Source organism: Salinibacterium sp. GXW1014 (assembly GCF_044769865.1).
Classification (GTDB): domain Bacteria; phylum Actinomycetota; class Actinomycetes; order Actinomycetales; family Microbacteriaceae; genus Homoserinimonas.
Window position 1 is genome coordinate 786,084 of sequence record NZ_JBIZWA010000001.1, and the last position, 55,498, is coordinate 841,581.

The 55,498-nt window shown below is 68.4% G+C and carries 55 protein-coding genes and 3 tRNA genes (2 of these 58 only partly in view); 22 read left to right on the forward strand and 36 right to left on the reverse strand.

Features of this window, described 5'->3' with window-relative positions; genetic code table 11:
- Positions 1–326: the 3' end of an ABC transporter ATP-binding protein gene (locus ACIQK7_RS03860; RefSeq protein WP_403021481.1), read on the forward strand. 535 nt of this gene lie to the left of the window's left edge; only the last 326 of its 861 coding nucleotides appear in the window; the start codon falls outside the window, past its left edge; its stop codon occupies positions 324–326.
- Positions 323–1,132, forward strand: coding sequence for an ABC transporter permease (locus ACIQK7_RS03865; RefSeq protein WP_403021483.1), 810 nt, complete (start codon positions 323–325; stop codon positions 1,130–1,132). The genes ACIQK7_RS03860 and ACIQK7_RS03865 overlap by 4 nt, the downstream gene beginning before the upstream one ends.
- A gap of 4 nt (positions 1,133–1,136) precedes the next feature.
- Here the strand turns inward: ACIQK7_RS03865 and ACIQK7_RS03870 are convergent, their stop codons facing one another.
- The 5 genes from ACIQK7_RS03870 to ACIQK7_RS03890 form a co-directional block, all read right to left on the reverse strand.
- A complete protein-coding gene (locus ACIQK7_RS03870) occupies positions 1,137–2,252 on the reverse strand; it encodes a UDP-N-acetylmuramate dehydrogenase (RefSeq protein ID WP_403021485.1) in 1,116 nt (371 codons plus the stop codon).
- The gene (locus tag ACIQK7_RS03875; protein WP_403021488.1) at positions 2,249–2,656 is read right to left on the reverse strand and encodes a MaoC family dehydratase; all 408 of its coding nucleotides are present in this window, start codon (positions 2,654–2,656) and stop codon (positions 2,249–2,251) included. The genes ACIQK7_RS03870 and ACIQK7_RS03875 overlap by 4 nt, the downstream gene beginning before the upstream one ends.
- The gene (locus ACIQK7_RS03880) at positions 2,653–3,099 is read right to left on the reverse strand and encodes a MaoC family dehydratase N-terminal domain-containing protein (RefSeq protein WP_403021490.1); all 447 of its coding nucleotides are present in this window, start codon (positions 3,097–3,099) and stop codon (positions 2,653–2,655) included. Before ACIQK7_RS03880 ends, ACIQK7_RS03875 begins: the two co-directional genes overlap by 4 nt.
- Before the next feature lie 125 nt (positions 3,100–3,224).
- Positions 3,225–3,317: a ribonucleotide-diphosphate reductase subunit beta gene (locus ACIQK7_RS03885; protein WP_240792240.1), complete on the reverse strand. Its 93-nt coding sequence runs from the start codon at positions 3,315–3,317 to the stop codon at positions 3,225–3,227.
- Between the two features lie 210 nt (positions 3,318–3,527).
- Complete coding sequence (locus tag ACIQK7_RS03890) at positions 3,528–4,115, reverse strand: CGNR zinc finger domain-containing protein (protein WP_403021493.1); 588 nt, start codon at positions 4,113–4,115, stop codon at positions 3,528–3,530.
- A gap of 107 nt (positions 4,116–4,222) precedes the next feature.
- Here ACIQK7_RS03890 and ACIQK7_RS03895 point away from each other — a divergent pair, with 107 nt between their 5' ends.
- Entirely contained in the window at positions 4,223–4,864 is a 642-nt protein-coding gene (locus ACIQK7_RS03895) for an SDR family oxidoreductase (protein ID WP_403021494.1), read from the forward strand.
- A gap of 7 nt (positions 4,865–4,871) precedes the next feature.
- Here the strand turns inward: ACIQK7_RS03895 and ACIQK7_RS03900 are convergent, their stop codons facing one another.
- Positions 4,872–5,702, reverse strand: coding sequence for an SDR family oxidoreductase (locus tag ACIQK7_RS03900; RefSeq protein ID WP_403021497.1), 831 nt, complete (start codon positions 5,700–5,702; stop codon positions 4,872–4,874).
- A 219-nt stretch (positions 5,703–5,921) separates the two neighbouring features.
- Here ACIQK7_RS03900 and ACIQK7_RS03905 point away from each other — a divergent pair, with 219 nt between their 5' ends.
- A complete protein-coding gene (locus ACIQK7_RS03905; RefSeq protein WP_403021500.1) occupies positions 5,922–6,848 on the forward strand; it encodes an RNA polymerase sigma factor RpoD/SigA in 927 nt (308 codons plus the stop codon).
- An 8-nt stretch (positions 6,849–6,856) separates the two neighbouring features.
- Here ACIQK7_RS03905 and ACIQK7_RS03910 read toward each other — a convergent pair whose 3' ends face one another.
- Positions 6,857–7,093 carry a hypothetical protein gene (locus ACIQK7_RS03910; protein WP_325209625.1) on the reverse strand — a complete coding sequence of 79 codons (237 nt, stop codon included), beginning with the start codon at positions 7,091–7,093 and terminating at the stop codon, positions 6,857–6,859.
- Positions 7,094–7,171: 78 nt separating this feature from the next.
- Positions 7,172–7,726, reverse strand: a complete 555-nt coding sequence (locus tag ACIQK7_RS03915; RefSeq protein ID WP_403021503.1) for a TetR/AcrR family transcriptional regulator — start codon at positions 7,724–7,726, stop codon at positions 7,172–7,174.
- A gap of 135 nt (positions 7,727–7,861) precedes the next feature.
- Here ACIQK7_RS03915 and ACIQK7_RS03920 point away from each other — a divergent pair, with 135 nt between their 5' ends.
- The 3 genes from ACIQK7_RS03920 (at position 7,862) to ACIQK7_RS03930 (ending at position 12,243) form a co-directional block, all read left to right on the forward strand.
- Positions 7,862–10,384 carry an MMPL family transporter gene (locus tag ACIQK7_RS03920; RefSeq protein WP_403021505.1) on the forward strand — a complete coding sequence of 841 codons (2,523 nt, stop codon included), beginning with the start codon at positions 7,862–7,864 and terminating at the stop codon, positions 10,382–10,384.
- Positions 10,385–10,485: 101 nt separating this feature from the next.
- Complete coding sequence (locus tag ACIQK7_RS03925; RefSeq protein ID WP_403023962.1) at positions 10,486–11,886, forward strand: MFS transporter; 1,401 nt, start codon at positions 10,486–10,488, stop codon at positions 11,884–11,886.
- Between the two features lie 108 nt (positions 11,887–11,994).
- Positions 11,995–12,243, forward strand: a complete 249-nt coding sequence (locus ACIQK7_RS03930; RefSeq protein ID WP_403021507.1) for a hypothetical protein — start codon at positions 11,995–11,997, stop codon at positions 12,241–12,243.
- 22 nt (positions 12,244–12,265) lie between these two features.
- Here ACIQK7_RS03930 and ppsA read toward each other — a convergent pair whose 3' ends face one another.
- The 10 genes from ppsA to chrA all read right to left on the reverse strand — a co-directional run bounded on the left by ppsA (position 12,266) and on the right by chrA (position 21,064).
- A complete protein-coding gene (ppsA, locus tag ACIQK7_RS03935; protein ID WP_403021509.1) occupies positions 12,266–14,653 on the reverse strand; it encodes a phosphoenolpyruvate synthase in 2,388 nt (795 codons plus the stop codon).
- A gap of 20 nt (positions 14,654–14,673) precedes the next feature.
- Positions 14,674–15,528, reverse strand: a complete 855-nt coding sequence (locus ACIQK7_RS03940) for a pyruvate, water dikinase regulatory protein (protein WP_403021512.1) — start codon at positions 15,526–15,528, stop codon at positions 14,674–14,676.
- Between the two features lie 70 nt (positions 15,529–15,598).
- Positions 15,599–16,516 carry a polysaccharide deacetylase gene (locus ACIQK7_RS03945; RefSeq protein WP_403021515.1) on the reverse strand — a complete coding sequence of 306 codons (918 nt, stop codon included), beginning with the start codon at positions 16,514–16,516 and terminating at the stop codon, positions 15,599–15,601.
- A 15-nt stretch (positions 16,517–16,531) separates the two neighbouring features.
- Positions 16,532–17,503, reverse strand: a complete 972-nt coding sequence (locus tag ACIQK7_RS03950; protein ID WP_403021517.1) for an asparaginase — start codon at positions 17,501–17,503, stop codon at positions 16,532–16,534.
- 124 nt (positions 17,504–17,627) lie between these two features.
- Entirely contained in the window at positions 17,628–17,912 is a 285-nt protein-coding gene (locus tag ACIQK7_RS03955; RefSeq protein WP_403021520.1) for a helix-turn-helix domain-containing protein, read from the reverse strand.
- 64 nt (positions 17,913–17,976) lie between these two features.
- A tRNA-Met gene (locus ACIQK7_RS03960) sits at positions 17,977–18,053 on the reverse strand.
- Between the two features lie 33 nt (positions 18,054–18,086).
- Positions 18,087–18,158: transfer RNA gene (locus ACIQK7_RS03965), tRNA-Thr, on the reverse strand.
- Between the two features lie 121 nt (positions 18,159–18,279).
- Positions 18,280–18,570, reverse strand: a complete 291-nt coding sequence (locus ACIQK7_RS03970) for a DUF4287 domain-containing protein (protein WP_403021522.1) — start codon at positions 18,568–18,570, stop codon at positions 18,280–18,282.
- A 39-nt stretch (positions 18,571–18,609) separates the two neighbouring features.
- Positions 18,610–19,779, reverse strand: a complete 1,170-nt coding sequence (locus ACIQK7_RS03975; RefSeq protein ID WP_403021525.1) for an acyl-CoA dehydrogenase family protein — start codon at positions 19,777–19,779, stop codon at positions 18,610–18,612.
- Positions 19,780–19,834: 55 nt separating this feature from the next.
- Positions 19,835–21,064, reverse strand: coding sequence for a chromate efflux transporter (chrA, locus tag ACIQK7_RS03980; RefSeq protein ID WP_403021528.1), 1,230 nt, complete (start codon positions 21,062–21,064; stop codon positions 19,835–19,837).
- A gap of 87 nt (positions 21,065–21,151) precedes the next feature.
- Here chrA and ACIQK7_RS03985 point away from each other — a divergent pair, with 87 nt between their 5' ends.
- A complete protein-coding gene (locus ACIQK7_RS03985) occupies positions 21,152–22,237 on the forward strand; it encodes an NAD(P)H-dependent flavin oxidoreductase (RefSeq protein ID WP_403021529.1) in 1,086 nt (361 codons plus the stop codon).
- Here the strand turns inward: ACIQK7_RS03985 and ACIQK7_RS03990 are convergent, their stop codons facing one another.
- The 3 genes from ACIQK7_RS03990 to ACIQK7_RS04000 form a co-directional block, all read right to left on the reverse strand.
- Positions 22,238–23,149 (reverse strand): sugar ABC transporter permease, encoded by a 912-nt coding sequence (locus ACIQK7_RS03990; protein ID WP_403021531.1) that lies wholly within the window; start codon positions 23,147–23,149, stop codon positions 22,238–22,240. It lies immediately after the preceding gene.
- Positions 23,149–24,744: an ABC transporter permease subunit gene (locus ACIQK7_RS03995; protein WP_403021534.1), complete on the reverse strand. Its 1,596-nt coding sequence runs from the start codon at positions 24,742–24,744 to the stop codon at positions 23,149–23,151. The genes ACIQK7_RS03990 and ACIQK7_RS03995 overlap by 1 nt, the downstream gene beginning before the upstream one ends.
- 77 nt (positions 24,745–24,821) lie before the next feature.
- Positions 24,822–26,024 (reverse strand): extracellular solute-binding protein, encoded by a 1,203-nt coding sequence (locus ACIQK7_RS04000; protein WP_403021537.1) that lies wholly within the window; start codon positions 26,022–26,024, stop codon positions 24,822–24,824.
- A gap of 212 nt (positions 26,025–26,236) precedes the next feature.
- Here ACIQK7_RS04000 and ACIQK7_RS04005 point away from each other — a divergent pair, with 212 nt between their 5' ends.
- Positions 26,237–27,934, forward strand: coding sequence for a glycoside hydrolase family 13 protein (locus tag ACIQK7_RS04005; RefSeq protein WP_403021540.1), 1,698 nt, complete (start codon positions 26,237–26,239; stop codon positions 27,932–27,934).
- A 93-nt stretch (positions 27,935–28,027) separates the two neighbouring features.
- Here ACIQK7_RS04005 and ACIQK7_RS04010 read toward each other — a convergent pair whose 3' ends face one another.
- From ACIQK7_RS04010 to ACIQK7_RS04020, 3 genes are all read right to left on the reverse strand, one after another.
- Complete coding sequence (locus ACIQK7_RS04010) at positions 28,028–28,948, reverse strand: M23 family metallopeptidase (protein WP_403021542.1); 921 nt, start codon at positions 28,946–28,948, stop codon at positions 28,028–28,030.
- A 198-nt stretch (positions 28,949–29,146) separates the two neighbouring features.
- A complete protein-coding gene (locus ACIQK7_RS04015) occupies positions 29,147–30,136 on the reverse strand; it encodes a M23 family metallopeptidase (protein WP_403021545.1) in 990 nt (329 codons plus the stop codon).
- Between the two features lie 171 nt (positions 30,137–30,307).
- Positions 30,308–31,120 (reverse strand): inositol monophosphatase family protein, encoded by an 813-nt coding sequence (locus ACIQK7_RS04020; protein WP_403021547.1) that lies wholly within the window; start codon positions 31,118–31,120, stop codon positions 30,308–30,310.
- A 147-nt stretch (positions 31,121–31,267) separates the two neighbouring features.
- On the opposite strand from ACIQK7_RS04020, the gene ACIQK7_RS04025 reads away from it, so the two are divergent.
- The 4 genes from ACIQK7_RS04025 to ACIQK7_RS04040 are packed head-to-tail and all read left to right on the forward strand — an operon-like array spanning position 31,268 to position 35,746.
- The gene (locus ACIQK7_RS04025) at positions 31,268–32,239 is read left to right on the forward strand and encodes a hypothetical protein (protein WP_403021550.1); all 972 of its coding nucleotides are present in this window, start codon (positions 31,268–31,270) and stop codon (positions 32,237–32,239) included.
- A gap of 2 nt (positions 32,240–32,241) precedes the next feature.
- A complete protein-coding gene (locus tag ACIQK7_RS04030) occupies positions 32,242–33,771 on the forward strand; it encodes a hypothetical protein (RefSeq protein ID WP_403021552.1) in 1,530 nt (509 codons plus the stop codon).
- Positions 33,768–34,484 (forward strand): ABC transporter ATP-binding protein, encoded by a 717-nt coding sequence (locus ACIQK7_RS04035; protein WP_403021555.1) that lies wholly within the window; start codon positions 33,768–33,770, stop codon positions 34,482–34,484. The genes ACIQK7_RS04030 and ACIQK7_RS04035 overlap by 4 nt, the downstream gene beginning before the upstream one ends.
- On the forward strand, positions 34,484–35,746 hold the full coding sequence (locus ACIQK7_RS04040; RefSeq protein WP_403021558.1) for an ABC transporter permease: 1,263 nt from the start codon (positions 34,484–34,486) through the stop codon (positions 35,744–35,746). The genes ACIQK7_RS04035 and ACIQK7_RS04040 overlap by 1 nt, the downstream gene beginning before the upstream one ends.
- Before the next feature lie 162 nt (positions 35,747–35,908).
- Here ACIQK7_RS04040 and ACIQK7_RS04045 read toward each other — a convergent pair.
- Positions 35,909–35,990 (reverse strand) — tRNA-Tyr (locus tag ACIQK7_RS04045).
- A 629-nt stretch (positions 35,991–36,619) separates the two neighbouring features.
- On the opposite strand from ACIQK7_RS04045, the gene ACIQK7_RS04050 reads away from it, so the two are divergent.
- Both ACIQK7_RS04050 and ACIQK7_RS04055 read left to right on the forward strand, forming a co-directional pair.
- The gene (locus ACIQK7_RS04050) at positions 36,620–36,925 is read left to right on the forward strand and encodes an endonuclease domain-containing protein (RefSeq protein ID WP_403021560.1); all 306 of its coding nucleotides are present in this window, start codon (positions 36,620–36,622) and stop codon (positions 36,923–36,925) included.
- A gap of 269 nt (positions 36,926–37,194) precedes the next feature.
- On the forward strand, positions 37,195–38,220 hold the full coding sequence (locus ACIQK7_RS04055; RefSeq protein ID WP_325209646.1) for a LacI family DNA-binding transcriptional regulator: 1,026 nt from the start codon (positions 37,195–37,197) through the stop codon (positions 38,218–38,220).
- Here ACIQK7_RS04055 and ACIQK7_RS04060 read toward each other — a convergent pair.
- Positions 38,206–39,021 carry a lytic transglycosylase domain-containing protein gene (locus ACIQK7_RS04060; protein ID WP_403021562.1) on the reverse strand — a complete coding sequence of 272 codons (816 nt, stop codon included), beginning with the start codon at positions 39,019–39,021 and terminating at the stop codon, positions 38,206–38,208. The genes ACIQK7_RS04055 and ACIQK7_RS04060 overlap by 15 nt on opposite strands.
- Before the next feature lie 39 nt (positions 39,022–39,060).
- Here ACIQK7_RS04060 and ACIQK7_RS04065 point away from each other — a divergent pair, with 39 nt between their 5' ends.
- The 3 genes from ACIQK7_RS04065 to ACIQK7_RS04075 are packed head-to-tail and all read left to right on the forward strand — an operon-like array spanning position 39,061 to position 42,273.
- Positions 39,061–39,549, forward strand: coding sequence for a YajQ family cyclic di-GMP-binding protein (locus ACIQK7_RS04065; protein ID WP_147722852.1), 489 nt, complete (start codon positions 39,061–39,063; stop codon positions 39,547–39,549).
- 5 nt (positions 39,550–39,554) lie between these two features.
- Complete coding sequence (cls, locus tag ACIQK7_RS04070; protein ID WP_403023965.1) at positions 39,555–41,018, forward strand: cardiolipin synthase; 1,464 nt, start codon at positions 39,555–39,557, stop codon at positions 41,016–41,018.
- Between the two features lie 13 nt (positions 41,019–41,031).
- A complete protein-coding gene (locus ACIQK7_RS04075) occupies positions 41,032–42,273 on the forward strand; it encodes an acyltransferase family protein (RefSeq protein WP_403021565.1) in 1,242 nt (413 codons plus the stop codon).
- Positions 42,274–42,323: 50 nt separating this feature from the next.
- Here ACIQK7_RS04075 and ACIQK7_RS04080 read toward each other — a convergent pair whose 3' ends face one another.
- Both ACIQK7_RS04080 and ACIQK7_RS04085 read right to left on the reverse strand, forming a co-directional pair.
- Entirely contained in the window at positions 42,324–43,304 is a 981-nt protein-coding gene (locus ACIQK7_RS04080) for a PDR/VanB family oxidoreductase (protein ID WP_403021567.1), read from the reverse strand.
- Between the two features lies 1 nt (position 43,305).
- Positions 43,306–44,439, reverse strand: a complete 1,134-nt coding sequence (locus tag ACIQK7_RS04085; RefSeq protein WP_403021570.1) for an aromatic ring-hydroxylating dioxygenase subunit alpha — start codon at positions 44,437–44,439, stop codon at positions 43,306–43,308.
- 130 nt (positions 44,440–44,569) lie between these two features.
- Here ACIQK7_RS04085 and ACIQK7_RS04090 point away from each other — a divergent pair, with 130 nt between their 5' ends.
- On the forward strand, positions 44,570–45,148 hold the full coding sequence (locus ACIQK7_RS04090; protein WP_403021572.1) for a PadR family transcriptional regulator: 579 nt from the start codon (positions 44,570–44,572) through the stop codon (positions 45,146–45,148).
- Between the two features lie 177 nt (positions 45,149–45,325).
- On the opposite strand, the gene ACIQK7_RS04095 is transcribed toward ACIQK7_RS04090, so the two are convergent.
- From ACIQK7_RS04095 to ubiE, 3 genes are all read right to left on the reverse strand, one after another.
- On the reverse strand, positions 45,326–46,684 hold the full coding sequence (locus ACIQK7_RS04095) for an FAD-dependent oxidoreductase (protein ID WP_403021574.1): 1,359 nt from the start codon (positions 46,682–46,684) through the stop codon (positions 45,326–45,328).
- 19 nt (positions 46,685–46,703) lie between these two features.
- Positions 46,704–47,720, reverse strand: a complete 1,017-nt coding sequence (locus ACIQK7_RS04100) for a polyprenyl synthetase family protein (protein ID WP_403023968.1) — start codon at positions 47,718–47,720, stop codon at positions 46,704–46,706.
- A gap of 80 nt (positions 47,721–47,800) precedes the next feature.
- Complete coding sequence (gene ubiE / locus ACIQK7_RS04105; RefSeq protein WP_403021576.1) at positions 47,801–48,502, reverse strand: bifunctional demethylmenaquinone methyltransferase/2-methoxy-6-polyprenyl-1,4-benzoquinol methylase UbiE; 702 nt, start codon at positions 48,500–48,502, stop codon at positions 47,801–47,803.
- A 37-nt stretch (positions 48,503–48,539) separates the two neighbouring features.
- Between ubiE and ACIQK7_RS04110 the strand changes: the two genes are divergently transcribed.
- Positions 48,540–49,823 (forward strand): isochorismate synthase MenF, encoded by a 1,284-nt coding sequence (locus ACIQK7_RS04110; protein WP_403021579.1) that lies wholly within the window; start codon positions 48,540–48,542, stop codon positions 49,821–49,823.
- Positions 49,824–49,954: 131 nt separating this feature from the next.
- Here the strand turns inward: ACIQK7_RS04110 and menD are convergent, their stop codons facing one another.
- Together menD and ACIQK7_RS04120 are read right to left on the reverse strand one after the other, a co-directional pair.
- The gene (gene menD, locus ACIQK7_RS04115; RefSeq protein ID WP_403021582.1) at positions 49,955–51,643 is read right to left on the reverse strand and encodes a 2-succinyl-5-enolpyruvyl-6-hydroxy-3-cyclohexene-1-carboxylic-acid synthase; all 1,689 of its coding nucleotides are present in this window, start codon (positions 51,641–51,643) and stop codon (positions 49,955–49,957) included.
- Positions 51,640–52,020, reverse strand: a complete 381-nt coding sequence (locus tag ACIQK7_RS04120) for a PLDc N-terminal domain-containing protein (RefSeq protein ID WP_403021584.1) — start codon at positions 52,018–52,020, stop codon at positions 51,640–51,642. Before ACIQK7_RS04120 ends, menD begins: the two co-directional genes overlap by 4 nt.
- A gap of 92 nt (positions 52,021–52,112) precedes the next feature.
- Between ACIQK7_RS04120 and ACIQK7_RS04125 the strand changes: the two genes are divergently transcribed.
- On the forward strand, positions 52,113–52,418 hold the full coding sequence (locus tag ACIQK7_RS04125; RefSeq protein ID WP_403021587.1) for a DUF4229 domain-containing protein: 306 nt from the start codon (positions 52,113–52,115) through the stop codon (positions 52,416–52,418).
- Positions 52,419–52,430: 12 nt separating this feature from the next.
- Here ACIQK7_RS04125 and ACIQK7_RS04130 read toward each other — a convergent pair whose 3' ends face one another.
- The 3 genes from ACIQK7_RS04130 to ACIQK7_RS04140 form a co-directional block, all read right to left on the reverse strand.
- Positions 52,431–53,381, reverse strand: coding sequence for a 1,4-dihydroxy-2-naphthoate polyprenyltransferase (locus ACIQK7_RS04130; protein ID WP_403021589.1), 951 nt, complete (start codon positions 53,379–53,381; stop codon positions 52,431–52,433).
- A gap of 132 nt (positions 53,382–53,513) precedes the next feature.
- Positions 53,514–54,416, reverse strand: coding sequence for a 1,4-dihydroxy-2-naphthoyl-CoA synthase (locus tag ACIQK7_RS04135; RefSeq protein ID WP_403021591.1), 903 nt, complete (start codon positions 54,414–54,416; stop codon positions 53,514–53,516).
- Between the two features lie 48 nt (positions 54,417–54,464).
- A complete protein-coding gene (locus ACIQK7_RS04140) occupies positions 54,465–54,908 on the reverse strand; it encodes a hypothetical protein (RefSeq protein WP_403021593.1) in 444 nt (147 codons plus the stop codon).
- A gap of 73 nt (positions 54,909–54,981) precedes the next feature.
- Here ACIQK7_RS04140 and ACIQK7_RS04145 point away from each other — a divergent pair, with 73 nt between their 5' ends.
- Positions 54,982–55,498: the 5' portion of an o-succinylbenzoate synthase gene (locus tag ACIQK7_RS04145; protein ID WP_403021596.1), read on the forward strand. It continues 467 nt past the right edge of the window; 517 of the gene's 984 nt are visible here — the first part of the coding sequence; the start codon lies at positions 54,982–54,984; the stop codon falls past the right edge of the window.

Sequence of the window (55,498 nt, forward strand, 5' to 3'; positions counted from 1 at the left end):
GCCTCAAGGACGACGGCACGACCATCCTGCTCACGACCCACTACCTCGACGAGGCCGCGCAGCTGAGCGACCGCGTCGGCATCATCGCGGGCGGCACGCTCCTCGACATCGGCACGGCCGACGAGATCGGCGGGGCGGATGCCCGTGTGCCCCTTGTGCGCTGGCACGAGCACGGCGTGCTCCACGAGGAGCGCACGACGGAGCCAGGACGGCTCGCGCACGAGCTCGTGGCCCGGCTGGGAGAGCCCGAGGGACTCGAGGTCATCCGGCCCAGCCTGGAAGACGTGTACCTGCAGCTCCTCGGCTCCCGCGAGGTGCTGGCATGAGCCGCACGCTCGCGCTCGGCGCACGACGCATCGGCTACGAGATCCGCGCCTACTTCAGGCAGGGCGATGCGGTGTTCTTCGGTTTCCTGTTCCCCATCGTGATGTTGACGATCTTCGCGGTCGCCTTCAGCGAGGCTGAGTTCGGGCGGGATGCGGACGGCAACGTGGTCAGCGCCGCCGACTTCTACCTGCCCGCCATGCTCGCCGCGGGAGTGCTGTTGAGCGGACTCCAGAACATGGCGCTCGACATCGCGACCGAGAAGAGCGACGGCACCCTCAAGCGTCTCGCCGGCTCTCCCCTGCCCGTCGTGAGCTACTTCATGGGCAAGATCGGGCAGGTGCTCGTCTCGGGCATCCTGCAGGCGATCCTCCTCCTCGTGATCGCCGCCGTCGCCTTCGGGGTCGACCTTCCGAGCTCCCCCGAGCGCTGGCTCACCTTCGCCTGGGTCTTCCTGCTCGGCATCGCCACGAGCGCGATCCTCGGCATCGGGCTCAGCGGCATCCCCCGCAGCGGCAAGAGCGCGAACGCCGTCATCATCCCCATCGTGATCGTGCTGCAGTTCATCTCCGGCGTGTACCTGCAGTTCTCGATGCTGCCCGACTGGCTGCAGAACGTGGCATCCGTGTTCCCGCTCAAGTGGATGGCGCAGGGCATGCGCGCCGCCTTCCTGCCCGATGAGTTGAAGGTGCTCGAGCAGGGTGAGACGTGGGACCTGCCCGGCATCGCCATCGTGTTGGCGATCTGGTTGGTCGTGGGGCTCGTGCTCGCTCGGCTGAGCTTCCGGTGGATCCGGAAGGACAGCTGAGCGGCTAGAGGTCGAGCCCGACGAGCACGGGCTCGGGCTGCAGCCGCACCCCGAACTCGCTCATGACGCGGGTCTGCACGAAGCGCGCCAGTTCCGCGATCTGCTCGGCCGTCGCACCGCCGCGGTTGACGATCGCGAGCGTGTGCTTGCTCGAGATCGCAGCGCCGGAACCCGGCAGTGAGAAGCCGCGACGGATGCCCGAACGCTCGATCAACCACGCAGCACTCAGCTTGACCCGGGCCTCCGCCGGCCGCGCCGGGGGCAGACCGTCGAGCAGGTGCGCCTGGTCGAGCGGCACCACGACAGGGTCGGGCTCGGGGTCGAGGCTCCAGCGGGGGGCATCCCACGGGAGCGCCGCCGCAAAGGAACCCGTCACGATCGGGTTCGTGAAGAACGAGCCCGTGCTCACCGAGTCGGGGTCGTCATCCGACAGCACCATGCCCTTCGACGAGCGCAGGCGCAGCACGGCCTCCCGCACGTCACGGATCGGTCGGCGATCCCCCAGCTCCGCCCCGAGCGCGGATGCGAGCTGGGCGTAGGCGATCGGCGCGCTCAGCTCCCCGCGCTGCAGACGCAGCTCAACCGCGAGCACGACGCCCTGGCGACCAGCCTTGATCTTTGACATGCGGTAGTCGAGCCCGAGGTCAGCCGCCGCGATCGTCGACACCTCGCCCGTCAGGTAGTCGAGGAAGTCGATCGAGACCAGGGTGTCGGAGAGCTCCGCACCGTAGGCACCGATGTTCTGGATGGGGGCGGCCCCGACCGATCCGGGGATGCCGGAGAGGGCCTCAAGCCCCGAAAGGCCCGCGTCGACGGTGCGAGCAACGAGCTCGTCCCACGACTCGCCCGCCTGCACTCGGATCGTGACGGGGACGCCCTCGGCCGCGGCATCCGCGCCCTCAAGCCCCTCGATGCCGCGCGTCAGCACGTGCACGGCCCAACCGTCGAAACCCTCGTCGGCGACGAGCATGTTGGAGCCGCCACCGAAGACCAGCCAGGAGTCGCCCGTCGACCAGACGTCGAGCATGACGCTCACCAGCTCGGCGGGGTCGCGAACCTCGATGAATTCACGGGCCTCGCCACCGACCCGCGTCGACGTGAGTTGGGAGAACGCGGTCACTTCGGCAGCGCCACCAAGACCTGCGCCTTGCCCAGCACCGTCTGCTCGCCGAAGGTGACGGTCAGGTCGATGCGGGCACCGTCATCCGTCAACGCGCCAACCTTGGCGCTCACGTTGATGACCGCGCCAAGCTCCGGATCGACCACGACGGGGCGCGTGAACCGCACCTGGTAGTCACGCACAAGGCCGGGGTCGCCGAGCCACTCCACGACCGGCTGCACGGCTGTGCCCATCGTGAGCATGCCGTGGGCGAGCACACCCGGCAGCCCCACGTTGCGGGCGACATCGTCGCGGTAGTGGATGGGATTGAAATCACCGGATGCGCCCGCGTAGCGCACGAGGGAATCACGCGTCAGCGGGTAGCTTGCCTCCGCAACGACCTGGCCGACCTCGAGCTCCATCATGAGTCCCCCCTCACGACGAGCGTCGAGATCGCCGTCACGACGTGCTCGCCCTTCGCGTCGACGATGGTCGACTCCGCCGTCACCATCGCGTTGCCGCCGAGCGACTTGATGCCCGTCACCCGCAGCGTCGCCGTCAACTCGTCGCCCGCCACGATCGGGCGGCTGTAGCTGAAACGCTGGTCGCCGTGCACGACCCGCGAGAAGTCGATGCCCGCGTCTGGCTCGGCGAGCAGCTGCGCGAGCGTCGCCTCCTGGATCACGACGGGGAACGTCGGCGGGGCGACCACGTCGTGGTAGCCGGCAGCGCGCGCCGCCTCGGGGTCGAGATGCGTCGGATGGGTGGCCGAGACGGCGCGAGCGAACTCGCGCACCTTCTCACGGCCCACGAGATAGGGCTCGGTCGGGGGGAATTCCCTGCCCTGCAGATCGGGGTTCACTGTCACGCCCGCAAGTCTATGCACGCTCGTCGGGCCCGTGGGTGCGGCATCCGATGCGTCTGTCCCGAACGCACGAAACCCCGGCGCGCAATGGCCGGGGTTTCGAGAGGGACTGTGTCAGTCGCTGCTGCCTACTGGCAGGAGTCGCACTGCAGCAGGTCCATCGGGTCGACGGGAACGTCGTAACCACTCACGTTGTCGTTGTCCATGAGGACCTCCTTCAAGCCTTTGATATGGGTTCACAGGTGCTGGTCTCGTTGCCTGCCCCTGCGGTGGGTTCCCACTATATAACCGGAATCACAGCCGTGTCATTCCCCTACATGTTGTGTTTTCGGCGTGTCGCGAGGTTTCTCTCAATGCTACAAAGCACCACCGACATCCGCTGTGGAAGTCTGTATATGTCGTGCTTGCGGGCGGCGGCGAAGCGCGAGTTGTCAGGCCCCGGATGCCGCGGAGGCCCGCATGCGATGCGCGCGCACCTTGGCGCGGTTGCCGCAGCGCTGCATCGAGCACCAGCGCCGATTGTTGGCGCGTGACTCGTCGAGGAAGACATGCGTGCAGTCATCCGCCTCACACGAGCGGATGCGCTCGGCACCGTGCAGGCTGAACTGACGCACGGCGTCGCGCGCGATGCTCGAGAGGGCCTGGGCAACCGACACCCGGGTCGCGCCGGCGCGCCGACGCCCTCCTGCGAGCGCGGGAGGAACATCCGGGGTCGCGGCGAAGAGGTTGATCGTATCGATGTCGTCGCGCGCGGGGACGCCGCCCGAGCTGATCGCCTCGGCGGCTCGCGCGATCGCGGCCCGCAGGAGCACGGCGTCACGCAGGTCCCGCTCGACCGCGGCCTTCTGCAGGTGCTCGAAGCGTTCGGAGACCCACTCGAGCAGGTCTGCGGGGGTCGCGAAGTGCTGGCGCACGTCGACACCGACGAGGGCGAAGTCGAGGCTCAGTGCCCCCGAGTCGAAATGCCAACGACTGCCGTCCGGGTTCGAGACCCACTGCCCCGTCATATATTGCGTCATGTCGTAACCAGCCTAGCGAGTTACGCGCGCATCCGACCCCCACGCAACGCACGGCCTGCGCTCAGACATGCGACCTACCGTGACACACCTTCGATGAAAGGAACCGCATGCGAATCGCCATCATCGGCGGCCACGGCAAGGTCGCCCGTCACCTCACACCCATGCTCACGGCCGCGGGCCACGAGGTCAGCTCGATCGCCCGTAACCCCGACCATGCCGACGAGATCCGCTCGTGGGGCGCAAGCCCCGTCATCACCGACATTGAGCAGCTCGACGTGACAGGACTCGCGAATGCCTTCGCCGGCCACGACGCGATCATCTGGTCGGCGGGCGCCGGCGGCGGCGACCCCAAGCGCACCTACGCCGTCGATCGGGATGCCGCCATCCGCTCAATCGAGGCGGCGGACCGCGCCGGCGTGCGACGCTACCTGATGGTGTCGTACTTCGGCGCTGGCCCAGACCACGGCGTGCCCGAGGACGACGACTTCTTCGCCTACGCCGAATCGAAGGCCCAGGCCGACGAGGCACTCCGGGCGAGCGGCCTCGACTGGACGATCGTGCAGCCCAGCGGCCTCACCGACGACCCCGCGACGGGCCACATCGAGGCGGATGCCGAGGAGGGCGCGCAGGTGAGCCGGGGAGACGTCGCCGGGGTGCTCGCCGCCGCTGTGGAGGACGCGTCGACGATCGGGCGAAGCATCCGCTTCAACACGGGCGAGACGCCGATCGCGGAGGCCATCCGCGCCTGAACTGAGATCAGGCGAGATCTTGGCGGCCCTTGAACTCGTCCATGGAGCGGTAGACGCCGAACCAGCGCCCGCCGACAACATCCCAGGCCCGGGTCGGCAGCATGCCGCGCATGACCTTCGACAGGTTGACCGACCATGGCAGCAGCAGCATGGGCCGGCCCGCGAGCATCGCCCTCCAGGCGCGACGCACGGCGTAGTCAGGGTGCATGAGCGGCGTCAGCACAGGGCCACGCGCGCCCTCGAACATGCCGGTGCGAATGTAGCTGGGCGCGAAGGTCGTGACCTTGACGTGGCGATGCCCGGCCTTCTCAAGCTCGAGCCGAAGTGAGTCGCTCCACCCGATCGCGGCCCATTTCGATGCCGCATAGACGGCCATGCGGGGATTCGAGAGTGTTCCCGCGGCGGAGGCGACATTGAGGATGCGGCACTCCTCGCCCGAGGCGATCATCCTCGGCAGGAACTCGCGCGTGATGTGCATGGGGGCGAGCGTGTTGATGCGCATCGTGAACTCGGTGTCGCGCTCCGAGTCCTGCTCCCAGAACCACGCGCTGCGCACGACGCCGGCGTTGTTGATGAGCACGTTCGGCACGCCGACCTCCGCGATCACGCGGGCCGCGGCATCCCGAATCTGATCGAGCGACGCCACGTCGACGACGTAACTGTGCGCGACAACTCCGGATGCCTCGACCTCGGCGCTCACCGCAGCCAGGCCGTCGGCACTGATATCCCACAGCACGAGTGCCGCAGCCCCCTCGCTTGCCGCCCGCAGCGCGTAGAGCCGCCCCATGCCCATCGCCGCACCCGTGACGAGCACGATTTTGCCCCTGACGTTCTCCATGCGCCGAAACTACCGTGCGCCACCGGAGAGCGCTCCCATTTCCTCGCTGGTCAGAAACCTCTTTGCGGTATATCCGAGCACCTCTTACGAAGTGCTTGACACGCATGCGGACGATAGCCCCAAATAGGGGTAGACGAATCATTCTGGACGGGGAGCCCCAGACGGAAGGGAGAGACATGAACATCGTCGTTCCAATCGCCTCTCTGCACAGGGTCTGCCGTGTCGAGCGTTGAGGCGCTCGGCGCCACCGGCACTCCTCAGGACATCGTCGGCGAATACCTCCGCCATATCGGCGAGATTCCCCTGCTCACGGCAGAGGACGAGGTAGAACTGGCGCGCAACATCGAGGTCGGGCTCATCGCGCGAGAGCGACTCCAGACGGGATGCGATCCCGACGACGAGCGCTACCTGCGCCAGCTCATCCGTGAGGGCGAGCGCGCGCACGACCGCTTCATCCGGGCCAACCTGCGCCTCGTCGTGAGCGTCGCCAAGCGCTACTCGGGCCTCGGCCTGCCGCTCATCGACCTCATCCAGGACGGCAACCTCGGGCTCGACCGTGCGGTCAAGAAGTACGACTACACGAAGGGCTTCAAGTTCTCGACCTACGCGACCTGGTGGATCCGCCAGTCGATCACGCGCTCCCTCGGCGAGTCGGGGCGGATGATCCGGGTGCCCGCCCGCGTCGCCGAAAGTGTCGGCACGGTTCGTCGGCACCACCGCGAGCTCGAGGGCCTGCTCGGTCGGCGCCCCACCCCGCAGGAGGTGGCGCTCGCGAGTGGCCACCCGGTCGAGAAGGTGCGCCAGTACCTCGAGCTCGACCAGCAGCCCATCTCGCTCGAACTGCCGCTCGGCGACGGTGACGGCGCCCTGCTTGGTGACCTGTTGGAAGACGACCAGGATGCCGATGTCATCGACATCGTCAGCGGCAGGCTGCGCCATGCGGCGCTTCGCTCGTGCCTCTCCGAGCTCCCCCAGCGCGACGCCGATGTGCTGCGCCGCCGCTTCGGTCTCGACGGCAGGGAACCGCGCACGCTCGACGAGTTGAGCGAGGAGTTCGGCGTCTCACGCGAGCGCGTGCGTCAGATCGAACAGCGGGCGCTTCGTGCCCTGCGTGGGCGCAAGTTCAAGAACCTGCTCGACGACTGAACCCTGGCTCAGGCGGGGCAGTTGAGCTGCGTCGGCGTCGTGGCGTCGCCGCGACGGATGTCGTGTGCCGCCATGAGCTTGCCGCAGACGGGGCACACGGGGTCAGCCGGGGCGACGTAGGGCTCCTCGGGGCGACCGATGCCGACCTGCGCGGGCCCCGTGAAGGTGTAGACGACACGGTTGACACGGTTCCAGAAGCCCTTCTTGCCTTTGAAGGGGTTCTCGAGGCTGGTCCGCGTGTGCATGCATCCATTGTCCCACTCCCGCCGCGCGAAGCAGATCGGCCGCGTCAGGCTGGGGCGAGCGGATGCCCGTGCCTTGCGCTACTCGACGTACGGCGTGACCGGACCTGTCAGCACCCGCCATACCCAGTCGCTCGCGGTCCCTGCGGGCGGCAGCGGGTCTCGCGCGAGCCACGCCTCGATGACCCCGAGCGCGGAGCCCGTGATGCCGGCCGCGACGACATCGAGGGGCATGCCGGCGTAGCCCGGCGCACCCACGTCGGTGATGGTCTCCAGCACGATGGCGCGGATGCGCTCCCTCAGCCGGGCGGCAACCGTGGTCGATCCGCTCAGCACTCGGCGATAGAGGTCGGCGTTCTCCTCGAGGTGCCGGAGGTAGTCGAGCAGCGCCGTCGGAGGCTCATGGAGGGGCTCCTCGATCGCGGGAAGGCGCGCGCCGGCATCCCCCGTCGCCGTGTCGATCGCGTCGGCGAGGAGGGTCTCCTTGTCGGAGTAGTGCTGATAGAAGGTGCTGCGGTTGACGTTGGCCCGCGTGACAATGTCGCTCACGGTGATGGCGTCGAGCGGCCGCTCGCGGGCGAGCGCGAGCAGGGCATCCTGCAGGCTCCGCAGGGTGCGCTCAGATCGGACGTCCATGCTGGGATTCTCGCACCTTGCCGAACGTTTGCCCTGAGTTCTCCCGCAGGTGTCGGATATCCAACACCTGTCGTTTAGGCTGGTCGGCGGCCCACTGTCGTGCCCCCTTCTGCTGACCACCCGAAAGGCACGCTCATGGCCAATCTGCTCTACCGGCTCGGACACGTCGCAAGCCGCCGCTCATGGACCTTCATCCTGTCGTGGCTCGCCGTGCTCGCCATCGCGGGTGGCTCGTTCCTCGCCTTCGGCGGCACACTCACCTCGAGCCTCAGCATCCCCGGCACCGAGACGGAGCGGGTGACGGAGCAGCTCAACGAGCGACTCGAGGGTGTCGGCGGGGCAAGCGCCACGGTCGTCTTCCAGTCCGAGGAGGGCGAGGCCCTCACGGAGACGCAGCGCGAGGAGATCAGTGCGCTGCTTGCGGATGTCGCAGACATCGAGGGCGTTGATGCCACCGTCGACCCGTTCCAGACCGAGGAGCAGCGCACCGCGCAGGAGGACGAGCTTGAGGACGGCCTCGCGCAGATCGAGGCGGCCGAACAGCAGCTCGACGCGGCGCAGGCGCAGCTCGATGCGGGGCAGCAGCAGCTCGACGCCGGCCAGGCACAGCTCGACGCCGCCATCGCGCAGGCGCAGGCCGGCGGCATGTACGAGATGGCGAAGCCGCAGCTCGACGCGCAGCAGGCCACCATCGACGCTCAGCAGCAGGTCATCGACGAGGGGCAGGCGCAGATCGACGCCGGCCGCGCCGAGATCGAGTCCGGCCGCGAGGAGGCCGAGGTCGGCCAGCGACTCATGGACTACGCCTCCGGATTCGGCACCATCTCAGACGACGAGGCAACCGTGATCGGCGTCATCCAGTTCGAATCTGACCTCTTCGGCCTCGGCGACGAACTCAAGGCCGAGGCCGCCGGCGCGCTCGACGACGCCGCCATCGAGGGTGTGCAGGTCGACTACTCGTCCACGATCGCGACCTCGATCGAAGGCCTGCTCGGGCCGGGCGAGATCATCGGCGTCATGATCGCCGCGATCGTGCTGCTCATCATGCTGCGGTCGGTCATCCCCGCGATGCTGCCCCTCATCTCGTCGATCATCGGCGTTGGCGTGGGGGTCGCGGGCTCGCTCGCCTTCTCGAGCGTCACCGACATGACCTCGGTCACGCCCGTGCTCGGAGTCATGCTCGGCCTCGCGGTCGGCATCGACTACTCGCTCTTCATCATCAACCGTCACCGCAGCCAGATGCGCTCGGGCATGAACGTGCGCGAGTCGATCGGCCTCGCGAACGGCACCTCGGGCAACGCGGTCGTCTTCGCCGGTGCGACCGTCATCATCGCGCTGCTCGCGCTCAATGTGACGGGCATCCCATTCCTCGGCGTCATGGGAACGGTCGCGGCCGTCTGCGTGCTCATCGCCGTGCTGGTTGCCGTGAGCCTCACGCCCGCGCTGCTCGGCCTCGCCGGGGAGAAGGTGCTCAACCGCAAGGAACGAGCCCAGGTCGGCAAGGGCCACAGCGCGAAGCCCGCGCGCACGATGAGCACGCCGGTCGCACTCGCGGTGACCGCGGCATCCATCATCGGCCTCCTGGTCATCGCCATCCCGGCCCTGGCGCTGCGGCTCGGCCTGCCCGACGGTGCGAGCGAGCCGGTCGACTCGACCCAGTACCGCTCCTACACGGCCATCGCCGAGGAGTTCGGCGCGGGGCAGAGCGGACCCATCATCGTCACGGCCGAGCTGCCGGAGGCGATCGACTCGGAGGAGGAGCTCGCGACACAGGCCGACATCGCCGGTGAGCTCATGGAGCGCGACGACATCGCCGCCGTCGTCCCCGTGGGTGTCTCGGAGGAGGGCGACTACTTCGCGTTCCAGGTCATCCCCATCGACGGGCCGTCGAGCGAGACGACCGAGGAGCTCGTGCACGAGCTGCGCGCCGACTCGCCGCTCGACAGCGACATCGAGGTGGGGGTCGCGGGCCAGGCGAGCGGCAACATCGACGTCTCGCAGAAGCTGCAAGACGTGCTGCCCCTCTACCTCGGCGTCGTCGTTGGGCTCTCGCTGCTCATCATGATCCTGGTGTTCCGCTCGCTGCTCGTGCCGATCATCGCCACCGCCGGATTCGTGCTGTCGTTCTTCGCGGCCCTCGGTGCCATCACGGCCGTGTACCAGTGGGGCTGGCTCGCCGACATCTTCCAGGTCGCGAACCCCGGCCCCGTGCTCAGCTTCGCGCCGCTCATCATCATGGGCGTGCTCTTCGGGCTCGCGATGGACTACCAGCTGTTCCTCGCATCCGGAATGCGTGAGGCCTACGTGCACGGCATGCCGGCGCGACAGGCGGTCATCGCCGGGCGCCGCAATGCGCGCGCCGTCATCACGGCTGCCGCGATCATCATGATCGCCGTCTTCGGTGGCTTCATCTTCGCCCACATGACAATGGTGCGGCCGCTCGGTTTCGGCCTCGCCGTCGGTGTGCTCTTCGACGCCTTCGTCGTGCGCCTACTGCTCGTGCCTGCGCTCATGCACCTTGTGGGCGACAAGGCGTGGTGGCTGCCCAAGTGGCTCGACCGCATCCTGCCCAACGCCGATGTGGAGGGTGCGTCGCTGGAACGCGAGCACCCCGTGCCGGGTGCTGCCCAGCCACAGGTCGTCGGCGCGGCCAAGTGAGCGGCGGCATCCCTCTGCGGTATGGGATGCTCCCACCTGCAAGCCGATAGCCTGCCGTGGTGGGGAGATCTGATGAGGCGGCGCGCAGGCGCCTGACACGGATGCCCCCGCAGGGGGCGATCATCGCCGTGCTCGCGGTCGCGGGGCTGTGCTCGTCGTTCATGTTCACGCTCGTCGTGCCGATCCAGACGAAGCTGCCCGAGCTGCTCGACGCCAGCCGGGAGGACACCGCCTGGGTCGTGACATCCACCCTCGTCGCTGCCGCCGTCATGACGCCCATCGCCGGCCGACTCGGCGACATGTATGGCAAGCGGCGGATGGTGCTGTGGCTGCTCGCCGTCATGGTCGTGGGGTCGATCATCACGGCCCTCTCCCCCGGTCTGGTCGGGGTCATCATCGGCCGCACCCTGCAGGGCGCCATGACCGGCGTCATCCCCCTCGGTATCTCGATCCTGCGCGACGTGCTGCACAAAGACCGGGTCGATTCCGCGATCGCGCTCATCAGCGCGACCCTCGGCGTGGGTGGGGCACTCGGCCTGCCCGTCAGTGCCCTCGTCACCGAATACACCGACTGGCATGTGCTGTTCTGGATGACCGCGGCCTTCGGCGTGATCGTCTTCGGGCTCGTGGTGTGGATCGTGCCTGTGAGCGTGATGCGCACTGGCGGACGCTTCGACTACCTGGGCGCCATCGGGATGGCGGTCGGTCTCGTCGGCATCCTCATCGCCCTCTCCCGCGGCAACGAGTGGGGCTGGACCTCCCCCACGACGCTCCTGCTCGGTGTCGGCGGCGTCGGCGTGCTGGTGCTGTGGGGCTGGTACCAGATGCGGGCGAGCGCGCCGCTCCTGAACCTGCGCGTCGCGGCGAGGCTGCCCGTGCTGCTCACCAACCTCGCCTCGCTCGCCATGGGCTTCGCCCTGTTCTCTTCGAGCGTCGCCTACCCGCAGATACTCGAGCTCCCGGTGAGCACGGGCGGCTTCGGCCTCTCGCTGCTCGCCGCAAGCCTCATTGTCATGCCGTCAGGCCTGGTCATGATGCTGCTCTCCCCTTACTCGGGCAAGCTCGCCGGGATCTTCGGCCCCAAGCTCCTGCTCGTGCTGGGGGCGATCGCCCTCCTCTGCGCCTACGGCTTCACGCTGCTGTTCGCCTCCGAGGTGTGGCAGATCCTGATCGCCAACGTGCTGATCGGTGTCGGCATCGGCTTCGGCTATTCGGCGATGCCCATGCTCATCATGCGTTCGGTGCCGCAGAGCGAGACCGGGGCATCCAATGGCCTCAACGCCCTCTTCCGCTCGCTCGGCACGAGCGGAGCGGCGGCGGTCGTCGGCGCCGTGCTGGCCACGCACACCGAGGTCATCGGCGGGGTGCCGACGCCGACCCCGCTGGCGTTCCAGTATGCGTTCCTGCTCGGGGGCGGGGCCGCGCTCGTGGCACTCCTGATCGGGCTGGTCATCCCGTCCAAGCGGGACCGGCACGAGCAGCACCCCTCGCTGCCGAACTAGAGCCGGCCGGCAGCCTCCTGCGCTGCTTCGAGCAGGCGCGGCACTCCGGCCTCGAGCGTCGGCCCGAACTCGTCGCCCGGGCGCTGTCCGTCGAGCCAGCGCGTGTAGATGGCCTCGCAGAAGATGGCGGCCTTCCAGAGCGCGAGCGGCGGGCTCGCCACCGTGCCCGGGGCTGTGCTGGGCGCGCTGTTCATCCAGTTCGTGCCGACCCTCGCCTCGAGCATCAGCCCCGCTGCAACCGGCGCCGCGTACGGCATCGTGCTCATCCTGTTCGCGTTCTTCGTGCCCTACAGCCTCGTTGGCCTGGCGCGGGCGTTGCTGGGGCCGCTCGTCGCGCGGATCCCCGGGCCGCGCTGACCCGGGGATCACGCACGCACGGTCAGACCTCGACGGGCTCCGCCTGCTTGGCCAGCGACATCCACGTCTCCACGACCGTGTCGGGATTGAGGGAGATCGATTCGATGCCCTGGTCAAGGAGCCAGCGCGCAAGGTCGGGGTGGTCCGAGGGGCCCTGCCCGCAGATGCCGACGTACTTGCCGCGGCGCAGGCACGCCTCGATCGCCATGGAGAACATCTTCAGCACCGCCGGGTCGCGCTCGTCGAACGTCTGCGCGACGAGCGCGGAGTCGCGGTCGAGGCCGAGCGTGAGCTGGGTCATGTCATTGGAGCCGATCGAGAAACCGTCGAAGTGGTCGAGGAACTCGTCCGCGAGCAGCGCGTTGGAGGGGACCTCGCACATCATGACGACCTCGAGGCCGTTCTCACCGCGGCGCAGGCCGTTCTCGGCGAGGATCTCCATGACGGCGGCGCCCTCGGCGACGGTGCGCACGAACGGGATCATGAGCTTGACGTTGGTGAGCCCCATCTCGTCGCGCACGAACTTGAGCGCCTTGCACTCGAGGTCGAAGCATTCGCGGAAGTCGGCGGAGACGTAGCGGGATGCGCCGCGGTAGCCGATCATCGGGTTCTCCTCCTCCGGCTCGTAGCGGTCGCCGCCGAGGAGGTTCGCGTATTCGTTGGATTTGAAGTCGCTCATCCGCACGATCACAGGCTCCGGGGCGAATGCCGCCGCGAGCATCGAGACGCCCTCGGCGACACGCTTCACGAAGAAGTCCTCTGGCGATGCGTAGGCGGCGATGCGCTCGGAGATCTGCGACTTCAGCGGTTCGGGCAGTGTGTCGTGCTCGAGCAGGGCGCGCGGGTGGATGCCGATCTGGCGGTTGATGATGAACTCCAGCCGCGCGAGCCCCACCCCGCGGTGCGGCAGCCGAGAGAAGGAGAACGCCTGGTCGGGCGTGCCCACGTTCATCATGATCTTCACCGGGATCTCGGGCATCGCATCCAGGTGCGTCTCCTCCTCCGTGAATTCGAGGAGCCCCGCGTAGATGAAGCCGTCGTCTCCCTCGGAGCACGACACGGTGACCTCGGCGCCCTCCGTGAGCACGGATGTCGCATCCCCGGTTCCGACGACGGCCGGGATGCCCAGTTCGCGGGCGATGATCGCCGCGTGGCAGGTGCGCCCGCCACGGTTGGTGACGATGGCCGAAGCCTTCTTCATGATCGGCTCCCAGTCGGGGTCGGTCATATCTGCCACCAGCACATCGCCGGCCTTGAAGTCGGCCATCGAGTCGATGCCCCGCATGACACTCACCCGTCCGGCGCCGATCTTCTGGCCGATCGCGCGACCCGTGGAGAGCACTTCGCTGCGGTCACGCAGCACGAAGCGGCGCATGACGTTGGCGTCTGCGCGCGACACGACCGTCTCCGGGCGCGCCTGCAGGATGTAGATCTTGCCGTCGATCCCGTCGCGGGCCCACTCGATGTCCATCGGCCGGCCGTAGTGCTTCTCGATGGTCAGGGCGTGCTGCGCCAACTCCTCGACCTCGGCATCCGTGATGCTGAACAGGCGACGCTCGGCAGGGTCGACGTCGGCGAAGACGGTGCTGCCGCCGAGTTCCACGCCGTCGGCGTAGCGCATGGCGATGGCCTTCTGCCCCACCGAACGCTTCAGGATCGCCGGGCGGCCCGCCTCGAGGGCGGGCTTGTACACGTAGAACTCGTCAGGGTTCACAGCACCCTGCACGACGGCCTCGCCGAGCCCGTACGAGCTGGTGACGAACACCGCGTCGGAGAAGCCCGACTCGGTGTCGACCGTGAACATGACACCCGAGGCACCGATGTCGGAGCGCACCATCCGCTGCACGCCCACCGACAGGGCGACGTCGTGGTGGTCGAAGCCGTTGTGCACGCGGTAGGCGATGGCGCGGTCGTTGTAGAGCGACGAGAACACGTGGCGCACCGCCTGCAGCACGCTGTCGATGCCCGAGATGTTGAGGTAGGTCTCCTGCTGGCCGGCGAATGACGCATCCGGCAGGTCCTCCGCCGTGGCCGAGGAGCGCACGGCCCACGAGACCGACTCCGGTGACGGGTCATTTGCGACGAGGGTCTCGTAGGCGCTGCGGATGTCGCGGTCGAGGTCTGCCGGCAGCACCTGCTCCTCGATCCACCCGCGGACGACAGCGCCGACCTGCGAGAGCTGCGTCACATCATCCACATCGATGGCGTCGACCGCGGCACGGATGCGCTCGTCGAGGCCGCCCTCTGCGAGGAAGGCGCGATACGCATCCGCTGTTGTGGCGAAGCCGCCGGGCACCCGCACGCCCGCCCCCGACAGGTTGGAGACCATCTCGCCGAGGGAGGCGTTCTTGCCGCCGACCTGCGGCAGGTGTGCCATGCCGACCTCGTGGAACCAGAGGATGTTGCTCATTACTGTCACTTTCATTTGGGTCAGGCACGCAGATTCATGGTCCGCATGATGACTGCCGACATCTCCTCGACGCTCTTTGTCGAGGAGTTGAGGAAGGGGATTCCGTTGCGCAGGTAGAGGTCTTCGGCACGGCGAAGCTCGATCGTGCACTGCTCGAGGCTCGCGTAACGACTGTTGGGCCGGCGCTCATTGCGCACCTGACTGAGTCGCATCGGCGTCGTGGTGAGGCCGAAGCATCGCCCCGCGAACTTGGCGAGGGGTCGGGGAAGACCCTCGGTCGGGAAGTCGTCGTCGGTGAGCGGGTAGTTGGCGACGAGGATGCCGTGCTGCAGCGCCATATACATGGTCGTGGGGGTCTTGCCGCAGCGGGAAGGCGCGATGATGACCACCTCGGCGAGGTCCGGCGCCGTCGCGCTCTGGCCATCGTCGTGCTGCATCGCGTATTCCACCGCTCGGATGCGCTGGAAGTATCGGTCGGCGTTCGCGATGCCGTGAAACTGCATGAGCTCGGTGGATGCCGTCACCCCGAGCGCCTGCTCAAGCTCCGTCAGGTGCCCCGCGAGCAGATCGATCACGGCAACTGACGACTCCGTGAGGATGCTGCGCAGCGACATCTGCTTGAGCGTGATGAAGACGATCGGGCTGAGGCCGGCCGCCGCATCTCGGGTGGTTCGCTCGACGACCCTGCGGGCCTCCTCCTCGCTGTCGACGAAGGGAATGGTGTGCCGCTCGAAGGTGATCCCGGGAAAGTTCACCAGGAGCGCATTGCCGAGGGTCTCCGCGGTGACGCCCGTGCCATCCGACACGAAGTATGCGGCGCGCACGGGGAGCGGCGCATCCATTGTCGCGGGGGCGACAGGAGAAAAAGGGGGCACACTTCAACGATAGAGAAGAAAATGATTCCTCCCGCCCGAATCCGTCAGGAAGGAATCGTGATTCTTTCGCTCATTGCATTTTTGTGACCGACCCAGATGCCCGGTGCATATTGCGCGGGTGGCGCTCGGCGAAGTCGCGCGCGATGTGCTCCATGGTCACGAACTCGACCGCGTCGTGCGAGCCGATGTGGTCGAAGAGCCGCTCAAGCATGAGCAGGTTCTGGGGTCGGCCCGAGACATCCGGATGGATCGTGATGGGGAACACCCCGTACTCCATCTCGCGGTAGACCCAGTCGAACTGGTCCTTCCACAGTTGCTCGATGTCGCGCGGTGACACGAAGCCGTGGCTGTTGGGGCTCGACTTGATGAACATCATGGGCGGGAGGTCGTCGAGGTACCAGGACGCCGGGATCTCGATCAGGTCGGTCTCCTTGCCCCGCTCGAGCGGCTTCATCCACTCGCGCGCAGAGGTCGCCTCGTAGTTGACGTTGGTCCAGGTGTCGCCGACCCGCACGTAGTAGGGCGTGTGGTCGTTGTGCATGAGCGAGTGGTCGTAGAGGAAGCCGCGCTCGAGCAGGATCTCGTTGGTGACCTTGGAGAACTCCCACCAGGGCGCCACATAGCCGACCGGCTTCTTGCCGCTCCGCGTCGTGATGAGGTCAGTGCAGTAGTCGAGCACCTCGGTCTCCTGCTCGCGGGTCATCGCGATGGGGTTCTCGTGCGAGTAACCGTGCACGCCGATCTCGTGGCCGCTCTCGACGACGGCGTCGAACTGCTCGGGGAAGGTCTCAACGGAGTGGCCGGGCCAGAACCAGGACATCTGCATGTCGCGGCGGCGGGCCAACTCGAGCAGGCGCGGCACGCCGACCTCGCCCGCGAACAGCCCGCGGGAGATGTCGCCCGGGGAATCCTCGCCGCCGTAGGAACCGAGCCAGCCGCCCACCGCATCCACGTCGACACCGACGCTCACGTAGATCTTCTTTGCCATGGTGTTTCCCTTCTTCTAAGTGGCGTGCCTGCCGAATCGTTCGGCGAGCGGTTCCGCCGCTTCGCGCTGGTCGAGCAGGAGGGCGAGCAGGATGCGTGCCTGGAACGGGTTGAGGGTCCCGGCCGGGATCGCCCCCGCGCGCAGCAGGTCGGCGCCCCCGCCGTTGCCGTAGATGCCCGCGATGGGCCCCCGGGCGACGCGAGTCGCGAGCACGACTGGCACCTCCCGGCGCACGCAGTCCTCGACGATCGAGAGGTAGCCCTCACCCGCGTTGCCGGCGCCGGTGCCCGCGAGCACGAGCCCGTCGGCGCCGCTCTCGAGTGCGTGCTGCATGTGGGCGGGATTCGCGCCGGGGTAGGTGAACAGGGCGTCCACGCGCAGGCCGTCGAATGTCTCGGTCGGCAGGCTCAGGATGTCGCGCGCCACGGGCCGCGCGGTGTTGACCCAGCCCTCCAGCCCCCGAACCCCGAGCAGCAACGGCCCCTCGAACGCAGTGGGCGCGAGTGTCTCGACCTTGCGCGCGCCCTTCGCGGCGAAGAGTTGCCCGGCGAAGGCGATGCCGACACCGATGCCCCTGAAGACCGGGTCGGCGGCGGCTTCGATCGCCTCCGAGAGATTGCGGGGGCCATCCGTGTCGGGCTCGTCGGCGCCGCGTTGCGCGCCGGTGAAGATGACGGGTTTGTCGCCCGCGTGCACGAGGTCGGCCAGGTAGGCGGTCTCCTCCATCGTGTCGGTGCCGTGCGTGACGACGATGCCGTCGATCTCCGGATCGGCGGCGCGGTGCTCGATCTCCTCGACCACGAGGCGTAGCTCCCGCAGCCCCAGTCGGTAACTCCCGGTGCGGAACACCTCGGAGGTGCTCACGTCGATGTCGGACGACGACGGCACCAGGTCGGCGATCGAGTCGACCGCCACGGAGCCGGATGCGCCCTCCGCACGTCGCGACACGATCGTGCCGCCGGTCCCGATCACGTGCACTCGCGTCATGACACCCCGCCTGTCGCGCCCGAGGTCACCCCGAGGTGGGGTCGGGCTCGTTCGGCTGCGATGCTAGGCCCGGGCTTCGGGCCGCGCAATGGGGTGGATGCGGAGGAACGCGGCTGGTCGCCGCTCAGCGTCGTGACTGGGAAGCTCCCGGCCATAGCGCCGCGCCGAGCCCCCGCTCCAGCTTGGCGATCGTGTCGAGGTCGGGCCAAGTGCGGCCCTGCAGGATCCCCTGAATGGTGCTGTGATCGACGCCCGTGCGCGCCCCCGCTGCCCTCATGCTCAAGTCCCCCATCGCCGCCTGCAGGTTCAGGGTCAACAGTCGAGCGACCTCGCCGCTCGGGTCATCCGAAGGCGTGTCGGGCCAACTCGACGTGCGCTCGCTGGGCGAGGAGCGAGATGGCCGGGGCATGACTCGAGCGTAGACGAGCGCAGCGGAGAGTGAAGAAGGAGCCCGTCACAGAACGGGGACCATGTGGTAGCTGAGGCGGGATTCGAACCCGCGACCTCACGATTATGAGTCGTGCGCTCTCACCAACTGAGCTACTCAGCCACATGCCGACAGTGTCGCGAAACCTGTCGATCGAGCCCCCTGTGGGAATCGGACCCACTACCTCTTCCTTACCAAGGAAGTGCTCTACCAATGAGCTAAGGGGGCATTCCTCGTGCGCGCACAAGGCTGGCCCGTTCAGGCAACCGGTCTAGATTATCATCCCTCCGCCGGGAGCAAGAACACGCCGGGAGCGAGAACACGGAGCATCCGCCCCGAATCGAAGCACTCAGCCGGGCCGGTTGGCCTTCCCGTCGAGCCACAGCATGTCTGAGTCGTCGCGGTGAGTGCCGGTCGAGCCGACGTGCTTCGCGTCGATCTGCGGCCCCTTCTTGATGACATGCACGAGCGCCATCCCGTGGCCACGGCCGAGGTCGTACTCCGTCTCGAGCCACTGCAGGATGACGCCCGCCTTCACGGAGGGGTCGTCATACCCTTTGGCCTTCGCAACCTCGACAAGTTGGCGGGGCGTGAGCCCCGTCCTGTCTTCGATCGCGTCGAGGTACGCCTGGAATGACATCATCGTCTCCATTCGGGTGTGGTCCGGGTGAGCCGCAGGCTACCGGAACGCAGGCACCCCTGTCACGGCCTTACCGAGGATGAGCGTGTGCACCTCATCGGTTCCCTCATAGGTGCGCACCGACTCCAGGTTGTTGGCGTGCCGCAGCGGCGAATGGTCGAGCGTGACGCCGTTGCCGCCGAAGATCGTGCGCGCCTCGCGGCAGATCGCGATCGCCTCACGCACGTTGCTGAGCTTGCCGAGCGAGATCTGCTCGGGAGTGAGGAGCCCCGCATCCTTCAGCCGCCCCAGGTGCAGCGCCAGAAGGGTGCCCTTCTCGATCTCGACCACCATGTTGGCGAGCTTCTCCTGCGTCAGCTGATAGCCGGCGAGCGGCTTGCCGAACTGCTGCCGCTCAAGCGAATACTCGAGTGCGGCGATAAAACTGTCGCGCGCCGCCCCCATCGCGCCCCAGACGATCCCATACCGCGCCTCGTTGAGACACGAGAACGGCGCCCGCAGACCGCGCGCCTCTGGCAGCCGCGCCGACTCCGGCACGCGCACCTCGTCCAGCACGATGTCGCACTGGATCGACGCGCGCATCGAGAGTTTCGGCTCGATCGGCGTGGCGGTGAACCCCGGCGTGCCCGTCGGAACGATGAAGCCCCGGATGCCCTCCTCGGTGTTCGCCCAGATGATCGCCACCTGCGCGATCGACGCGAGGCCGATCCACCGTTTGGCGCCCGAGATGACCCAGTCGTCGCCATCACGCCGGGCGAAGGTGTACATGCTGGCGGGGTCACTGCCCGCCGTGGGTTCGGTGAGGCCGAAGCATCCGATGACCTCACCGGCCGCCATGCGGGGCAGCCATTCCTGCTTCTGCTCCTCGCTGCCCCACTTGTGGATGGCGCTCATCGCGAGCGAACCCTGCACGCTCACGAAGGTGCGGATGCCCGAATCGCCCGCCTCCAGCTCGAACGCCGCGAGTCCGTACTCGACGGCGCTGCGGCCCGGGCATCCGTAGCCCTTGAGTGACGCGCCCAGCACCCCCAGCTCACCGAGCTCGGGCACGATCTCGGCCGGGAACACCCCCTCGGCGAACCAGCGGCCGATGTTGGGGCGGATGCGCGCGGCAACGTAATCGCGCACCTCCTCGCGGAAGGCGCGCTCCTCGTCGCTCAACAGCGAGTCGATCGCGAGCAGGTCGTGGGCGGCGGACGGCGTTGTCATGCCTCGAACCTATCGCCGGCCGTCGAGTGCCGAGAAGTGGCGCGAGAACCGGCGGCTAGAACACCCTGAGGAGCACGCCGCTCGCAGCGCCCACGAGCACGACCACCCACGGCGGGGTGCGCCACGCAAGCAACAGCACGAAGCACACGACAGCGAGCGAGAGGCTCGCGACGTCGACCACGGCGGAGACGAACACGGGATCGTAGAGCGCGGCGGCCAGGATGCCGACGACGGCAGCGTTGGCTCCCCGCATGAACGCGCCCGCCCACGGCACGGAGCGGAACCGGTTCCAGAAGGGCAGCACCCCGAGCAGCAGGAGGAAGCCAGGGAGGAACACGGCAATGAGCGCGAGCGCCGCCCTGGCGAGCCCTGGCTCGCCGAGCGCCCCGAGGTAGGCGGCGAAGGTGAACAGGGGGCCCGGCACGGCCTGCGCAGCCCCATACCCGGCAAGGAACTCGTCCTGGCCGACCCATCCGCCCGACACGACCTCGGCCTGCAGCAGAGGAAGCACCACATGGCCGCCGCCGAAGACGAGCGCGCCCGCCCGGTAGACGCCATCCACGAACTCGAGCACCCCGCTGCGCGTGACCGTGGCCACGATGGGAAGGCCGACAAGGAGCACCGCGAAGAGCGAGAGTGACACCAGCCCCGCCCGCCGCGAGACAGGGAACGTGAGCGGCGCCTCGACCGTGGGCGTTCGGCCCCGGCACAGCAGCAGCCCGGCGAGCGCCCCCAGCGCGATCGCGGCCACCTGCCCCCACGCCGCCGGCACCAGCAGCGCGATGACCATGGCGACGACCGCGATCGACGCGCGCCGGGCATCCGGGGTCAGGGCCTTGGCCATCCCCCACACCGCGTGGGCGACGATCGCGACGGCAACGATCTTGAGCCCGGAAAGGATGCCATCGCCCACCGGGTTGTCCATGATCGACGCCCCGAACGCGAAAGCGACAAGGAGCGCAGCCGAGGGGAGGGTGAAGGCCAACCAGGCGACCACCGCACCCCAAGGCCCCGCCCGCAACAGGCCGAGCGCGAAGCCCACCTGGCTCGACGCCGGGCCAGGCAAGAACTGGGCCAAGGCCACGAGATCGGCGTACTCCCGCTCCCCCAGCCAGCGCCGCCGGGTCACGAACTCGTCGCGGAAGTACCCCAGGTGAGCGACCGGCCCGCCGAAGGAGGTGAGACCCAGCTTGAGGAACGCCCGGAAGACCTCCCCCACAGCGCGTGAAGCCGGTGGCAATGATCCAGCCTCGCCCGCCACCAGTTCTCCCGTCGCCGCCACCATGCCGAGGATATCCTCGGCGTCAGGGGAATAGGCGGCCGCACCGCGTCGTATATATCTGAGGAAACTTCCCAATCCCGAAGGAGCCCCATGCCCTGGAATAACACCCGCATCACCCGGATGCTCGGACTCGACCACCCCATCGTGCAGGGCGCCTTCGGGGGCGGGATGTCCCGGGTCGTCCTCGCTGCCGCGGTCTCGAACGGCGGCGGCCTCGGCTCCTTCGGCGCCCACCACCTCGACGGTGACGCCATCACTGCACTCATCGCAGAGTTGCACGCGGCCACCGACCGCAGCTTCGCCGTGAACCTCTGGGTGCCGATTCCGGGCGAACCCACGGAGCTCGACCAGGACACCTGGGAGCGCGCCGCCGAGCTGCTCACCCCCTGGCTCGAGCGCCTCGGCATCGAGCGCGCCCCCTTCGCGCCCAGGCGGAGCATCCCGTTTGAGGAGCAGGTCGATGCCCTGCTCGACGCGGCGCCACCGGTCTTCAGTTTCGTCTTCGGCGTGCCCGCACCAAAGATCCTTGCCGAGGCGAAGCGCCGCGGCATCCTCACCCTCGGCACGGCCACCAACATCGACGAAGGACGCGCCCTCGACGAGGCTGGCGTCGACATCGTGGTCGCGTCGGGCTACGAGGCGGGCGGCCACCGCACCTCGTTCCTGCGCCCCGCCAGCGACTCCCTCGCCACGGGCCCTCTCACCGCCATCCTGAGCTCGCGACTCAGTGCACCTGTCGTTGCCGCGGGAGGCATCGCGGATGGTCGCGGCATCGCCTCGGCGCTCATGCTGGGCGCTGAGGCCGCTCAGCTCGGCACCGCCTTCCTCGCCACCGAGGAGTCCGGAGCCTCACCCTCCCACCGCGCCGCACTGCTCGACAGCCGAGCCGAGGCGACCGCCCTCACCCGGGCGTTCTCAGGAAGGTGGGCTCGAGGCATCCGCAACCGGATGCTCGACGAGCTGGAGCCGCAGCAGGCCGAACTGCCCCCATACCCCCTCCAGCAGTGGCTTATGCAGGAGATCAAGGCTGCCGCGGTCGCCGCCGGGGACAGCGACGCCATGTCGATGTGGGCGGGGCAGGGGGCGCCGCTGCTGCCCGGCCCGCGCACGGCACGCCAAGCGCTCGACGAGCTCGTAGCCCAGACGAACGAGGCGTTCGCCGCGTTCGCTCCCTGACTACTTGACGGCGCCGGCCGTCAGCCCGCCCACGATGTACTTCTGTAGGAACAGGAACAGGATGACCACCGGCAGCGCGGCGATGATCGCACCCGCCGAGAACGCACCCCAGTCGGCGTAGTTCGGGTTCGACACGAGCTTGTAGAGGCCCACCGCGAGCGTCTGCTTCTCGGGGTCGATCAGCACGATGCTCGAGACCACGAACTCGTTCGTCGTCGTGATGAACGACAGCAGGCCGACGACCGCGAGGATGGGGGCGACAAGGCGCAGGATGATCGTGAAGAAGATGCGCGCATGGCCCGCGCCATCGATCTTCGCCGCCTCGTCGATGTCTTTCGGCACCGTGTTGAAGAAGCCGTACATGAGGTAGGTGTTCACGCCGAGCGCGCCGCCCATGTAGACCATGATCAGGCCGATGTGCGTGTTGATGCCGATCGCCGGGAACCAGTCGCTGATCGCGTTCATCAGCAGGAAGATCGCCACCACCGCGAGCAGTTGCGGGAACATCTGGATCAGCACGATCGACATGAGCCCGAAGCGGCGGCCCGTGAAGCGCATGCGCGAGAACGAGTACGCCGCGAGCGCCCCCAGGAACACGGTCGCAACCGCGGTGATGGATGCCACGAGCATGGTGTTGCCGAACCATGACGCGAACGGCTGCGATGGGTCACTGAAGAGACGCTCGTAGGCGCCGACACCGATGTTCGAGAAGAGCGCGTTCGACCCCGTCAGCGTGCCCGCCGGGTTGAGCGACGCCGAGAGCACGTAGGCGAGCGGGAACAGGCAGAAGAGAATCAGCACGACGCCGACCAGGTGGCGCCAGCCCGTCTCGGCAAGCCACCGGCCGAAACGGAACGGCCGCTTCTCGAAGGTCTCCCCACCGCGGGTCGTGATGCTGCGTGTCGTCGACATCAGTTCAGGTCCTCCAGCATCCGGGTCTTCCTGAAGCTCACGATCGAGATGACCGCGACCAGGATGAAGATGATGATCGTGAACGCGCTCGCAAGCCCGTAATCACGGAACTGACCGGTGAACGCCACCTTGTAGACCATCGAGATCAGGATGTCGGTGGCCCCGACATTCACGGCGGCCGAAGCATCCCTCGGCCCACCGCCGGTCAGCATGTAGATCAGGTTGAAGTTGTTGAAGTTGAAGGCGAAGGAAGAGATCAGGATGGGCGCCATCGTCACGAGCAGCAGCGGCAACTTGATGAGGCGGAACACCTGCCACGGCTTGGCGCCATCGACCGTCGCCGCCTCGACCACATCGTCGGGGATCGCCTGCAGCGCCCCCGTCGCGATGAGGAACATGTAGGGGAAACCCAGCCACAGGTTCACGAACAGCACACTGAACTTGGCCAGCAAGGGGTCGGTCAGCCACGGGATCTCCGCCCCACCCAGCAGCACCTGGTTGACGAAGCCGTAGCGCTCGCTCAGCATGCCCGACCAGATCAGCGCCGACAGGAACGCCGGGAACGCATACGGGAGGATCATGACGATGCGGTAGAACTTGCGGCCGCGCATCCGCTTGTAGTTGAAGACGATCGCGAGGAAGAGCCCCAGGAAGAACGTCGAGGCAACCGAGAGCAGGGCGAAGACGATCGTCCAGAGCGTGACGCTGATGAGGGGGTCTCGGATGCTCTCCTCACCGAACGCCCGCGCGAAGTTGTCGAAGCCCACCGTGATGCGCCAGCCGGGCAGCAGCTCCTCGCCGCTCTCCGAGACGAAGGCGCCCTCGCCCGTGTCGGCGAAGACCTCCCCCGTTGCGGTGTTGGTCATGGTGTCGGCCACATCGTCGTAGACGAGGCGCGACGTGTAGATGTTCGCGGACGAGCCATCGGCCGTGCGCAGCACACCCTCGTTCGGGTCGGAGGAGAAGGGCACCTCGAGGTCGAACACCTCCGACTGCCGCTTCAGCACGTCGTTGAACGAGAGGCTGGTCCAGCCATCGACGGCGACCGCCACGCCGCCCTCCATGTCGGCGTCGACCCGCTCAAGCGGCGAGTCGGGCGCGCCAAGGTAGGCGTCACCCTCCGGGTCGGTGACGAGCATCCCGAGCCCCTGCAGGCTCTCCACGACCGTCACCTTGTAGGTCTCCGAGTCGGGCACACGCTCGCGCGCCGAACTCATGAGCGCCTGCACCGCCTGCGCCTTGTCAGAGTTGTGCCCTGTGCCGTAGTTGGTGAACCCGACGTAGGCCGTGTAGCCGACGACGAAGACCTGAAAGACAAGCAGGAAGAGCACGCCGGGCGTCAGATACTTCGCCGGCAGCGCCCGGTGCGAGAAATAGATCCAGTTGACCGCGATCGTCACGACAGCGACGATCCCCGCGACCAACCACTCGTCACTCAGCACCAGCACGAACAGCGCGTACACCGCGATCGCGTCGACGATGCCGAGAGCCACAATCTTCAGCAGGATCACGCGAAGACCACCGGATGCTGCATCCGCAAGTCTCGCTGCCCGCTTCTGTCGCGGGCTCGCCCTGACCTCGTCGTCGATCTGCATGTGTCTCTTTCTGTCCTGGCGTTGGAGCGGCAGGCCGCCGACGTGTTCGGGCGTCGGCGGCCTGCACAGGGTACGGACTAACCGGCGATTGCCGCCTCGACGTCCGCGGCAAGCTTCTGCCAGGTTGCGACGGGGTCTTCACCGTTCAGGATTGCTCCCTCAGCGATGCCCCAGAACTCCCACACGGCGCCCATCGCGGGGGCGGCAGGCATGGGCACGGCGTCAGCACCGACCTCGCGGAAGCCCGCGACGATCTCGTCGGAAGCCGCGTAGTCAGCCGACTCCTTCAGCGCGGGGAGCACCTGGCCGGAGTCGAAGAGCGCGTTCTGCACCTCGACCGTGCCGAGGTAGTTCACCAGGAAGTCGTTCGCGGCGACCTTGTTCTTGCTCTGCTCGTTGAGCAGGAAGCCCTTCACGCCGGCGAACGGCTGGGCAGCCTCGGTGCCGGGGGTCGGGATGGGGTCAACGGCGACGTCGATGCCAGCGTCGACGGCGACGCCGACGTTCCAGGGGCCGGTCAGCCAGAAGGCGGCGTCTCCGCTGAGGAAGCGCTCCTTGGCGATGTCACCCGTGAGCTCGGTGTCGATGACACCGGCGGCACCCTGCGCGCCGAGCCACTGGGCGAAGGCGAGGCCGCCCTCGTTGCCGAGCTGCAGGTCAGTCGTGTCGTAGCCGTTCTCGTCGCTGCCGAAGACGGGCGCACCGAAGGCGGTCTGGAACGGGTACAGGTGGTACGGGTTCGCGAGGCCACTGCCGTCGGACTCGACGACGAAGGTGCCCGCGGCGAGCATCTCGTCGAAGGTCGCCTTGGCCTCGGGCACGAGCTCCGTGTTGCGGAGCACTGCGATGTTCTCGACACCGTAGGGCAGGAGGTATTGCTGGCCCTCATACGTGGCGGCCTCGTAGGCGACCTCGAGGAACTCATCCTGCTTGTCGGCCAGCTCGATCGGCGCGACGACACCGTTGGTGACGAGCTCGCCCAGCCAGTCGTGAGCGCCCATGACGATGTCGGGGCCCTTGCCCGTCGGGGCCTGCTGCGTGAAGTCGTCCTTGATCTCGGCGTTGGCCTTCGAGACCAGGTCGACCTTGATGTCGGTCTTGTCCTCGTATGCCTTGGCCACATCCTTGAGGGCGTCGACGCGCTCGGCGTCGACCCAGACCGTCAGGGTCGTGGTCTCAGCGTCGTCTGCACCGCCGTCTGCGCTCGAGCATCCGACGAGTGCCAGCACGGCGGTGGTCGCGATTGCGCCGGCCGCCATGAGGCTGCGTGATTTCACCATCGTTGGTGTCACCTTTCTTGTGGGCAACCCCGACGCGGCGGTATTGACCGCCGGGCTGCGTGTTGTGGGGTCGCGAATGGATTGCAGGGTTTGCAAGCGCTTACATTCTGACCCATGAGAACGGGAACGCAAACCTCAGCCGTCCAATAGTTATCTGCTCATTTGCGGCGCAAGCGCTTACGACATTGAGCCTCCTCGGTTAGGGTGTCGCCATGGCCACCGAGATCACCACCACCACTGGCACGCACGGAACACCCGGCAGCGAGTGGTGGCGCAGCGCAGTCATTTACCAGATCTACCCCCGCTCCTTCGCGGATGCCTCGGGCGACGGCATCGGCGACCTGCCGGGCATCACCAGCCACATCGACTCCCTCGCCGAACTCGGCATCGACGCCATCTGGCTCTCCCCCTTCTTCACCTCGCCCCAGAATGACGCGGGCTACGACGTCGCCGACTACTGCGACGTCGACCCCATCTTCGGCACCCTGGACGACTTCGACCGGATGCTCGAAGAGGCGCACTCGCGAGGCATCCGCGTCATCGTCGACCTCGTGCCCAACCACTCCTCCGACCAGCACCGCTGGTTCCAGGAGGCACTCGCCGCAGGACCCGGCTCCGAGGAGCGGGCGCGCTACATCTTCCGAGAAGGCAAGGGCGCGAACGGCGAGCTGCCGCCCAACAACTGGGAGTCGGTCTTCGGCGGCCCGGCCTGGAGCCGCATCGAGGAGGCCGACGGCACCCCCGGCCAGTGGTATCTCCACCTCTTCGACTCCAGCCAGCCCGACTTCGACTGGAACAACCGCTGGGTGCACGAGCAGTTCCTCGACATCCTGCGCTTCTGGCTCGACCGCGGCGTCGACGGCTTCCGCGTGGATGTCGCCCACGGCCTCGTGAAGCAAGAGGGCCTGCCCGACTGGACCCCGCCCGCCGAGAGCAACAGCATGGGTGGCGGCCTCGAAGACGAGGCGGAAGAGGCGGCGCTCTCGCCCTACTGGGCGCAGGAGGGCGTGCACGAGATCTACCGCGAGTGGCGTGACCTGCTCAACACCTATGAGGGCGAGCGCGTGCTGTGCGCGGAAGCCTGGGTCGACCCGCTGCACAAGCTGGCCAAGTGGGTGCGCTCCGACGAGATGCACCAGGCCTTCAACTTCGGCTACCTCGAGACGAAGTGGGATGCATCCGCCCTCCGCACCGTCATCGACGACTCCTACGAAGCGTTCCACAGCGTGGGGGCGCCCAGCACGTGGGTGCTCAGCAACCACGACGTTGTGCGCCACGCGAGCCGCCTCGCCGTCACGGCCGACAACCCTCAGGGCGACGGCCTCGGCCCCAGGTCGAAGGGCCTGCCCGACCCCGTCATCGGCCTGCGCCGGGCCCGCGCCGCCACGGCGCTCATGCTCGCGCTCCCCGGCAGCGCCTACATCTACCAGGGCGAGGAGCTCGGCCTGCCCGAGGTCATCGACCTGCCCGATGAGGCCCGCCAAGACCCGACCTGGCACCGCACCAACGGTGAGCGCTACGGACGAGACGGATGCCGCGTGCCCATCCCCTGGGAGGCAGACGCCCCCGCCGCGGGGTTCAACACGACCGGCGAGAGCTGGCTCCCGCAGCCGTCCGGCTGGGGCGCCTTCGCGCGAGCCGAGCAGCGCGGCGTCGAGGGATCCACGCTCGAGTTCTACCGCCGCGCACTCGCGCTGCGCAAGGAGCACAACGTGGGGCTCGGCTCATTCACGTGGCTGCAGCACGATGAGCCGGAGGTGCTCGTCTTCCGCACCGAGGGCCTGACGGTCATGGCGAACACGGGGGCAACGCCCGTGCCGCTGCCGGAAGGCGCAGACGTGCTGCTCGCATCCGCCGACCTCGACGGCGACACCCTGCCGGGAGACACGACGGTCTGGCTCGCAAGCTGACAGGTGCCAGCTGCGTGAGATTCGACTAGTGCATGTTCAGCTGCGCGCTGAAGCTGTACAAGTCGGATCTCACACGCGACACAACTCGCGCGGTTAGTTCGCGTTGGCCTTGAGCCAGGCGAAGGGGTCGATCGGCGTGCCGTCGGCGTGGATCTCGAGGTGGAGGTGCGCACCCGTCGAGGCGCCCGTGCTGCCGACGGCGCCGATGACGGTGCCCACCGAGACTGGCTGTCCCGCAGCAACCTGGATCGAACCCCACGCCATGTGGGCGTAGATGCTCTGGATGCGCTGACCATTGACCACATGATCGATGATCACGTGGTTGCCGAGGCCGCCGCCGTCGAGCTTGACCGCGCTGACGACACCCTCGGTGATTGCCTGAATGGGCACGCCTGCGCCCGGCGTGAAGTCAACGCCGAGGTGGTAGGTCGAGCAGTAGGAGCACGCCGCCCGGGGGCCGAAACCGTAGGAGATGGGTGCCGGGTGCACGAAGGGCCACTGGATGCTTCCAGCCGGGTTGTTCGTGTAGCTGAAGTTCGCGGAGGTCGCCGGCCGCTGCGCAACGAAGCGCACGGGCGGCACGTAGGCCTTGGCCGTGTAGCTGTCGCGGACGAGGTCGGTGGCCGCAGCATCCGCCGCCGACGCGACAACGCCGAGCGACTGCACGTCGTTTTCGGCAACCTCACTCGAGCTGAGCGACGACGCCTCGGCCTGGGGCGCAAGGCTCGTGCCGGAGATCGACGTGGAGACGAGCATGGCGGCGACACCGAACATCGCGCCCATGCTCATGAGGGTGTGCATGACCTTGCGACCACGAGACGGGCCAGCCGACGCATCCCGGCCCTTCGGACGGAGACCCACGCGGCCCTTTGTGGCGACGACAGGCGCGACCGTCGCGACGGGCTCGCGCGCCGCCCGAATCGCGGGGGCCACCGACCTGCGCTGCGAGCGACGCTCCTGCTCACGCGCCTCGCGACGACTCGACGGCACGCGGCCGTCTTCGGTTCGGGTCATGAAAGGTGTTCTCCTACGCGCAGTGCATCGGGATTTCTCACTGCTGTACTGAACGCCCCGGGTAGCTCGGGCGTTTTGTAACGGATTCATAAACCCTAACGCACGCCGGATATCAAGCGGAACCCCCTTCTGGGGGTGTTTCGTTACCAGCGGTTCAGCGCGCGTTCATGCAATGCGCGCCAGCCGGCGTGTCGAAGGTCAGTTGGCGTTGGCCTTGAGCCAGACGTAGGGGTCGACCGGGGTGCCGTCGAGGTGCACCTCGAAGTGCAGGTGCGCACCCGTCGAGGTGCCCGTGTTGCCGACCGCGCCGACCACCGTGCCGACCGTGACCTGCTGGCCGGTGGCGACCTGGATGGAGCCCCACTGCATGTGCGCGTACACGGTGGTCACGCGCTGGCCGTTGATGACGTGGTCGATGATCACGTGGTTGCCGAGGCCGCCACTGTGAAGGTTGACCGCGCTGACGACGCCATCGGCCATCGCCTGGATGGGAACGCCCGAGCCGGGCGTGAAGTCAATGCCGAGGTGGTAGCTCGAGCAGTAGGAGCAGACGTTGCGGGGCCCGAAACCGGAGCTGATCGGCACCGAACCAACGAAGGGCCACTGGATCGAACCATTCGGGTTGTTGCTGTACGAGAAATTCGGGTTGCCACGGAGGGCCGCGATCTGCTGCTGGAAGGACTTGGCCTCGTAGCTGTCACGCGTGACTGTGTCGGTTTCCGCCGCGGCAACCGCCGCCTCGACGTTCACCATGACGTCCTGTGCCGGCACTGCCGCCATCGCGGCAGGGGACTGCGATTTGTCTGCAGCACTTGCGGCAGCGGCAAGGTCGTCAGCCGTGTAGAAGGCGGTAGCGGGCACCGAGGTCGACACAAGGAGGGCGAACACGCCTGCCATCGCACTGATGCTGGCAAGCTGACCGATCATGGTGCGCTTGCTGCGCTTCGCTCGAGGCTGCGAGGCCGGGCGCTTGGCAACGGAACGCTTGACGAGCTTGCGGCTCGTGCTGGGCCGCATCGCGATATCGGAAGCATCGGATGTCGCGCGCTCAACCCGGCGGGAGCCGTGACGCGTCGCGCGGCTCTGCTGTGCCTGCTCGGCAGCACGGCGCTCGCGGCGCGACGTAAATTCCCCCTGGGCCCCCGGCATGGACGCACCCTGGAGGGCGCCCTCGTTGCTCGCTGCCACTACGCGGATTCCGGCGTTTCTACAGCGCGGCTCGACGTTCGGGACATGGCACAACTCCTACACAATTGACCAGCTCGGGTTCGGGTACGGCTGGTCCGATGACGTTTCTCACAAAGACATACGGGTGGTTACCTCGAAAGGCAACCCAACGAGGCTACCCCGGGGCCCCTTTTATTCCCAGTCGGAGGCCGAGATTAACAGGGTCCTCTCAAGGAACTCGGCGAGCGGAGCATCCGCCGCCAGGGTGAAGGTGGCAGAAGGGGACGTTCCCTCCCAGCCCGTCACGCGGGCCCCCGCCTCACGTGCGATGAGCGCTCCCGCGGCGTGGTCCCACGGCTGCAGACCGGTCTCGAAGTAGGCGTCGAGGCGGCCGCACGCAACGGCACACAGGTCGAGCGAGGCTGCCCCGATTCGCCGGATGTCGCGCACCTGCGACAGCAGCCCGACGAGTGCCTTCGCCTGCGCGACCCGCACCTCGGGGCGGTAGCCGAAACCCGTGCCGACGAGGGCACGCTCGGGTGGGACATCCGTCGTCGCTTGGATCGGACGACCGTCGAGTGTCGCACCGCCACCGGCCGTGGCCGCGAACAGCTCCCCCGACTCGGGGTTGAACACGACACCGGCAACCGCCCTCCACGTCAACGGATCGGGCTCGCCCTCCACGACCGCGATGCTCACGGCGTACTGCGGGATGCCATAGAGATAGTTGACTGTGCCGTCGATCGGATCGACGACCCAGGTGAGCCCGCTCGAGCCGACCTCCGCGCCGCTCTCCTCGCCGAAGAAGCCGTCCTCGGGCCGCTCCGCCTTGAGACGGTCCCTGATGAGCGCCTCGACCTCCCGGTCGGCGTGCGTGACGATGTCGACCGCCGTCGACTTGCTCGCGGCCACGCTCACGCCCTCCACCCGGCGCCTACGAGCAAGCACTCCCGCCTCGCGCGCAAGGTCGGAGGCGAACGACAAGAGCTGTGCGGCATCAGTCATGGGGCCACTCTTTCACGCTCACTCCCGTCGCGCCTGAGATACATCGCAGGCACCCTCCATGTCATCCTCCGGGCCGACTCGCACGCCGGATGGCGCTGGAAGGCTTGGGCACGCCAGACCGGCACGTACCCCCTGAGGAGCCCCCGAATGAGAAGACTTCCCACCATCACGGCCGCCGCAGCCGTCACCCTGGCCTGCATCCTGACGGGCTGTTCGACGGGCGGCGCGGGCGGCGGTGAACTCTCCATCGAAGACTCGCCGCTCAACCAGTACTTCGCAGCGGGCTACAGCGGAGAAGGCTCGGCAGAAGACCAGAAGCGCATGGAGGAACGGGAGAAGAAGCGCGAAGAACTCATCGCGAGCTGCATGGCGGATGAGGGCTTCGAGTACACGCCCGAACTCGCGAGCTTCGAGCCCGCCGCCTCCGACGAGGACGAGATCGACCCCATGTCACGTGAGTACGCCGAGGTGTACGGCTACGGCGTCGTGACGAACCCGTGGTCGAGCGACGCCGAAGCCGAGGAGCCGGAGGAGGTCAACAAGAACCAGCTCTACATCGACTCCCTCTCCGAATCAGAATCGACCGCCTACTACGAGGCGCTCTACGGCGCGGTCGAAGACGACGTCGACGAATACCGCTGGGAGGATGCCGGATGCCAGGGGTATGCCCAGCACGAGATGTCGGGCGAAGACCCTTGGGAGGCCGAGCAGTTCGCCGGGCTGCGCGACAAGCTGCAGGGGCTCTACGCGGAACTCGAGCGCTCACCCGAACTCGCCGCACTCGAGCGCGAGTGGTCGAACTGCATGCAGGAGGCCGGCGAGCCCGGTTTTGACACACAGATGTCGGCGGCGAACTCGATCTACGACGAGATCAATCGCATCTACGAAGCATCCGCCGAGACCGACCCGGAGGGCCTCAGCGACCCGAGCGACAGCCCCGAGATGAAGGCGCTCGGCGAACGTGAGATCGAGCTCGCGCTCGTCGACCACGACTGCCGTGAGGAGACTTCGTACATGGAGAAGGCGTTGAAGATCCAGTTCGACCTCGAGGCACGGTTCGTCGACGCCAACAAGGCCGAACTCGAGGCCTTCAAGGCCGCACTCGAGCAGGGCAGGTAGGCATGGAGGAGCGCACGGAGCTGATCGAGGTCGCGGGGGACGGGCATCCGTCGTCCGACGCGGCTCGCGTCGCGGGATGGGGGCGCGTGCTGCGTGGCAACCGCGTGCTGTGGGTTGTTGCGGCGAGCGCCGTGCTCGCCCTCGTCGCGGGCCTGCTGATCGGGCGCTTCATTGCACCCGCCGAAGCCGGCGAGGCGCCCGAACGGGGTCTCGTGACGGTGCCAGTCGAGTTCGGCCCCCTCAGCAACGACGTGACCCTGCGGGCCGACGTCGGTTACGCGGACGCGGTGCACGTGACGGTCGACACCGCCTCGCTCGACGGCGCGGCCATCGTCACTGGCCAGGTGCCCGAGCAGGGTGCCGAGCTCGCGACCCTCTCGGTCGCCCTCGAGGTCGCTGGCCGACCGATCATCGTGCTCCCGGGCGAGCTGCCCGCCTACCGCACGCTGCGGGTCGGCGTCTCCGGACCCGACGTGCTGCAGTTGAAGCAGGCGCTGACCGCGCTCGGCATCGGCGTCGGGGATGCCACCTCCCCCATGTTCGACCGCACGACCGCCGAGGGCGTCAGGCAGCTCTACGCCCAGGTCGGCTACCCCGCGCCGGCACCCGCGGAGGGCGCGACCGAGATGCTCCGCAGTGCCGAGGAAGCGCTCCGGAGCGCGCAGGGCGCCGTCGCGGCGGCGCAGCAGGGCCTCGCCGCGGCGGGAGCCGGCCCAAGCACGCTCGACGTCTGGCAGGCCGACGTCGCGGTGGCGGATGCCGAGCGGGCAGTCGAGGCCGCCCGCGCAAGCGGCGGGGACGTGCAGGGCGCCGAGTGGGCGCTCAAGACCGCCCAGCTCCAACGCGAACAGCTGTTCGCCGCAAGGGACACGAGCGCTGAGCAGGCCGAACTCGCATCCGCTCGCGCGCAGGTGCAGGCGGCGACGGATGCCCTCTCGGAGGCGCAACTCGGGGTGCTCCCCCACCTGCCGGCCAGCGAGGTCGCCTACCTCACCGAACTGCCGCGCCGCGTCGACTCCGTCAACGTCGCGCGGGGCGCCGCCGTCCAGGGTCCGGTCATGACCGTCTCGGGCGCATCAGTGCGACTCACGGGCGCAGCGGCCGAGGCGGATGCCCGACTCCTGAGCGTCGGAGGCGAAGCGTCATTCGAACTCCCCGACGGCACGGTCGTGGGCGCGACGATCGCCGCGATCGAGGAAGCGAAGGGTGAGGCATCCCGTCGCACCGTCCTCCTCGACCCGGCCGAACTCACGCCGGAACAGGTCGAGCAGATCAAGGGCAAGAACGTGCGCGTGCGGGTGCCCGTCGGGGCCACGGAGGGCGACGTGCTCTCCGTGCCGCTCGCCGCGCTCACGGCCGGCCCGGGCGGCGAGGAACGCGTCGAGATCGTCGAATCCGACCCGCGCGACGGCGAGGACGCGAAGACCCGCATGGTGCTCGTCGAGACAGGGCTGGCCGCGCGTGGTGCCGTCGAGATTCGCCCCCTCGACGGTGAGATCGAGGAAGGCGCGCTCGTGGTGGTCGGGCGATGAGCGCGGTCGCGCTGGCGTCTGCTTCGCCGGGGCTCACGCCCGTGGCATCCGTTCTGGCACTGCGGGATGTGACGCGCTCCTTCCCCGGACCGCCCGAGGTGCAGGCGCTCAAGGGCGTCTCACTCTCGGCCGCGCCCGGCGACTACATCTCGATCGTGGGGCCGAGCGGGTCTGGCAAGTCGACCATGCTCAACATCCTGGGCCTGCTCGACCGGCCGAGCGTGGGCGAGTACGAACTCGCGGGCGCGCGCACCGGCTCGCTCACCGACAACGAGCGCGCGGCACTGCGGGCGCGCTTCATCGGCTTCGTGTTCCAGTCGTTCCACCTCCTGCCGCGACGCACCGTGCTCGAGAACGTGCTGCTGCCGATGCTCTACAGCGGCGTGCCACGGGACGAGCGGATGCCACGGGCACGAGCCGCACTCGAACGCGTCGGCCTCGGCCACCGCATGGACTACATGCCCGGGCTGCTCTCGGGCGGTGAACGGCAACGTGTCGCGGTGGCCCGCGCCGTCGTGAGTGCACCGCAGCTGCTCCTCGCCGACGAGCCCACCGGCAACCTCGACCAGCGCACCTCGGGCGACGTCATGTCACTCTTCGAGGAGCTCAACGCCGACGGGCTCACGCTCATCGTCATCACGCACGACGCGGCCGTCGCGGAGCGGGCCCGCCGCAGCATCCGCATCTCCGACGGTCGATTGACGGAGCTGTGATGCGGCTGCCTCGCCTCGCGCGGTCGCGCGGCGCCCTCAGCCCCGACCGCTTCACCTTCCAGGACCTCGTCGCGGAGGCGACCGCCGACATCGGCACACGACCGGGGCGGCTCATCATGACCATCCTCGGCACCGTCTTCGGCATCGGCTCGCTCGTCGCGACCCTCGGACTCGCGCAGACCGCGGCGGGGCAGATCGAGCGCCAGTTCGACGCCGTCGCGTCGACGCAGGTCGTCGTGACACCCGTCACGGCCGAGACGGGGGCGCAGAACGCGAGCGTCGCGGCGGGACGCCTGCCGTGGGACTCGGCACCGCGCGTGCAGCGGCTCGCCGGTGTCGAAGACGCGGCGCTCCTCGGCGAGGTGCGGCTGCCGGATGGCGCGGTCATCACCTCGGTGCCCGTGAACGACCCCTCCGCACCGGTGGCGGCCTCCCCTCACCTCTTCGCGGCATCCGGATCACTCCTCGCGGCAGACGAGGGCTCACTCGCGACGGGCCGACTCTTCGACGCCGGGCATGACACGCGCGGCGACCGGGTCGCCGTGCTGGGCCCCCGAGCGGCGGAACGCCTCGGCATCAACCGCATCGACGCGCAGCCCTCGATCTTCGTCGGCGGGGTCGCCTACGCCGTCATCGGCATCGTCGACGGCATGGAGCGTCGAAGCGACCTGCAGGACGCCGTCATCATCCCCATGGGGGCGGCCCGCGCGGACTTCGGGCTCGGAGCGCCGACCGAACTCGCGATCCGCATCGCGGTCGGCGCGGGACCCCAGGTCGCTGAGCAGGCCGTGCTCGCACTGCAGCCGGATGAACCCGACACCCTCCGGGCGAGCGCGCCCGCCGCGGCATCCGACCTCAGCCTCAGCGTGCAGGCCGACGTCAACGTCGTGTTCCTACTATTGGGGGTCATCGCTCTGCTCGCTGGCGGGCTCGGAATCGCCAACGTGACGCTGCTCTCGGTTTTGGAGCGCGTCGGCGAGATCGGGCTGCGCCGGTCCCTCGGGGCGACACAGCGCCAGGTGGGCCGGCAGTTCATGGTCGAGTCGATCGTCATCGGCCTCATCGGCGGGCTCATCGGGGCCGCCGTCGGCGTCGTCACCGTCGTGCTCGTCGCCGTCGTGCAGGGCTGGACGCCCGTCACGAGCCCCTGGGTGGCGCTCGCCGGCACCGTGCTCGGGGCCGGCGTCGGCTGGGCCTCGGGCTGGTACCCGGCGTGGCGGGCCGGCCGCATCGAGCCCGTGACGGCGCTGCGCGGGAGTTGAGCGGCTGCGGGCCGCGCGGTTTCTGCTGCACTTCTTGAATCGCTGCCGGGGTGTCGGCGGCCTGGAGCGCGTGTCGCGGCAAGAAGCGCATCAGAAACCGCAGGCGACGGCCGGCAATGACGAAGGGCCCCGGCAAACGTCGGGGCCCTTCGTCTCGTTGCGTGGCAAGTGAGGGATTCGAACCCCCGAAGGCTGAGCCGTCTGATTTACAGTCAGATCCCTTTGGCCGCTTGGGTAACTTGCCCCGCTCCTCCGACCACGTGTATTCACCTGATCGAAGGCGCTCAGAAGAGAATACAGTGCGCCGAGGCTTGGTGCGAACCACGCTCCTCCCCAGCACGGGGCACGCCACCTTGGCCACGGGATGCACGGATGCGCGGCACCCTACGCGCACGACCGGGCACGCTGCATCCGTGCCGTCCGTCACCCACGCGATCACCCATCTTGGCGGCGTCGCGAGGCTCGGGGAGCTGCGCTCGCTGGGCCTCAGTGACGATGCGGTGCAGCGCGCCGTCGGCACGGAGGTGATCCGAGTTCGCCACGGAATCTATGCGACTCCGGATGCGCCACCCCTGCTTGTGCGGGCGGCACGGGTCGGCGGGGCCCTCGCAGCCGCCTCAGCCGCTCCGCTCCATCACCTGTGGCAGCCGCCGTCTCGGCACACACTCGACGTCAGCGTTCGGCCGGAAGCGCGCGGACTCCTCCACCCCGTAACAGGGCAGCCGCTCACAACACCCGGCCCCGTGCGGCTCATCAGGGATCGCCACCGTCACGACGAGGCGGAGCGCTGGGTGGTGTCCCCGACACGGTGCCTTGCGCAGTGCGTGCGGCTCGAACCTTGTCGATGCGCGTGCGGAAGCCGGCAGCGAATCTGTGGCTCGCGTGCGGTACGGGCGGGCGGGGATCGTCGCGGTTCCGCAGGTGCGCGTGGCCCGCGGCATCCGTGTCGACCTCCTCATCGGCGACCGACTCGTGGTTGAGGTGGGCAGCTTCTTGCACCACGGAAGCGCCGAGGCCTACGAGGATGACCGCGAGCGGGTCGCCACCCTCACGCGGCTGGGGTTCGTCGTGCTCGACTTCACGTACCGCCAGGTGATGTTCGACTGGAAAACAGTGCTGGCAACCACCCTCAGCGTCATGGCCGAAGGCGCCCACCTGGGCCGACGTCGCCCCTGGTGAAGGAACTCGGCTGGCTCGCCACTCTCCCGGCGTGACCGCCGCCGCTTCGGTGTGCGGTTAACAGCAACGTTTCCGGCGCGCGCGGCGGCGTGTTGCCGGATGCGTGCGGCACGTCGCCCGACAGCGTTGCCACTCGCCGCAGAGGGAGCGCCGGGACGGATGCTGCGAAGCGAGAGAAACGGCGACAGCACGACAGCGTGCGAGCAACAGCAGTGTGGGACGCGCGCACGAGACCCGAAGTATGATCGCGTCGAGGCAGGGAGGTCTCAGTGCCGGGGATTCAAGCCGTTGCAGAGCTCGCGGGGGTGAGCACCGCGACAGTTTCGCGTGCCCTGAGCGGCAAGCCCAACGTCTCGCAAAAGACCCGGGATGCCGTGCTCGCCGCGGCCGCGGAGCTCGGCTACGTCGTCAGCTCGAATGCGTCGAGCCTCGCGACGGGGCGCACCCGCAACATTGGCGTGGTCGTGCCGTTCCTCACCCGCTGGTTCTATGCATCCGTGCTGGAAGGGGCGGAGAGCACGCTCCGCAACCACGGCTACGACCTGACCCTCTACAACCTGGCGGGCGGCGGCGACGAGCGGCGCAGCGTCTTCGAGCACTTCCTGCTGAACAAGCGGGTGGATGCCGTGATCGCGATCTCCCTCGAACTGACAGGCGGCGAGCTTCAGGGGCTGTTGAGCATGCACAAACCCGTGGTCGGGGTCGGCGGCCCGCTCCCCGGGGTGCACACGCTCAGCATCGACGATGTCGAGGTCGCCCAGTTGGCCACGGAGCACCTGCTGCAGCTGGGCCACACGTCGATCGCCCATATCGGGGGCAACGATGACTTCGAGCGCGACTTCCACCTGCCGACGAACCGCCGCATCGGCTACGAGGGTGCCCTCGAGTCGCGGGGCATCCCCGTGAACCCGAGCCTGTTCCGGGCGGCGGACTTCACGATCGAGGGCGGATACGCGGCAGCAAAGCAGCTGCTGGGTTCGCCACGCGAGCGACCCACCGCGATCTTCGCGGCATCCGACGAGATGGCGATCGGGGCGATCCTGGCCGCCCGCGACATGGGCCTCCACGTGCCCGACGACGTCTCGGTCGTGGGCATCGACGACCACGAATTGAGCGAGTTCTTCGGCCTGACGACCGTGGCGCAGTTCCCGCAGCTGCAGGGGCGGATGGCGGCCGAGCTGCTGCTGGACCAGTTGCATCCGGAGACCCGCACGCAGGGCGCGCTCAACACGGCGCTGCCCTTCGAGCTCATGGTGCGCTCGAGCACCGCCCGGCCCAGTTCAGGGCGCGGCTGACGGCGAGGCCCTCGGGGCCATGACGCTGTCGACGATGGTCGCGTAGCGGTTGGCGGCATCCGCGACCGACCGCACGTAGTCGAGCGAGTTGTTGTAGGCGAGGATGCCGGCGCGCCACCCCTCCTCGTCGACCATGTCGGGGCTCGCCCGGCAGAGATAGTTGGATGCCGCGAGCACGGCGTCATCGATGTTGTGCGGGTCTTCTACGCCGTCGCCGTTGCCATCGATGTGCCAGCCGGCCCACGTCTGCGGCACGAGCTGCATGGGGCCAACGGCGCGGTCGTAGTCGGGATCCCCGTCGATCTCACCGTCGTCGCTGTCGGGGATGTGCGCCGAAGAGGTGCCATCGAGCGCAATGCCGAAGATGGGCGGCTCGACCGTTCCGTCGGCGGTGACGCGCGAGCCGCCGTGCCGCCCGTGGTCGCTCTCGACGAGGCCGATCGCCGCGAGCGTGTTCCAGCCGAGGCCACACTCGGGCCGGTCGACGGCCTTGAAGAGGGAGGCGCCCGCGTAGGCGGCGAGGGCACGCTCGGGGATGCCCGTCGCATCCGCCGCCTCGGCCAACCATGCGGCATCCGCCCCCTGGGCAGCACCCGGGCCCGGGGTCGGCGAGCGCGGGGGCAGCGACGCCGGCGCGGCGTAGGGCGGACCCTGCTCGGCGGGCTCACTGTCGGACCCTGAGGTTCCGGGACGCACGACCGCCAGGATCAGCACGACAGCGAGCGCCGCGACCCCAGCCGCGATCCCGCCGATGAGCACCCAATCGGGCCAGCGCCGGGGCCGCGAGGAGTCGTGTGCCATAGCCCCGACTGTACGGCGGCCACGGCTAGCATTGCCTGCATGGCAGATTCATCGTTTGACATCGTCAGCAAGGTCGACAAGATGGAGGCCGACAACGCCCTCCACCAGGCGCAGAAGGAGATCTCGCAGCGCTACGACTTCAAGAACGTCGGCGCATCCGTTGACTGGAGCGGCGAGAAGTTCCTGATGAAGGCGAGCTCCGAGGAGCGAGTGAAGGCTGTGCTAGAGGTGCTCGAGGCCAAGCTCATCAAGCGCGGCATCAGCCTCAAGTCGCTCGACGCCGGTGAGCCCTACGCGTCAGGCAAGGAGTACCGCATCGAGGCGAACCTCAAGCAGGGCATCGCGCAGGACGACGCGAAGAAGATCAACAAGCTCATCCGCGACGAGGCGCCCAAGGGCGTCAAGAGCCAGATCCAGGGCGACGAGTTGCGGGTCAGCTCCAAGAGCCGCGACGATCTCCAGGCCACCATGTCGCTGCTGAAGGGTGCCGACCTCGACGTCGACCTGCAGTTCGTGAACCTGCGCTGACCGTGCTGAGCGCCGGGTGGCTCAGCACCCTCATCATCGTGGTGCTGGCGATCATCGACATCGCCATCCGCATCGGCGCTCTCATCGTCGTCCCCATCAACCGCAAGCCGCAGACGGCGACCGCCTGGCTGCTCGCGATCTTCCTCATCCCCTACGTCGGGTTCCTGCTGTTCCTTCTCCTCGGCAGCAACAAGTTGCCACGCAAACGGCGCAAGAAGCAGGATCAGGTCAACCAGATCATCCTGGACGCCACCGAGGGCCTTGAAGAAGCCGAAGTGAACCCGGACTGGCCCTCATGGCTCGCCAACTCGGTCGCCCTGAACCGCGCGCTGGGCGCCATGCCGCTCGTGCGCGGCAACACAGCGGCCCTGCACTCCGACTATGAGGAGAGCATCCGGGCGATGACGGATGCTGTGGGCCGGGCGAAGAAGTTCGTGCACGCCGAGTTCTACATCGTCAACCTCGACGAGACAACGGCGCCCTTCTTCGACGCGCTCGAGGCAGCGGCCAAGCGAGGCGTCACGGTGCGCCTTCTGCTCGACCACATCGCCTCCCTGCGCTACCCGGGATATCGAGCGACCAAGAGACGGCTGGATGCCGCGGGCATCGAATGGCACCTGATGCTCCCGGTGCAGCCATTCAAGGGCAAGTACCAACGGCTTGACCTTCGCAACCATCGCAAGCTGCTCGTCATCGACGGCGACCTCGCCTTCACCGGGTCGCAGAACATGATCGACTCCTCGTACAACAAGCGCGGCAACATCCGGAACGGCCTGCACTGGAAAGACCTCATGGTCGAGTTCGACGGGCCGATCGTCGCGGGGATCAACGCGCTCTTCCTCAGCGACTGGTATGCCGAGACCGATGAGCTGCTCCTGCGTGAGCTCGGGGAGGCCACGGAGGAGGAGGGCCGCGAACTCATCGAGTGCCAGGTCGTGCCGAGCGGCCCGGCCTTCCGCGGCGAGAACAACCTCCGCCTCTTCAACGACCTCATCTACGCCGCCGAGGAACGCATCGTCATCACGAGCCCCTACTTCGTGCCCGACGAGTCGATGCTCTACGCCGTGACGACCGCCGCCCAGAGCGGCATCGAGGTCGAGCTCTTCGTCTCGGAGGTCGCCGACCAGAAGGTCGTCTACCACGCGCAACGCAGCTACTACGAGGCCCTCCTGCGTGCGGGCGTGCGCATCTGGCTCTACGCCGAGCCGACCGTTCTGCACGCGAAGCACTTCACGATCGACGACAACGTGGCGGTGATCGGATCCAGCAACATGGACATGCGCTCCTTCACCCTCAACCTCGAGATCTCGGTCATGGTGCACGGGCAGAGCTTCGTGCGACAGCTCCGCACGATCGAAGACCAGTACCGGGCCAACAGCCGGGAACTCACCCTCGACGAGTGGCTCGCGCGCCCCACCCGCTCCGTCGTGCTCGACAACCTCGCCCGCCTCACGGCGACCGTGCAGTAACTAGACTCCCTCCGTGACCGCCGCCGCAGACAGCCCCGCCACAACCTCGGCGACGACACCCGAACGCAGCTTCATCGCCCCGCTCACAGGCATCCGCGCGCTCGCCGCGTTCTGGGTGTTCCTGCGGCACTACCGCACCGAACTGCTCGACGCGTTCCCCTTCATGAACGTGCTCGCCCCCCTCATGAACGTGGGCTACCTCGGCGTCGACCTGTTCTTCATCCTGAGCGGGTTCATCCTCACGGTCACGCACCTCGACACCATGACGGAGCGGCGCGGATGGCGCGCGACGCTCGGCTTCCTCTGGCTGCGGCTCGGCCGCGTGTGGCCCCTCACCGCCTTCGTGCTCATGCTCTTCGGGTCGTACTTCGTCGTCATGTTCTGGGTGACCGGCAACCCGGCCTACGCCGCCGAGATCGACGTGCCCCGCCTCGTCGAGCACCTCCTGCTCGTGCACGCCTGGTACCCGCACGAGCTCGACTGGAACGGCCTCGACTGGTCCATCAGCGCCGAGTGGCTCGCCTACCTCACCTTTGGCCTCGGCGGCGTGCTGCTGCTCGGCCGCTTCGCCCGCGTCGTCTCGCCGCGCGGCATGCTCATCACGATGGCGCTCTTGACGCTGCCGATGATCATCGTCGGCTGCAGCATGCAGGACGACACGATCCTCCTCTTCTCGCCCGAGAGCTGGGAGATCATGGGTGGCGTCGTCGCCATCCGCGTGCTCACCGAGTTCTGGATCGGTGCGATCCTCGCCGTCTTCCTGCGAGACCGGATGCGACGGGGCACCCCCTCACGCCTGCCCCTCCCCACCCTCACGGTCGCCGCCATCATCGTGCTCGTGTACCTCGTCACCGCATTCGACCCGCGTCGCTGGGCCCGCACCACGCAGGAACAGTTCCACAACGGCGTCGACCAGATCGCCTCGACCGAGACCATCGTGGTGCTGCCGCTCTTCGTCGTCCTCATCGGTGCACTCGCCGTGTACGGCCGGGACCCCCTCGCGCGGCTGCTCGCCACCCGACCTTTCGTGCTGGGCGGGCGCGTGTCGTATGCGCTGTACCTGTCACATCCGCTCGTCATCGGTGCCGGCCTCTTCATCACGCAGGCGACCGCCGCCACCGGGCTCGGCCTCATCGGCATCACGGGCTTCGTCATCGTGGCGTCGTGGGTCTTCGCGTGGGTGCTGTGGCGCTTCATCGAGGAGCCCGCGCGCAAGGCGGCGCGGCGGATGCTGCCAGACGCCTTCCGCGCGTGACCCCTTCAGAATTCAGGAAGGTGCTCTTGCTTCCTGAATTCTGAAAGTGGCTACGACGTCTCGATCGTGACGACCGCCGGCGCGCCCGCCGAGACCACGCGGGAGACGCAGCAGCACATCTTGGCGCGGTCCTCCTTCTGGCGGTCGCTGTAGAAGACGTCGCGGTGGTCGATGTTGCCCGTGAGCGACTGCACCCGCACCTCGCACAGCCCGCACTCGCCGCGGCGGCAGTCGAACATCATGTCAACGCCGGCATCCTCGAGCGCCTCGAGCATCGAGCGGCCCTTCGGCACGACCGCCTCGACGCCCAGCTTCGGGATGCGCACCGTGAACTCTTCGGGATCGAACCAGCCGCTCGCGCCGAAGGTCTCGTAGCGCAACTGTTGCGGCGGCAGGCCGCGGTCGCCCCAGGAACGACGCACGGCATCCATGAGCCGGATCGGCCCGCACATGTACACCTCGGTGTCGGCGCTGATCGACTCGACGAGCGCCGCGACCGACATGGTCGTGCCCTCGTCGTCGACGTGGATTCGGATGCGGTCGCCCAGTTCCTCATCGAGCTCGCGCAGGTAGGCCATCGCTGAGCGAGAGCGGCCCGCGTACACCAGGGTGAAATCGGCGTTGACCTTGGCGAGGGCCCGCGCCATCGCCGCGATCGCCGTGATGCCGACGCCGCCCGCGAGCAGCAGGTACCGCGGCGCCCCGTAGCGCAGCGGGAAGTTCTGCAGCGGCTGCGTCACCTCCAGCACGTCGCCGGGCGCGAGCTGGTGCATCCAGATGGACCCACCGCGCGACGTCGGCGTGCGGAACACACTCAGCGCGACGCGGTCGCCCGTGGCCGAGGCATCCACGATCGAGTACGACCGCTTCTCCGGCCTGCCGTCGATCGTGACCATGAGGTCGAGGTGCGTGCCCGGGTCGGCCTTCGCCGGTTTCTCTGGCGCAAGGACGATGCGACGGATGCCCGTGGCAATGTCCTCGACCGAGACGACCGTGGCGCGCTGCCAGACCTCGATGTTGCTCGCGACCACGTCAGGCGCCCGTGCGACGGAACGTTGGGGCGGCAGGCGCCATGCGTGCCGAGCGACCCTCGGCCTCGAGCATCCGTTCGATGATGCGGCGCGCCCACATGCCGCCCGCGTCGATGTTGAGGTTGTAGAACTCGTAGTCGGGGTTGGCGTCGATGGCGGCCTGCTGGGCTTCGAGCATGACTTCGTCTTCGCCGAAGACGCCGTGCACGCCCTGGCGCAGCTGGGTGGTGATGAGCTGGCTGTCGAGGCGGTAGTTGCGCATGAACGCCCAGAAGTAGTGGCTCGTGCGGTCGGTCTCGGGCGTGATCGTGTTCATGACGTAACCATTGACGCCTTGGCTGCGGTCACCCTCGGGCGCACCAGTGCCGGCCATCGCGACGCCCACGTCAATGTTGATGGTCGACGGCGCCTCGAAGTGGATGATCTGCCAGCGGTCGACCTTGCCCGAGAAGCCCGGGAACTTGTCGCGCATGTTCTTGAGCCAGAAAGGCGGCGGGTCGATGTTCAGCATCCACCGCTCGACCGTGACCGTGCGGTCATCGTGCGTCGTCACGAAGTCGGACTCGCTCAGCTCCTCCTGGCCGATGGTCGAGGAGTGCACGAACTCCTCGTGCGTGAGGTCCATGAGGTTGTCGAGCACGAGCTGGAAGTTGCACTTGGCGTGGATCGTGAGGCCGTCGCCCGCCCACTCGGGGCTGTCCATCTGGTGCATGTCGGGCACGAGCGCGGGGTCGGCAAGCGCCGGGTCGCCCACCCACACCCACACGTAGCGGTAGCGCTCCACGACCGGGAACGACGGCACGGTCGCGCTCGGGTTGATCGTCTCCTGCGCGGGCATGCTCACGCAGCGGCCGAGGGAGTCGTAGACGATGCCGTGATAGGGGCACTGGATGCCGTCGCGACCAACCACCTTGCCCATCGAGAGCGGCGCGAGGCGGTGCCAACAGGCGTCGGCGAGCGCGACGGCACGGCCGTCCTCGGTGCGGTAGAGCGCGAGCGGGCGGTCGGCGATGCGGCGGGCCATGGGCTTGCGTGTGACCTCGTGGTCCCAAGCGGCGACGTACCAGGCATTGAGCGGATGCGGCATGACCTTGTGTGTCGTCGAGGTCTGCCGGGCGGGCATGGTGTCGGTCATGTCTCTTCCTTCGCGATCGGCGTTGATCGGGGATGCTTGCATCGAGTCAGACTATCTATGTAGATAGATAGTTGTCGTGCGGATAGGCTAGCCCGCGGCATCCGCTGTCCGCAACCATCCGGGGGAACTCATGAGCCTGCGCAATGCGATCCTCGCGCTGCTCACCGTGGAACCGATGACCGGCTACGACCTGCTCAAGCACTTCGAGGCATCCGTCGGCCACGTCTGGCACGCGCCCGACTCGCAGATCTACCCTGCCCTGCGCGCCATGGAGAAAGACGGACTGCTCGAGGGCACGGATGTCACGTGGGGCCAGCGCGGCACCAAACGCCGCTACGCAATCACCGAGGCAGGGCGCACCGCCTTCCGCGAATGGATGGATACCCCACTCGACTACCCGCGCGACCGCGACCCCGTGCACCTCAAGGCCGCCTACTTCGAATGGGCGACCCCGGATGCCGCTGCTCTCCAATTGCGCGCCCATATCGCCCACTACACGGGGCGGCTCGAGCAGTGGCGCGAGAAGATCCGCGAGATCGAGACGGGCGGCAGCGACATGCTCAACCGGCGGCTGGCGACCGTGCCGTCATCGCAGCACGAGCGCACGATCGCGTTCAAGCGCTACACCTACGAGGGCATGATCGCGCGCGCGGAGGCCGAGATCGCGTGGGCCCGCCACGGGCTCGCCTTGCTCGACGAGCTCGAGTAGCAACTCCACAGCCGCAGACCCCTCGAGTTGCCCACTTCGGGGCGCCTCGCGGCAATCCAGAACGCGAGTTGCCCACTTTGGGTCTTCATGCCGCGCCCGAAGGCCCAAAGTGGGCAACTCGCAGGCGACAATGGGCAACTCGGCAGGGTCGGTCCTGCCAACCTGCCGCCGGGCGCCCTACGCCCCGCGGGCCGCCCGGAGCATGTCGTCGCGGTCCACGAGCTTGATGCGCTCGCGACCCTCGGGCGCGCCAAGGGCCTTCTCAGCCTCGTCGAGGTTGTGCCACCCCGAGAGGTCGGTGTACTCGACGCCGCGCGATTCGAGCAGCTCGACGACAGACTCCGGCGACGGATGCGACGGGCTCCACCAATCAGCCTGGCCGTTGATGACGTGGCTGATCGTCTCCATGGCGTCGCTCTTGGTGTGCCCGATGAGCCCGACGGGGCCACGCTTGATCCAGCCGGTCGCGAAGACACCGGGGACGACCTGGTCGTTGTCGTCGATGACCTGCCCCTCACGGTTGGGGATGACACCGCGGTGCTCGTCGAAGGGGATGCCGTCGAGGGGCGAGCCGAAGTAGCCGACCGCACGGTAGACCGCCTGCACGGGCACCTCGCGGATCTCGCCCGTGCCGCGCACGCCCCCCTCGCCGTCCGGCTCGGTGCGCTCGTAGCGCAGCGACTGCACGCCCGACTCCGCAGAGCCGACGATCTCGAGCGGCTTCGACCAGAAGTGCAGGTGCAGGCGGCGGGATGCCTGCCCGGTCTCGCGCGTGCGCCAGGAGTTCAGCACGCGGTTGATGACCATGACCTGCTTGTTGGTCGCGATGGCCGCCTCGGATGCGGCATCCGTCACCTCGAAGTCCTCGTCGTAGAGCACCATGTCGACGTCGTTGAGCTCGCCGAGTTCACGCAGCTCGAGGGGGGTGAACTTGACCTGGGCGGGTCCGCGGCGGCCGAAGACGTGCACGTCGGTCACGGCCGACGCCTTCAAACCGGAGTAGACGTTGGCGGGGATCTCGGTCGTGAGCAGGTCGTCGGCGTGCTTGGCGAGCATGCGGGCGACGTCGAGCGCAACGTTGCCGTTGCCGATCACTGCGACGGATGACGTGTCGAGCGGCCACTCGCGCGGGAAGTCGGGGTGCCCGTCGTACCAGTTGACGAACTCGGCGGCGCCGTAGCTGCGGGGCAGGTCGATGCCGGGGATGTCGAGCGAGGCATCCCGCACCGCACCCGTCGCGAAGATGACGGCGTTGTAGTGCTGCTTGAGGTCGTCGAGGGTGATGTCGGTGCCGTAGTGCACGTTGCCGAAGAGGCGGATGTCGCCGCGGTCGAGCACCTCGCGAAGGGCGTTGATGATGCCCTTGATGCGCGGGTGGTCGGGGGCGACGCCGTAGCGCACGAGCCCGTAGGGGGCGGGGAGGTGGTCGAAGAGGTCGATGGAGACATCGAACTGCTTCTCAGCCTTGAGGATGATGTCGGCGGCGTAGATGCCGGCAGGTCCGGCGCCGACGATGGCAAGCCTCAGCTTTGTCATGGGGTCCTTTCGGGGAAGGTCAGCTGCTGCGCTCGACGATGGAGTCCGCGAAGCGGGTGAGGGCCTTCTTGACGGGGCCCTCCGGGAGGGGTGCGATGGCGTCCTGCGCCTCGCGGGCCCAGCGGTGGGCCTCTTCTATCGTGCGGGCCGTGGCTGAGTGCTCGCGGAGTTGCGCGATCTCGGCATCCAGCGGGGTCTCCGCCTCGCGGCCGGCTTCGATGCGGGCGAGCAGGTCCGCGGCATCCAGGTCGGTCTCGGCATCGCGCTGCAGGTAGAGCAGCGGCAGCGTCACGACGCCCGCGCGCAGGTCGGTGCCGGCGACCTTGCCGGTCTCCTCGAACTCGGCGGAGAGGTCGATGACGTCGTCGACGAGCTGGAAGGCGACGCCGATCTTCTCGCCGAACTCCTCGACCTGGGCTTCGAAGGCGGCGGATGCCTCGGAGAAGCTGATGCCGATGCGCGCCGCTGCGGCGATCAACGAGCCGGTCTTGTCTGCGAGCACCTGAATGTAGTGCTCGATGGGGTCCTCGCCCTCGCGAGGGCCGATCGTCTCGTGCAGCTGGCCGAGGCAGAGCCGCTCAAAGGTGTCGGCCTGCAGGCGGATGGCATCTTCACCAAGGCTCGCGATGAGCTTGCTCGCCCGGGCGAACAGCAGGTCACCGGAGAGGATCGCGACCGAGTTGCCCCACACTGTCTGCGCGCTGGGGACGCCGCGACGCATGTGCGCCTCGTCCATGACATCGTCGTGGTAGAGCGAGGCGAGGTGCGTGATCTCGAGTGCCGTCGCGGCCGTGAGCACGCGATCGTCGACGCCGCCGCCCAACTGCGAGGTGAGCAGCGTGAGGGTCGGGCGCACGCGCTTGCCGCCCGCTTCGAGCAGGTAGCGGCTCGTGACATCCGCCAGTTCGTCGGCGAAGGCGACCTCGGTGAGCAGGCGCGCCTCGACCGCCTCGAGGCCCTTCTCGACCTGGTCGACGACGCGGCGTTCCTCGGCGGTCGCGAAGATCGCCTCGGTGAGGCCGAGCGACGCCACCATGCTTGCACGGCGGCGCACGCGTGTCAGCTTGCCGTCCACTACATCATCCTCATCATTGTGGCCCGACGTGCGGGCATAGCTCAGTTCGCCGCGGGCACGCGGGCGCGGTGCAGTGCCACCACTCCGGCCGTGAGGTTGCGGTGCTCGACCCCGGTGAAGCCGGCGTCGCGGATCCAGGATGCGAGCGTGGCCTGGTCTGGCCAGTCCGCGATGGATGCCGCCAGGTAGGTGTATGCCTCCGGGTTGGTGCTCGAGGCGCCCACCACGAGGGGCATCAGGTATTTCATGTAGGCGTTGTAGCCCGTGCGCACGAGTGCGAGCGGCGGGGTCGAGAACTCGCACACGACGAGGCGCCCGCCCGGTTTGAGCACGCGGCACATCTCGCGGAGCGCCCGCTTGGGGTCTTCGATGTTGCGCAGCCCGAAGGAGATTGTGACGGCGTCGAACTCGGCGCCGCCGAAGGGCAGGTCCATGGCGTCGGCCTGCACGAAGTCGATCTGCGGATGCTTGCGGCGGCCCACCTCGAGCATGCCGTGCGAGAAGTCGGCGGCCACGACGTGGGCTCCGCTGCGGGAGATCACCTCGGAGCTCGTGCCCGTTCCCGCCGCAATGTCGAGGATGCGCTCCCCCGGCTGCGGGGCGATGGCCTTGACGACGGCGTGGCGCCAGAGCGCCGAGTTGCCCATCGAGAGCACGCCGTTGGTGCGGTCGTATCCGGCCGCGACCTCGTCGAACATCGCCGACACCTGGTCGGGTTGCTTGTTGAGGTCAGCGGTTGCCACCCGCCAAGTCTACTCGTGGCGGGGATAGGCTTGCCGGGTGATCGATCCCGTGCTGCCGGCGCCCGCGCACGGTGTTGATTCACTGACCGTCGAGACGGTCGCCATCGACAACCCCGGCCCCCTCGTTTCGCTGCTCGACCGGCAGCAGCCGCTCCTGTGGCGTCGCCGCGGTTTCGGAATCGCCGGACACGGTGTCGCGGCCCGGTTCGAGTTCTCCGGCGCGACGCGGATGACGGATGCCGCGGCCACCTGGCGCGCGGTCGCCGACGCCGCCACGATCACCGACCCGCTGGCGTTGCCCGGCACGGGTCTTGTCGCGTTCGGCAGCTTCTCCTTCTCCGCGGGTTCGGTGCATGCGAGCCGGCTGGTGGTTCCGGCCTTCGTGGTGGGTCGCGCCGAGGAGCGCTTCTGGCTGACCCGCATCACGGTTGGCCCTGCGCCCGATGAGCCGCTGACGGCCGCGATGCTGCCGCGGGTTGAGGCCGCGACATCCGCCCCCCATGCGTCGTTTGTCGATGGGGTGCTCTCGTCGGAGCGGTACCTCGGCATCGTTCGGGACGGCATCGGGGCGATCCGCGATGGGCGGCTCAGCAAGGTCGTGCTCGCCCGCGACCTGACGGCGCGCCTCGAGGCGGGCACCGACATCCGCCCCACGATCGCCGCCCTGGCGGAGGGCTATCCCGACTGTTGGACCTTCGCGATCGACGGCTTCATCGGCTCCAGCCCCGAGACCCTCGTGAGCGTGCACGACGGTGTCGCCACGGCGCGGGTGCTGGCGGGCAGCGCCGCGAGGGGCACGGATGCCACGAGCGACGATGAGGCCGCGACCACCCTCGCGACCTCCCCCAAGGACCAGGACGAGCACGAGTTCGCGGTGCAGAGCGTGCTGGCATCGCTGCGTCCGCACAGTCGCGGGGTGGTCGCGAGCGAGGTTCCCTTCACCCTGCGACTGCCGAACGTGTGGCACCTCGCGAGCGACGTGGAGGGCGTACTCGACGACGGATCGACCTCGCTCGACCTCATTCAGGCGCTGCACCCGACCGCGGCCGTCGCGGGCACGCCGACGCCCGACGCCATGACGTTGATCGACGAGCTCGAGCCCTTCGACCGCGGACCCTACGCGGGCCCGGTCGGCTGGGTCGGCGCCGACGGCGACGGCGAGTGGGCGATCGCCCTGCGGAGCGCGCGAGTGGACCCAGACGGCACAGTGACCGCATGGGCGGGCGCCGGCATCGTGGCCGACTCCGACCCCGAGCGGGAACTCCTCGAGACCCGCATGAAGTTCAAGCCCGTCGTCGACGCATTCGACCCGATCGCCTGAGGCTCATCGGACCCAACCTCCGACGCGAGTGGCCAAACTTTCGGCTTCCCGACCGGGCTAGGCCGAAACTTTGGCCACTCACAGGGCAGAGCACCGCCCACGACGTCAAGCACCCGCCAGCGGGGCAGCCGTCAGCGCGCCAGCGGCACCTCGATCACGACCGGCCCGGGCGAACCCGTGAGCGCGGCATCCAGCTCGCTGCGGGTCGCCGCGCGCACGTACTCCCAGCCGTAGGCGCCAACGAGCGCACCCAGGTCGACCTCGTGCGGGGTCGTCATGACGCGCTCGAACGCGGAGGGGTCGGATGTCGCGGCGACCTCAAGCCCGCCGAAGATCGTTCCCCCACCGTCGTTGCCGACGATCACCTGGATTCGTGGTCGCTCCTCCCCGCGCCCGAGGAGCAGCCCCCCGGGCTCGTGCAGGAACGTCAGGTCGCCGACCAGCGCGCGGGTGACGCCCGTGGCATCCGTCGCGTCCTGGCTTGCGATCGCGACACCGATCGCGGTCGAGATTGTGCCGTCGATGCCGGCGAGACCGCGGTTGGCGTGCACGCGGATTTTCTTTCCGGGCACGGCGCTGTCGACCTCGCGGATGAGGCGCGAGGAGCCGAGCACAAGCCGGTCGTGCGGCCAGGTGGCACGCCACACGGCGTCGGCGAGGCCGCGGCGCGTGACGGGTGCACGGAGGGCGGCGAGCGTCTGCCGCTGGAACGCCGCCGTGACGGTGCCGTCGTAGGCATCCGGGGCATCGACGACGGGGGCGTCATCGGATGCCTCAATCAGGCCGCGGCTCGTGTGCACCCAGCGTCCCAGCCAGGAGCGGTCGGGGTCAGGGGCACCCTCGACCTCGATCGCATCGACGAACTCGGCGACGCGATGACCGGGGTTGTAGTCCTCGGGCGAGTCGCCGCGCACGACGATCGTGTGCACGTCAGCGCGCTGGATGAGCTGCGGCACCTCGCGACTCAGGCTCGGGTGGCCGAAGACGATGGCGCGCTCGACGCGGCCGCCGAAGTCGGCGTCGCGCAGGAGCTCGCGGTAGGCGGCGACGAGGTTGGGGCCGAAACGCGCACCGCTCGAGACCTCGGCAAGGAGCGGGGCGCCGAGGGCGCGGGCTGTTGCTTCGGCCTGCTCGCCGGAGCGGTCCCCGGCAATGACGACCGTGTGCGGCGCGGCGGAGATGCGGAGGGGGTGGTGGGTTGAGGAGCGAGGCACGAGCGTATCGAAACCCGCAGCGTCGCCCGCGGCAGGCAACTCCACGATCGCCGCCGAGAGGGGCTCGCGGAAGGCGACGTTCAGGTGCACCGGGCCAGGGGCATCCGAATGCCCGGATGCGGCCGACCACGCCTCCCGGGCGATCGCACGTGCACCAGCTGGGTCGACGCTGTCGTGCGAGGGCGCGTCGATGTCGCGGGTGAAGCGCACGGCCGGGCCGAAGATGCCGTGCTGCTCCGTCGTCTGGTTGGAGCCGATGCCGCGGAGCTCGGCGGGGCGGTCGCCAGTGATGACGATGAGGGGCACGCCCGCGTGGTGTGCCTCAAGCACCGCGGGGTGCAGGTTGGCGACGGCGGTGCCCGAGGTCGTGATGACGGCGGCCGGATGCCCCGACTCGGCCGCGAGACCAAGCGCGAGAAAGCCGGCCGAACGCTCGTCGATGCGCACGTGCAGGCGGGCACGGTCGGCCCGTTCGAACTCAGCGGCGGCAAGCGCCAGCGCCTGCGAGCGCGAGCCGGGACTCACGACGAGGTGGCGTACGCCGAGGTCAACGAGTTCCGCCAGCAGGCTGACCGCGAACTCCGTCGCCGGGCTCCCGGGCGTCATTCGCCCTTGGGCTCGTCGCTCGTGCCCTTCAGGCCCGTGTTGTCTTCGTCGTCGAGTTCCGCAAGCTTCGCCTCGAGGTCGCGGATGCGCTGCTCGCGCTCCGCCTCGGTGTCGACGCTGCGCAGGAACGCGGGGTCGTCGTCGGGGTAGACCGGACGCGAGGGCGAGGGGCGACTGCCGGCACGCGGCATCCGCTCCTTGCCGATCGTGAACCAGAGCAGCCCACCGATGAGCGGCAGGATGATGATGACGAAGACCCAAGCGCCCTTGGGGAGGCCGCGGGCACGGAAGTCGTCGGTGCGGATGCAGTCGATGAGCGCGTAGACCCAGAAGGCCAGCAACAGTGCTGCCCCGAAGACGGGTAGGAAGGCGCGCATGCCACGAGTCTACGCCAGCGGACTTGGTGGCCGCTGGGCGAGCAGCCGACCGAAGCGACGGATGCCCAGCCCGCCCTGCGTAGACTCGTGGCGTGAAATCCTCCCACCGTTGGTTGCTCTACACGCTCCTGCGCCTCGGCCTCTTCGCCGGCGTCTTCGCCGCACTGATGCTGCTCGGCATCTGGTGGTGGTTGTCGGCGATCTTCGCGATGGTGATCTCCTTCTCGGTCGCGTACCTGTTCTTCCGCGACACCCGCGACCAGCTGGCCCTCGACCTGCAGCAGCGGCGCGAGAAGCCCGAGGTGCACCCCGACGCCGAGGCTGAGGACGCGGTGACGGATGCGCCGGACACGGTTGCAGCCGAAAGGCGCGACGAGTCCGGCCCCGAGGCCCGCTAGACCCAGCTCCCGCTAGAACACGATCGCGGCGGCCAACCCCAGCGCGAAGACGAGCGAGGTGATGCTCGCGAGCTTGAGCACGAGCAGGAACTCCTGCGCCGTCTTGCCCGTGCATGCGATGATCGCCGCGGGCACCGCGAGGAGCAGCACGAAGAACACGTACTTCGCGAGGATGAACAGCAGCGCGAAGAACACGAGGATGCCGAACGGCGCCAGGATCAGCACCGTGAAGAGCACGCGGGATGCCGTGAGCCCGATGAGCACCGAGAGGGTGCGCTTGCCGGAGAGGCGGTCCTGTTCGATGTCGCGCATGTTGTTGGCGACGAGCACGGAGCAGGCGAAGAGCCCCGCGATGACCGCGAGCAGCCACGCCTCGAGCGAGACGGTGCCCACCTGCACGTACATCGTGCCGGCGGTCGCGACGAGGCCGAAGAACACGAAGACGAAGACCTCGCCCAGACCGTAGTAGCCATACGGATGCTTGCCACCGGTGTAGAACCAGGCGGCGGCGATCGCGGCCGCCCCGACGGCGAGCAGCCACCACTGCCCGCTGAGCACGATGACGGCGAGGCCGGCCAGCGCGCCGAGGCCGAGGAACACGAGCGCCACCGTCAGCACCGTGCGGGGCTTCGCGGCGCCCGAGCCGGTCAACCGCGACGGGCCCACGCGGTGGGCGTCGGTGCCACGGATGCCGTCGGAGTAGTCGTTCGCGTAGTTGACGCCGATCTGCAGCAGGAGCGCGGTCGCGAGGCACAGGAGCGCCCGCACCCAGTGCCAGCCCTCTTCGGGCGCGGAGAAGTGGGCCGCCGCCGTGCCAAGCACGACGGGAGCGATGCCGAGCGTGAGGGTGCGGATGCGAGCCCCGGCGATCCAGTCGCCCGCCGTCGCCGGCTTCACCTTCGCCTGCGGGGGCACCGGCCGCTTGGTGCTGCGCGCCGCCGCCGCGGTCTTGCGGGGATCCATTCTCTGCTGCTTCGCTCTAGCCACGATCGAATCCTATTCGGGAGTGCACACGAGGCATCCGCCATGAGCGCTGGCGCTTCTCATCAGCGCTGCCGAATATTCGGGCGCTCTGACGAAAAGACACCGCGCTCGTCAGAACTGCCAGGGGAACGGCGACCAGTCCGGCGCGCGCTTCTCGAGGAACGAGTCGCGGCCCTCGACGGCCTCGTCCGTGCCGTAGGCGAGGCGCGTCGCCTCGCCCGCGAAGACCTGCTGCCCCACGAGCCCGTCGTCGACCGCGTTGAAGGCGAACTTGAGCATCCGGATGGCGGTCGGCGACTTGGTCAGGATCTCCTGCGCCCACTCGTAGGCTGTGATCTCGAGCTCCTCGTGCGGCACGACCGAGTTGACCGACCCCATCTCGTAGGCACGCTGGGCGCTGTACTCCCTGGCGAGGAAGAAGACCTCGCGCGCGTTCTTCTGCCCGATCTGACGAGCGAAGTAGGCACTGCCGTAACCGGCGTCGAAGGAGCCGACATCGGCATCCGTCTGCTTGAACTTGCCGTGCTCAGCCGACGCGATCGTCAGGTCGCAGACGACGTGGAGCGAGTGGCCGCCGCCAGCCGCCCAGCCGGGCACGACCGCGATGACGACCTTCGGCATGAAGCGGATGAGCCGCTGCACCTCGAGGATGTGGAGGCGGCCCGAACGCGCGGGGTCCTGCACGGTCGTCGCGTCATCCGAGTACTTGTAACCGTCACGGCCCCGGATGCGCTGGTCGCCACCCGAGCAGAAGGCCCAGCCGCCATCCTTGGGGCTCGGCCCGTTGCCGGTCAGCAGCACGACGCCGATGCGCGGGTTCTGGCGGGCGTCGTCGAGCGCGCGGTAGAGCTCATCGACCGTGTGCGGGCGGAACGCGTTGCGCACCTCCGGCCGATTGAACGCGATGCGGGCGACGCGGCCGTCAGTGTCGTGGTGGTACGTGATGTCGGTCAGCGCGTCGGCGCCCGGCGCCACCACCCAGCGGGATTCGTCGAAGAGCTCGGAGACGGTCATGCTCCCAGCCTACGGGCGGGCGGCGCGCGAAGTTTTGTGCGTCGCGCGCTAGCCGAAGGCGCCGAGCACCGTCACCTGCAGCCACGGGTTCGCGAGCAAGCCGACGACGATCGCCGGGGCACCCCACCAGCGGCCGAGACGGGCGACGACGGCCACGAGACCTGTCACAACGGCAACCAGGGTGAGCCCGTTGGTGATCCACGCCAGCACGGATGCCACGGCCCAGGTCGTCACAGTGGCCGACGCCGGCGCGGCGATCGCAATCGCAATGACCTCGACAATGAGCCCCAGGACGGCGAGCCCCAGTGCCGCCATGCCAACGACCGAGCGGCTGCGTTTGCGAACCGGAGACGGCGTGGGCGCGGGCTGGGCGGGCTGATGCGCCGGCTGCTGCGTTGCCTGCGGCAGCCAGGCCTCGGCCGTCCACGGACTGTCCGGCGCCGAACCGGCGGGGACGGAACCGGAGGGCACCGACTCACCACTCGAACTCATGCACGCGAGCCTATTCCACGTGTCGCGGGCGCACACTCGGGGAACGCGGCATCCGCTTTGCCAGACTGGGGCGATGCTCCCCACGATCGACGACCTGCTCGCAACGGCGCGAGTGGTCTCCCTCCCCCTGCGCACGCGATTTCGCGGCATCGACACCCGCGAGGCCCTCATCCTCGAGGGGCCACGCGGTGCGACCGAGTTCTCCCCCTTCGTCGAGTACGACGACGCCGAGGCGGCCACCTGGCTCGCGGCGGCGATCGACTTCGGCTGGGGCGAGGAGCCGGCCGTGTTCCGCAGCAGCGTGCGGGTGAACGCGACCCTGCCGGTCGTCGATCCCAGCCGGGTCGCCGAGGTGCTCGATCGCTTCAGCGGATGCCGCACCGTCAAGGTCAAGGTCGCCGACCCGTCCCAGCGCATCGCCGACGACGTGGAACGGGTGCGGGCGGTGCGCGAGTACCTCGGCCCGGAGGGCCGCATCCGCCTCGACGCCAACGGCGGCTGGACCATCGACGAGGCCGAGCGGGCCGTGCACGCCATGGCCGAGTTCGACCTCGAATACCTCGAGCAGCCCTGCGCGAGCGTCGACGAGC

Coding starts and splice junctions, on each gene's coding strand:
- ACIQK7_RS03930 (WP_403021507.1), top strand. CDS start 11,995: ATGGCCTCGCAGAAGATGGCGGCCTTCCAGAGCGCGAGCGGCGGGCTC.
- ACIQK7_RS03895 (WP_403021494.1), top strand. CDS start 4,223: ATGCGAATCGCCATCATCGGCGGCCACGGCAAGGTCGCCCGTCACCTC.
- ACIQK7_RS04130 (WP_403021589.1), bottom strand. CDS start 53,381: ATGGATCCCCGCAAGACCGCGGCGGCGGCGCGCAGCACCAAGCGGCCG.
- ACIQK7_RS03865 (WP_403021483.1), top strand. CDS start 323: ATGAGCCGCACGCTCGCGCTCGGCGCACGACGCATCGGCTACGAGATC.
- ACIQK7_RS03910 (WP_325209625.1), bottom strand. CDS start 7,093: ATGCACACGCGGACCAGCCTCGAGAACCCCTTCAAAGGCAAGAAGGGC.
- ACIQK7_RS03920 (WP_403021505.1), top strand. CDS start 7,862: ATGGCCAATCTGCTCTACCGGCTCGGACACGTCGCAAGCCGCCGCTCA.
- ACIQK7_RS03955 (WP_403021520.1), bottom strand. CDS start 17,912: ATGCCCCGGCCATCTCGCTCCTCGCCCAGCGAGCGCACGTCGAGTTGG.
- ACIQK7_RS04020 (WP_403021547.1), bottom strand. CDS start 31,120: ATGACTGATGCCGCACAGCTCTTGTCGTTCGCCTCCGACCTTGCGCGC.
- ACIQK7_RS03990 (WP_403021531.1), bottom strand. CDS start 23,149: ATGTCGACGACACGCAGCATCACGACCCGCGGTGGGGAGACCTTCGAG.
- ACIQK7_RS04035 (WP_403021555.1), top strand. CDS start 33,768: ATGAGCGCGGTCGCGCTGGCGTCTGCTTCGCCGGGGCTCACGCCCGTG.
- ACIQK7_RS03995 (WP_403021534.1), bottom strand. CDS start 24,744: ATGCAGATCGACGACGAGGTCAGGGCGAGCCCGCGACAGAAGCGGGCA.
- ACIQK7_RS03945 (WP_403021515.1), bottom strand. CDS start 16,516: ATGGCAAAGAAGATCTACGTGAGCGTCGGTGTCGACGTGGATGCGGTG.
- ACIQK7_RS03900 (WP_403021497.1), bottom strand. CDS start 5,702: ATGGAGAACGTCAGGGGCAAAATCGTGCTCGTCACGGGTGCGGCGATG.
- ACIQK7_RS04005 (WP_403021540.1), top strand. CDS start 26,237: ATGGCCACCGAGATCACCACCACCACTGGCACGCACGGAACACCCGGC.
- ppsA (WP_403021509.1), bottom strand. CDS start 14,653: ATGAGCAACATCCTCTGGTTCCACGAGGTCGGCATGGCACACCTGCCG.
- ACIQK7_RS03970 (WP_403021522.1), bottom strand. CDS start 18,570: ATGTCATTCCAGGCGTACCTCGACGCGATCGAAGACAGGACGGGGCTC.
- ACIQK7_RS03950 (WP_403021517.1), bottom strand. CDS start 17,503: ATGACGCGAGTGCACGTGATCGGGACCGGCGGCACGATCGTGTCGCGA.
- ACIQK7_RS04065 (WP_147722852.1), top strand. CDS start 39,061: ATGGCAGATTCATCGTTTGACATCGTCAGCAAGGTCGACAAGATGGAG.
- ACIQK7_RS04025 (WP_403021550.1), top strand. CDS start 31,268: ATGAGAAGACTTCCCACCATCACGGCCGCCGCAGCCGTCACCCTGGCC.
- menD (WP_403021582.1), bottom strand. CDS start 51,643: ATGACGCCCGGGAGCCCGGCGACGGAGTTCGCGGTCAGCCTGCTGGCG.
- chrA (WP_403021528.1), bottom strand. CDS start 21,064: ATGGTGGCGGCGACGGGAGAACTGGTGGCGGGCGAGGCTGGATCATTG.
- ACIQK7_RS04060 (WP_403021562.1), bottom strand. CDS start 39,021: ATGGCACACGACTCCTCGCGGCCCCGGCGCTGGCCCGATTGGGTGCTC.
- ACIQK7_RS04135 (WP_403021591.1), bottom strand. CDS start 54,416: ATGACCGTCTCCGAGCTCTTCGACGAATCCCGCTGGGTGGTGGCGCCG.
- ACIQK7_RS04040 (WP_403021558.1), top strand. CDS start 34,484: ATGCGGCTGCCTCGCCTCGCGCGGTCGCGCGGCGCCCTCAGCCCCGAC.
- ACIQK7_RS04000 (WP_403021537.1), bottom strand. CDS start 26,024: ATGGTGAAATCACGCAGCCTCATGGCGGCCGGCGCAATCGCGACCACC.
- ACIQK7_RS04030 (WP_403021552.1), top strand. CDS start 32,242: ATGGAGGAGCGCACGGAGCTGATCGAGGTCGCGGGGGACGGGCATCCG.
- ACIQK7_RS03890 (WP_403021493.1), bottom strand. CDS start 4,115: ATGACGCAATATATGACGGGGCAGTGGGTCTCGAACCCGGACGGCAGT.
- ACIQK7_RS03875 (WP_403021488.1), bottom strand. CDS start 2,656: ATGATGGAGCTCGAGGTCGGCCAGGTCGTTGCGGAGGCAAGCTACCCG.
- ACIQK7_RS04090 (WP_403021572.1), top strand. CDS start 44,570: ATGAGCCTGCGCAATGCGATCCTCGCGCTGCTCACCGTGGAACCGATG.
- ACIQK7_RS04085 (WP_403021570.1), bottom strand. CDS start 44,439: ATGACCGACACCATGCCCGCCCGGCAGACCTCGACGACACACAAGGTC.
- ACIQK7_RS04140 (WP_403021593.1), bottom strand. CDS start 54,908: ATGAGTTCGAGTGGTGAGTCGGTGCCCTCCGGTTCCGTCCCCGCCGGT.
- ACIQK7_RS04100 (WP_403023968.1), bottom strand. CDS start 47,720: ATGGTGGCGTCGCTCGGCCTCACCGAGGCGATCTTCGCGACCGCCGAG.
- ACIQK7_RS04010 (WP_403021542.1), bottom strand. CDS start 28,948: ATGACCCGAACCGAAGACGGCCGCGTGCCGTCGAGTCGTCGCGAGGCG.
- ACIQK7_RS03925 (WP_403023962.1), top strand. CDS start 10,486: ATGCCCCCGCAGGGGGCGATCATCGCCGTGCTCGCGGTCGCGGGGCTG.
- ACIQK7_RS03915 (WP_403021503.1), bottom strand. CDS start 7,726: ATGGACGTCCGATCTGAGCGCACCCTGCGGAGCCTGCAGGATGCCCTG.
- ACIQK7_RS04120 (WP_403021584.1), bottom strand. CDS start 52,020: ATGCGCGCCTTCCTACCCGTCTTCGGGGCAGCACTGTTGCTGGCCTTC.
- ACIQK7_RS03985 (WP_403021529.1), top strand. CDS start 21,152: ATGCCCTGGAATAACACCCGCATCACCCGGATGCTCGGACTCGACCAC.
- ACIQK7_RS03975 (WP_403021525.1), bottom strand. CDS start 19,779: ATGACAACGCCGTCCGCCGCCCACGACCTGCTCGCGATCGACTCGCTG.
- ACIQK7_RS04095 (WP_403021574.1), bottom strand. CDS start 46,684: ATGACAAAGCTGAGGCTTGCCATCGTCGGCGCCGGACCTGCCGGCATC.